Source organism: Microbispora sp. GKU 823, assembly GCF_002027145.1.
Classification (GTDB): domain Bacteria; phylum Actinomycetota; class Actinomycetes; order Streptosporangiales; family Streptosporangiaceae; genus Microbispora; species Microbispora siamensis.
Genome location: NZ_MWJN01000056.1, coordinates 1 through 55,701, shown reverse-complemented (window position 1 = coordinate 55,701; position 55,701 = coordinate 1). Strand labels below are relative to the sequence as shown.

The 55,701-nt window shown below is 71.8% G+C and carries 54 protein-coding genes and 1 pseudogene; 17 read left to right on the top strand and 38 right to left on the bottom strand.

Translation table 11 applies throughout. The features are described from left to right. The 5 genes from B1L11_RS26560 to B1L11_RS47150 form a co-directional block, all read right to left on the bottom strand. Window positions 1-1,233: MraY family glycosyltransferase (locus B1L11_RS26560; protein WP_079317175.1), on the bottom strand; the 1,233-nt coding region annotated here is incomplete at its 3' end. A gap of 63 nt (window positions 1,234-1,296) precedes the next feature. Further along, window positions 1,297-2,559, bottom strand: a complete 1,263-nt coding sequence (gene glyA, locus B1L11_RS26555; protein WP_079317163.1) for a serine hydroxymethyltransferase — start codon at window positions 2,557-2,559, stop codon at window positions 1,297-1,299. Between the two features lie 102 nt (window positions 2,560-2,661). After that, entirely contained in the window at window positions 2,662-3,051 is a 390-nt protein-coding gene (locus B1L11_RS26550; RefSeq protein ID WP_079317161.1) for a hypothetical protein, read from the bottom strand. Beyond that, the gene (locus B1L11_RS45650) at window positions 3,048-3,233 is read right to left on the bottom strand and encodes a hypothetical protein (RefSeq protein WP_143737569.1); all 186 of its coding nucleotides are present in this window, start codon (window positions 3,231-3,233) and stop codon (window positions 3,048-3,050) included. Before B1L11_RS45650 ends, B1L11_RS26550 begins: the two co-directional genes overlap by 4 nt. Before the next feature lie 3 nt (window positions 3,234-3,236). Next, window positions 3,237-4,967: a hypothetical protein gene (locus tag B1L11_RS47150; RefSeq protein WP_079317159.1), complete on the bottom strand. Its 1,731-nt coding sequence runs from the start codon at window positions 4,965-4,967 to the stop codon at window positions 3,237-3,239. A 635-nt stretch (window positions 4,968-5,602) separates the two neighbouring features. Between B1L11_RS47150 and B1L11_RS26535 the strand changes: the two genes are divergently transcribed. Continuing rightward, window positions 5,603-5,800: a hypothetical protein gene (locus tag B1L11_RS26535; protein ID WP_143737565.1), complete on the top strand. Its 198-nt coding sequence runs from the start codon at window positions 5,603-5,605 to the stop codon at window positions 5,798-5,800. Between the two features lie 200 nt (window positions 5,801-6,000). Here the strand turns inward: B1L11_RS26535 and B1L11_RS26530 are convergent, their stop codons facing one another. The 9 genes and pseudogenes from B1L11_RS26530 to thrC form a co-directional block, all read right to left on the bottom strand. After that, window positions 6,001-6,648, bottom strand: coding sequence for an L-threonylcarbamoyladenylate synthase (locus tag B1L11_RS26530; protein ID WP_079317153.1), 648 nt, complete (start codon window positions 6,646-6,648; stop codon window positions 6,001-6,003). A gap of 66 nt (window positions 6,649-6,714) precedes the next feature. Further along, window positions 6,715-7,569 carry a peptide chain release factor N(5)-glutamine methyltransferase gene (gene prmC, locus B1L11_RS26525; RefSeq protein WP_079317151.1) on the bottom strand — a complete coding sequence of 285 codons (855 nt, stop codon included), beginning with the start codon at window positions 7,567-7,569 and terminating at the stop codon, window positions 6,715-6,717. A 147-nt stretch (window positions 7,570-7,716) separates the two neighbouring features. Further along, window positions 7,717-8,763, bottom strand: coding sequence for a peptide chain release factor 1 (gene prfA, locus B1L11_RS26520; RefSeq protein ID WP_218671326.1), 1,047 nt, complete (start codon window positions 8,761-8,763; stop codon window positions 7,717-7,719). A gap of 107 nt (window positions 8,764-8,870) precedes the next feature. Beyond that, window positions 8,871-9,089 (bottom strand): 50S ribosomal protein L31, encoded by a 219-nt coding sequence (gene rpmE, locus B1L11_RS26515; RefSeq protein WP_079317149.1) that lies wholly within the window; start codon window positions 9,087-9,089, stop codon window positions 8,871-8,873. A gap of 162 nt (window positions 9,090-9,251) precedes the next feature. Further along, window positions 9,252-9,689: a zinc ribbon domain-containing protein gene (locus tag B1L11_RS48645; protein ID WP_218671325.1), complete on the bottom strand. Its 438-nt coding sequence runs from the start codon at window positions 9,687-9,689 to the stop codon at window positions 9,252-9,254. A gap of 115 nt (window positions 9,690-9,804) precedes the next feature. After that, window positions 9,805-10,152 (bottom strand): helix-turn-helix domain-containing protein, encoded by a 348-nt coding sequence (locus B1L11_RS48640; RefSeq protein ID WP_218671324.1) that lies wholly within the window; start codon window positions 10,150-10,152, stop codon window positions 9,805-9,807. Between the two features lie 217 nt (window positions 10,153-10,369). Continuing rightward, a pseudogene (gene rho, locus B1L11_RS26505) lies at window positions 10,370-12,338 on the bottom strand (transcription termination factor Rho). A 413-nt stretch (window positions 12,339-12,751) separates the two neighbouring features. After that, window positions 12,752-13,678: a homoserine kinase gene (gene thrB / locus B1L11_RS26500; protein WP_079317147.1), complete on the bottom strand. Its 927-nt coding sequence runs from the start codon at window positions 13,676-13,678 to the stop codon at window positions 12,752-12,754. Window positions 13,679-13,721: 43 nt separating this feature from the next. Next, window positions 13,722-14,780, bottom strand: a complete 1,059-nt coding sequence (thrC, locus tag B1L11_RS26495; protein ID WP_079317145.1) for a threonine synthase — start codon at window positions 14,778-14,780, stop codon at window positions 13,722-13,724. Window positions 14,781-14,967: 187 nt separating this feature from the next. Here thrC and B1L11_RS26490 point away from each other — a divergent pair, with 187 nt between their 5' ends. Then, window positions 14,968-16,632, top strand: a complete 1,665-nt coding sequence (locus tag B1L11_RS26490; protein ID WP_256862910.1) for a glycosyltransferase family 2 protein — start codon at window positions 14,968-14,970, stop codon at window positions 16,630-16,632. On the opposite strand, the gene B1L11_RS26485 is transcribed toward B1L11_RS26490, so the two are convergent. The 4 genes from B1L11_RS26485 to B1L11_RS26470 form a co-directional block, all read right to left on the bottom strand. After that, window positions 16,619-18,280 carry a glycosyltransferase family 2 protein gene (locus B1L11_RS26485; protein WP_079317143.1) on the bottom strand — a complete coding sequence of 554 codons (1,662 nt, stop codon included), beginning with the start codon at window positions 18,278-18,280 and terminating at the stop codon, window positions 16,619-16,621. The genes B1L11_RS26490 and B1L11_RS26485 overlap by 14 nt on opposite strands. After that, on the bottom strand, window positions 18,277-19,392 hold the full coding sequence (locus B1L11_RS26480) for a family 2 glycosyl transferase (RefSeq protein WP_079317141.1): 1,116 nt from the start codon (window positions 19,390-19,392) through the stop codon (window positions 18,277-18,279). The genes B1L11_RS26485 and B1L11_RS26480 overlap by 4 nt, the downstream gene beginning before the upstream one ends. Window positions 19,393-19,512: 120 nt before the next feature. After that, window positions 19,513-20,331: a polysaccharide deacetylase family protein gene (locus B1L11_RS26475; RefSeq protein ID WP_179155330.1), complete on the bottom strand. Its 819-nt coding sequence runs from the start codon at window positions 20,329-20,331 to the stop codon at window positions 19,513-19,515. 82 nt (window positions 20,332-20,413) lie between these two features. Then, complete coding sequence (locus tag B1L11_RS26470) at window positions 20,414-21,907, bottom strand: glycosyltransferase family 39 protein (RefSeq protein WP_256862909.1); 1,494 nt, start codon at window positions 21,905-21,907, stop codon at window positions 20,414-20,416. Window positions 21,908-22,131: 224 nt separating this feature from the next. On the opposite strand from B1L11_RS26470, the gene B1L11_RS26465 reads away from it, so the two are divergent. Both B1L11_RS26465 and B1L11_RS26460 read left to right on the top strand, forming a co-directional pair. Next, window positions 22,132-23,115 carry a hypothetical protein gene (locus B1L11_RS26465; protein WP_079317137.1) on the top strand — a complete coding sequence of 328 codons (984 nt, stop codon included), beginning with the start codon at window positions 22,132-22,134 and terminating at the stop codon, window positions 23,113-23,115. Continuing rightward, window positions 23,109-23,471, top strand: a complete 363-nt coding sequence (locus B1L11_RS26460) for a GntR family transcriptional regulator (protein ID WP_079317135.1) — start codon at window positions 23,109-23,111, stop codon at window positions 23,469-23,471. Before B1L11_RS26465 ends, B1L11_RS26460 begins: the two co-directional genes overlap by 7 nt. A 31-nt stretch (window positions 23,472-23,502) precedes the next feature. Here the strand turns inward: B1L11_RS26460 and B1L11_RS26455 are convergent, their stop codons facing one another. From B1L11_RS26455 to B1L11_RS26445, 3 genes are all read right to left on the bottom strand, one after another. Beyond that, window positions 23,503-24,525: a hypothetical protein gene (locus B1L11_RS26455; RefSeq protein ID WP_256862908.1), complete on the bottom strand. Its 1,023-nt coding sequence runs from the start codon at window positions 24,523-24,525 to the stop codon at window positions 23,503-23,505. After that, on the bottom strand, window positions 24,518-25,117 hold the full coding sequence (locus tag B1L11_RS26450; RefSeq protein WP_079317133.1) for a hypothetical protein: 600 nt from the start codon (window positions 25,115-25,117) through the stop codon (window positions 24,518-24,520). Before B1L11_RS26450 ends, B1L11_RS26455 begins: the two co-directional genes overlap by 8 nt. A gap of 223 nt (window positions 25,118-25,340) precedes the next feature. After that, window positions 25,341-25,751: a hypothetical protein gene (locus B1L11_RS26445; protein WP_079317131.1), complete on the bottom strand. Its 411-nt coding sequence runs from the start codon at window positions 25,749-25,751 to the stop codon at window positions 25,341-25,343. A 48-nt stretch (window positions 25,752-25,799) separates the two neighbouring features. Between B1L11_RS26445 and B1L11_RS26440 the strand changes: the two genes are divergently transcribed. Continuing rightward, on the top strand, window positions 25,800-25,991 hold the full coding sequence (locus B1L11_RS26440) for a hypothetical protein (protein WP_079317129.1): 192 nt from the start codon (window positions 25,800-25,802) through the stop codon (window positions 25,989-25,991). A gap of 185 nt (window positions 25,992-26,176) precedes the next feature. Next, window positions 26,177-27,265 carry a hypothetical protein gene (locus B1L11_RS26435; RefSeq protein ID WP_079317127.1) on the top strand — a complete coding sequence of 363 codons (1,089 nt, stop codon included), beginning with the start codon at window positions 26,177-26,179 and terminating at the stop codon, window positions 27,263-27,265. Between the two features lie 75 nt (window positions 27,266-27,340). Here the strand turns inward: B1L11_RS26435 and B1L11_RS26430 are convergent, their stop codons facing one another. The 5 genes from B1L11_RS26430 to B1L11_RS52020 form a co-directional block, all read right to left on the bottom strand. Next, complete coding sequence (locus B1L11_RS26430; RefSeq protein WP_079317125.1) at window positions 27,341-28,648, bottom strand: homoserine dehydrogenase; 1,308 nt, start codon at window positions 28,646-28,648, stop codon at window positions 27,341-27,343. Between the two features lie 42 nt (window positions 28,649-28,690). Beyond that, window positions 28,691-30,097, bottom strand: a complete 1,407-nt coding sequence (gene lysA, locus B1L11_RS26425; RefSeq protein WP_079317123.1) for a diaminopimelate decarboxylase — start codon at window positions 30,095-30,097, stop codon at window positions 28,691-28,693. Between the two features lie 128 nt (window positions 30,098-30,225). Beyond that, on the bottom strand, window positions 30,226-30,921 hold the full coding sequence (locus tag B1L11_RS26420; protein WP_372974729.1) for an anticodon-binding protein: 696 nt from the start codon (window positions 30,919-30,921) through the stop codon (window positions 30,226-30,228). Next, a complete protein-coding gene (locus B1L11_RS52025; RefSeq protein ID WP_256862907.1) occupies window positions 30,918-31,262 on the bottom strand; it encodes a hypothetical protein in 345 nt (114 codons plus the stop codon). Before B1L11_RS52025 ends, B1L11_RS26420 begins: the two co-directional genes overlap by 4 nt. Continuing rightward, on the bottom strand, window positions 31,259-31,585 hold the full coding sequence (locus tag B1L11_RS52020; protein ID WP_256862906.1) for a TetR/AcrR family transcriptional regulator: 327 nt from the start codon (window positions 31,583-31,585) through the stop codon (window positions 31,259-31,261). Before B1L11_RS52020 ends, B1L11_RS52025 begins: the two co-directional genes overlap by 4 nt. A 115-nt stretch (window positions 31,586-31,700) precedes the next feature. Between B1L11_RS52020 and B1L11_RS26410 the strand changes: the two genes are divergently transcribed. Beyond that, window positions 31,701-32,630: a zinc-binding dehydrogenase gene (locus B1L11_RS26410; RefSeq protein WP_079317121.1), complete on the top strand. Its 930-nt coding sequence runs from the start codon at window positions 31,701-31,703 to the stop codon at window positions 32,628-32,630. Window positions 32,631-32,640: 10 nt separating this feature from the next. Here the strand turns inward: B1L11_RS26410 and B1L11_RS26405 are convergent, their stop codons facing one another. Continuing rightward, entirely contained in the window at window positions 32,641-33,897 is a 1,257-nt protein-coding gene (locus B1L11_RS26405; RefSeq protein WP_079317119.1) for a glycosyltransferase, read from the bottom strand. A 119-nt stretch (window positions 33,898-34,016) separates the two neighbouring features. On the opposite strand from B1L11_RS26405, the gene B1L11_RS26400 reads away from it, so the two are divergent. The 3 genes from B1L11_RS26400 (at window position 34,017) to treS (ending at window position 38,641) form a co-directional block, all read left to right on the top strand. Then, a complete protein-coding gene (locus B1L11_RS26400; RefSeq protein ID WP_079317117.1) occupies window positions 34,017-34,532 on the top strand; it encodes a hypothetical protein in 516 nt (171 codons plus the stop codon). 759 nt (window positions 34,533-35,291) lie between these two features. After that, the gene (locus B1L11_RS26395) at window positions 35,292-36,692 is read left to right on the top strand and encodes an asparagine synthetase B family protein (protein WP_256862905.1); all 1,401 of its coding nucleotides are present in this window, start codon (window positions 35,292-35,294) and stop codon (window positions 36,690-36,692) included. 209 nt (window positions 36,693-36,901) lie between these two features. Then, on the top strand, window positions 36,902-38,641 hold the full coding sequence (gene treS / locus B1L11_RS26390; RefSeq protein WP_079317115.1) for a maltose alpha-D-glucosyltransferase: 1,740 nt from the start codon (window positions 36,902-36,904) through the stop codon (window positions 38,639-38,641). Here treS and B1L11_RS26385 read toward each other — a convergent pair. The 3 genes from B1L11_RS26385 to B1L11_RS26375 are packed head-to-tail and all read right to left on the bottom strand — an operon-like array spanning window position 38,583 to window position 42,233. Continuing rightward, the gene (locus tag B1L11_RS26385) at window positions 38,583-40,940 is read right to left on the bottom strand and encodes an FtsX-like permease family protein (RefSeq protein ID WP_256862904.1); all 2,358 of its coding nucleotides are present in this window, start codon (window positions 40,938-40,940) and stop codon (window positions 38,583-38,585) included. The genes treS and B1L11_RS26385 overlap by 59 nt on opposite strands. Window positions 40,941-40,980: 40 nt before the next feature. Next, entirely contained in the window at window positions 40,981-41,730 is a 750-nt protein-coding gene (locus tag B1L11_RS26380; RefSeq protein WP_079317113.1) for an ABC transporter ATP-binding protein, read from the bottom strand. Beyond that, the gene (locus B1L11_RS26375; protein ID WP_079317111.1) at window positions 41,727-42,233 is read right to left on the bottom strand and encodes a PadR family transcriptional regulator; all 507 of its coding nucleotides are present in this window, start codon (window positions 42,231-42,233) and stop codon (window positions 41,727-41,729) included. The genes B1L11_RS26380 and B1L11_RS26375 overlap by 4 nt, the downstream gene beginning before the upstream one ends. A 135-nt stretch (window positions 42,234-42,368) precedes the next feature. Here B1L11_RS26375 and B1L11_RS26370 point away from each other — a divergent pair, with 135 nt between their 5' ends. The 6 genes from B1L11_RS26370 to B1L11_RS26345 all read left to right on the top strand — a co-directional run bounded on the left by B1L11_RS26370 (window position 42,369) and on the right by B1L11_RS26345 (window position 48,643). After that, window positions 42,369-43,631, top strand: a complete 1,263-nt coding sequence (locus B1L11_RS26370; RefSeq protein ID WP_079317109.1) for an ABC transporter substrate-binding protein — start codon at window positions 42,369-42,371, stop codon at window positions 43,629-43,631. 2 nt (window positions 43,632-43,633) lie between these two features. Continuing rightward, window positions 43,634-44,959 carry an ABC transporter substrate-binding protein gene (locus B1L11_RS26365; protein ID WP_079317107.1) on the top strand — a complete coding sequence of 442 codons (1,326 nt, stop codon included), beginning with the start codon at window positions 43,634-43,636 and terminating at the stop codon, window positions 44,957-44,959. A 12-nt stretch (window positions 44,960-44,971) separates the two neighbouring features. Further along, on the top strand, window positions 44,972-46,522 hold the full coding sequence (locus B1L11_RS26360) for an ABC transporter permease subunit (RefSeq protein WP_372974728.1): 1,551 nt from the start codon (window positions 44,972-44,974) through the stop codon (window positions 46,520-46,522). Beyond that, window positions 46,519-47,406, top strand: a complete 888-nt coding sequence (locus B1L11_RS26355) for a carbohydrate ABC transporter permease (protein WP_079317105.1) — start codon at window positions 46,519-46,521, stop codon at window positions 47,404-47,406. Before B1L11_RS26360 ends, B1L11_RS26355 begins: the two co-directional genes overlap by 4 nt. A gap of 181 nt (window positions 47,407-47,587) precedes the next feature. Continuing rightward, window positions 47,588-48,268 carry a uracil-DNA glycosylase gene (locus B1L11_RS26350; protein ID WP_079317103.1) on the top strand — a complete coding sequence of 227 codons (681 nt, stop codon included), beginning with the start codon at window positions 47,588-47,590 and terminating at the stop codon, window positions 48,266-48,268. A gap of 24 nt (window positions 48,269-48,292) precedes the next feature. Next, window positions 48,293-48,643 carry a hypothetical protein gene (locus B1L11_RS26345; protein ID WP_079317101.1) on the top strand — a complete coding sequence of 117 codons (351 nt, stop codon included), beginning with the start codon at window positions 48,293-48,295 and terminating at the stop codon, window positions 48,641-48,643. Between the two features lie 105 nt (window positions 48,644-48,748). Here the strand turns inward: B1L11_RS26345 and B1L11_RS26340 are convergent, their stop codons facing one another. Continuing rightward, window positions 48,749-49,618, bottom strand: coding sequence for a polysaccharide deacetylase family protein (locus B1L11_RS26340; RefSeq protein ID WP_079317099.1), 870 nt, complete (start codon window positions 49,616-49,618; stop codon window positions 48,749-48,751). Window positions 49,619-49,676: 58 nt separating this feature from the next. On the opposite strand from B1L11_RS26340, the gene B1L11_RS26335 reads away from it, so the two are divergent. Next, window positions 49,677-50,042: a MerR family transcriptional regulator gene (locus B1L11_RS26335; protein ID WP_079317097.1), complete on the top strand. Its 366-nt coding sequence runs from the start codon at window positions 49,677-49,679 to the stop codon at window positions 50,040-50,042. Here the strand turns inward: B1L11_RS26335 and B1L11_RS26330 are convergent. From B1L11_RS26330 to B1L11_RS26305, 7 genes are all read right to left on the bottom strand, one after another. Continuing rightward, window positions 50,014-50,694 (bottom strand): MOSC domain-containing protein, encoded by a 681-nt coding sequence (locus B1L11_RS26330; RefSeq protein WP_306291713.1) that lies wholly within the window; start codon window positions 50,692-50,694, stop codon window positions 50,014-50,016. The two genes, B1L11_RS26335 and B1L11_RS26330, sit on opposite strands and share 29 nt — an antisense overlap. Beyond that, on the bottom strand, window positions 50,691-50,894 hold the full coding sequence (locus B1L11_RS47145; RefSeq protein ID WP_372974730.1) for a hypothetical protein: 204 nt from the start codon (window positions 50,892-50,894) through the stop codon (window positions 50,691-50,693). Before B1L11_RS47145 ends, B1L11_RS26330 begins: the two co-directional genes overlap by 4 nt. 80 nt (window positions 50,895-50,974) lie before the next feature. Then, window positions 50,975-51,919, bottom strand: coding sequence for a hypothetical protein (locus tag B1L11_RS26325; RefSeq protein WP_079317095.1), 945 nt, complete (start codon window positions 51,917-51,919; stop codon window positions 50,975-50,977). A 110-nt stretch (window positions 51,920-52,029) separates the two neighbouring features. Then, on the bottom strand, window positions 52,030-52,992 hold the full coding sequence (locus B1L11_RS26320; RefSeq protein ID WP_079317093.1) for a hypothetical protein: 963 nt from the start codon (window positions 52,990-52,992) through the stop codon (window positions 52,030-52,032). A 245-nt stretch (window positions 52,993-53,237) separates the two neighbouring features. Next, window positions 53,238-53,690 carry an NUDIX domain-containing protein gene (locus B1L11_RS26315; RefSeq protein ID WP_143737564.1) on the bottom strand — a complete coding sequence of 151 codons (453 nt, stop codon included), beginning with the start codon at window positions 53,688-53,690 and terminating at the stop codon, window positions 53,238-53,240. A gap of 47 nt (window positions 53,691-53,737) precedes the next feature. Then, window positions 53,738-54,514: a 23S ribosomal RNA methyltransferase Erm gene (gene erm / locus B1L11_RS26310; protein WP_079317089.1), complete on the bottom strand. Its 777-nt coding sequence runs from the start codon at window positions 54,512-54,514 to the stop codon at window positions 53,738-53,740. 249 nt (window positions 54,515-54,763) lie between these two features. Continuing rightward, window positions 54,764-55,701: GNAT family N-acetyltransferase (locus B1L11_RS26305; RefSeq protein ID WP_218671323.1), on the bottom strand; the 938-nt coding region annotated here is incomplete at its 5' end.

The window sequence follows — 55,701 nt, the reverse complement described above, 5'->3', positions numbered from 1 at the left end:
CGGGGGAAGACGAGCGTGTCGTGCTCCGTCCCGCGTAGTGGCGGGGGCGGGGCGGGACGAGCGACTCCCGGCCGGACGCGCACCGATCTTCTGGTCGCTCTTGTGGTCCTGCGTCGCGGTGCGGCGCGACCGCCACCGCGGCAGGCCCATGATCACCAGCACCGCCACCGCGAGCACGATCGTCAGGGGGAACACGATGAGCGGCACGCGGCCGATCGACAGGCCCACGATGGCGAAGGCGAACAGGAACGTCCACGCGTACATGATCAGGACGCTGCGCCGGTGGGAGTGGCCGATGTCGAGCATCCGGTGGTGCAGGTGGCCGCGGTCGGGCGCGAAGGGCGACATCCCGGCCGATGTCCGCCGGACGACCGCCATGATCAGGTCGGCCAGCGGCAGCACCACGACCGCGATCGGCAGCACCAGCGGCAGGATCACCGGGAACCGGTTGATCTTGCCGACCACCGCGTCAGGCTCGACAGACGAAAGGCTCGTGATCAGCGAGGTGGCGAGCAGCAGGCCGAGCAGCATGGCTCCGGTGTCGCCCATGAAGATCTTGGCGGGATTGAAGTTGTGCGGCAGGAAGCCCGCGCACATCCCGATGAGGATCGCCGCGATGGCGGCCGTCCCGTTGATCCGCGAACCGCTCGCGGTCTGCTGGAGCACGATCGAGTAGGCGAAGGTCGCCATCGCCGCGATCCCGACGATCCCCGCGGCCAGGCCGTCCAGCCCGTCCACGAAGTTCACCGCGTTGATCACGACGACCACGATCATGATGGTGAGGATCGTGTACAGGGTCCTGTCGAGGGCCTGGGAGCCGCCCATCGACTGCGGCAGCGGGAGGAACTGCAGGTACACGCCGAAGTAGACGAGCAGCCCGCCCGCCGCGATCTGGCCGCCCAGCTTGACGAGCGCGTCCATGCCGAGCCAGTCGTCCAGGAAGCCGGTGACGACGATCAGGCCGCCGGCCGCGAGAAGGCCGATGACCGTCTGGCCCGTCTGGCCGCTGTCGAACGCGCCGCCGACGTACGGCAGCTTGCTCGCCACCAGCAGCGCCGCCGCCATCCCGCCGAACATCGCGAGCCCGCCCAGACGCGGAGTGGGCACCGTGTGCACGTCCCGCTCCCGCACCTCGGGCGCCGCGCCGATGCGCAGCGCGAACGCCCTGACCGGCGGCACCAGCAGGTACGTCACCGCGGCCGCCACGAGCGCCAAGAGGAGATATTCGCGCACGGACCTAGTTTCCTGGATAGGCGGATCGGTTGTGACGGGCAAAAGACACAGATCGCCCTATCCCTAACGGGGATATGCCGGATGCGTCGCGGTCAGCCCCTTTACCCGTTCGAGGACCGACGTTATCGCACCCGGCTGCCGGATGGCCCGGACGACGAGAGACGCGATCTCCCTCATTTCCGCCGCGCCCATGCCCTGGGTGGTCGCGCAGAGCGTGCCGACCCTGATCCCGGAGGTCACGGTCGCGGGCGCCGGATCGTACGGGATCGCGTTGTGGTTGAGCAGGATGCCGGCCTCGGCGCAGCGCCGCTCCGCCTCCGCCCCGCTCACCCCTGTCCCGCGCAGGTCGACCAGCGCGAGGTGGGTGTCGGTGCCGCCCGACACCGGGCGCAGCCCCTCGGCCGCCAGCCCTTCCGCCAGGGTCCTCCCGTTGTCCACCGCCGACGCGGCGTACGCCCGGAACTCGGGACGCAGCGCCTCGCCGAACGCCACCGCCTTGGCCGCGACGACGTGCATCAGCGGCCCGCCCTGGGTGAAGGGGAACACCGCCCGGTCGATCCCCGACGCCAGTTCGTCTGTGCACAGCACGCCTCCCCCGCGCGGGCCGCGCAGCGACTTGTGGGTCGTGAAGGTCACGACGTCCGCGTACGGCACGGCCGACGGGATGGCCCCGCCGGCCATGAGGCCGATCTCGTGGGCGACGTCCGCCAGCAGCCAGGCTCCGGCCTCGTCGGCGATGGCGCGGAAGGCGGCGAAGTCGATCAGCCGGGGATACGCCGTGGCGCCGCAGACGATCACCCGGGGCCGGTGGCGCAGCGCCAGGTCCCTCACCTCGTCGTAGTCGATCGTCTCGGTGTCCCGCCGCACACCGTAGGAGACGACGTGGAACCACCTGCCGGAGAAGTTGACCTTGGACCCGTGGGTGATGTGGCCGCCGTGCTCCAGCGCGAGCGCCAGGACGCCGTCCCCCGGCTGCAGAAGGGCCGCGTACGCCGCCAGGATGGCCGTGGTGCCGCTGTAGGGCTGCACGTTGACATGGTCTGCCCCGAACAACCGCTTGGCCCGCTCTACGGCGATCTGCTCGGCGCGGTCCGCCACTTCGCAACCGCGGTAGTACCTGTGGCCCGGATAGCCCTCGGCGTACTTGTCGTTCAGCGTCGAGCCGAGCGCGGCGAGGACGGCGGGCGAGGACAGATTCTCGCTGGCGATGAGTTGGAGCCCGCCGCGCAGCCTGGCGACCTCGTCGAGCAGCACCTGGGCGACGTCCGGGTCCTGCGCGGCGAGCCGGGCGAAATCAGGCCCGTAGAACGGCTCCGAACTGTCCATGGAACCGGCTCACAATCCCGTGGCGGTCTTCGCTCCAAGAGTAGACCGCCCGCAGGCCGTCGCGCGGGCGTCGTCGCTGTTCAGGAGGTTGCCGAAGGGTGTTCAGGAGGTGAAGGCGTGCGGCGCGCCGGCCTTGCCCGGAATCCAGCGCGGCGTGTCCGCCGCCTGGTCGCTGATCGCCGTCAGCACCGCCTGGCGGTACATCCCGAGCCGGTTGCGCCATTCGGCCAGGTCCCGGACGTACCGCTCGGCGACCGGCGCGTCCCACACGTCCCTGCTCCGCGACATCTCGTACGGCTTGTCCAGCGACTTGGTGAGCTGGTCCATCAGCGGGACCACCTGCAGCCACAGGTCGACGAGCTTCTGGTACTCCGGGTTGAACACCCAGCCCGTCGGCTGCCCGCCGGGCGAGAGCAGGTCGGTGCTCGACGGCGCCGGTGGGGTCTCCCCCGGCTGCAGCGGAGTCGGCGCCGGCGGGTCGACATAACTCACGATCGCGCCTCCTGTGCGAAGCCGGCCAGCACGCCGGCGTTGGTCGTCGCATGCCCTGCCTCTGGCACCCCGGCGACCCCGCCGATGTGCCTCACCTGCCTGGTCGCGGCCGATCCGGCCGCCTCCGGGCGTCGCCGGGTTTCAGCCCGAGCCCGCACGAGCAGCGGGAACGTCGCTCGCACGCGTCACTTCTCCGGCTGCCGGATGACGACTTCGACGGCTTCGACGCGGCCGGCGGGCCCGTCGGGCTGAATCTTCCTGGCCACCCAGTCGCCCTTGCCCCACTCCCCTTCCGGGACGCCGACGTCCGGCATGTCCACGGGCTCGATGTCCCGATGGTGGTCCGCCGGCATGCGCGGCACGGCCTCGTCGTCCGAGTGGCGCGCGGGGTAGCTGAGCACGTCCCCGGGCTGCGCCTCCGCGAGCGACCGGGGATCGGGAGCCGGAGCCTGGCCGGTGTCCCGCGTCCCCGCCGCGTCATTGGTCCCCGAGCCGCGCGTGCCCGCGTCATGCGTGTCCGCGCCGTATGAGCCATGACCGTGCGTCCCCGCACCGTGTGAGCGATAGCCGTCAGTTCCCGCGCCGTGCGTGGCCGTGCCGTGTGTACCTGGGCCATTCGCGCCAGCGCCGTCCCGGACCGCCCCGTTCGCGCCCGTGGCGGCGTCGTTGTCGCATGCTCGCCCGCTCGTACCCGCCGCGCCGTCGGCTCTGTCGCTCACACCGGTCGTCCCGGTGTGGCCCGACGCGCCGGTCGCGCCAGTCGCGCCATCGCCACCGGCACCCGCCGTGCCCGCTGCCCCCGCCGTCCCGGCCGTGTGGGCCTCTCCGGCCGCCGTCGTCCCCACCGCGTGCAGGCTGCCGGTGACCGTACCGGTCGCACCCGCCGCATGCCCGGTGCCGGGGGCATCCACCGCCTGCAGGCTGCCGGTCACCGTGCCGGTCCCACCTGATGTCGCGGGCGGCGCATCGGCCGTGCCCGTGGCACCGGCCGTAACCGCCGGGTGAGCCGTGCCGTTCGCCGCGTTGATCCCAGCAGGCGCCGCGTCGGCCGCGCCCGCCGGGTGTGCGGTCACGGTGGCCGGAGGCGCCGCAGGCGCTGTACCCGCGGCACCGGCCGTAGCCGCCGGATGCGTGGTCCCGGTCGCCGCACCGTCTGCGGCCGTGTCGCTCGTGTACGCATGACCGCCGGCGCTCGCCGTCACCGCGCCGTGGCCGGCGGCAGTCCCCTGCACGGCGTTCGTGTTGCCCTCCGCGAGCGGATCACCGGAGAGGTTGTCGGCGGGGGTGCCGACGTAGGCGCCCATGGGATCGCCGGGCGCGAGGCCGGGTTGCGGAGGCTGGTTCGCCGCCGGGTTGGTCGGCTCGGCGGGCGGCACCAACCCGGGCGGCCCGTCCGGGTGCGCACCGGTGACGGTCGCCGTCTGCGCGTCCGCGCCGGGCATGCCGATCGGCTGGGCGCCCTGCGGGGGCTGGTTCATCGGGGTGCTGACGACCTTGACACCGTCGACGACGGTCACCTGCCGGCCGGCGGGGTCGATGTCGTCCGGGTGATCCTTGCCAGGCGTGTCGTAGAAAGAGGAGTCGCTTCCGGCCGTGGAAGGCTGCTCCCCCGCCGCTTTCGAATCGACCGGCGTGCCCTGCCCCGGGTTCTGGTCCTGCCCGTGGACGACGCCCTGTTGCCCGCCGCCGGACTGGCTCTGCGCGGCGCCCTGGCCGTCGCCGACCGGCTGCACGTGGCTCGTGCCCTGATCCCGGCCCACGACCTGATCGCCCACGACGTGATCGCCCCCCGGCCGGCTGCCCCGGACCGGCAGGCTGATTCTGGCCCGCGCCCTGACCCAGACCCTGGCCCACGCTCTGGCCGTCGCCGACCGGTTGGCCTTGACCGGCGGGCTGGTGAACCTGGCCGGAACCACCGCCGGTCGCGCCCGCGTCGCCGGTGCCGCCCACGGCGCCGTTGGGGCTCCCCGTCTGGCCCGCCCCGGAGCCGGTCCCCGCGCCGGTGTCACCGCTCGCACCGGTGGCCGCAGGCGTCCCCGTGCCCGTACCGGTGGTGTCGGCGGGGTGGGCCGGACCGTGCGTCGAGGAGGGCATCTGGGCGAGGGAACCCTCGACGGTGGCGTAGGAGGGCTTGTCCGCGAGCTTTCCCTCGGCCACGCCGCGACCTCCGCCGTCGCCGTTCGCGCGGGTCGCGCCGTCGGCGGCGCTGTGCGCCCGGTGGGAGGTCTCGCCCTTCGCGGTGCCGGAATCGCCCGAGCCATTCGCGGGCGACGACGAGTGGGGGGCGTCCTGCCTGTCGTGGACCGCCTTCCCCTCGGCCCTGCCCTCGGACTTGCCGTCAGGCTTCGCATCCGCCTTGTGGCCGGACTTGTGCTCGTCCGCCTTCGCTTCGGACTTGTGGTCGGACGTGCCGTCGCTCTTGTGATCGGCCTTGTGATCGGGTTTGGCGTCGCCCTTGGCGCCCTTGTCGTCCTGTGCGCCGGACTTCGGCGCCGGATCGTCCGCAGGCGCGGTGGTGTCCCTCTCCTCGGTGAAGGAGGCTCCGTGGGCCGTGGGGACCTTGCCCGGGCTCTGCTGTTTCTCCTTCTTCTCCAGCAGGGTCACCCGGTTCGTGACGTCCTTGACCATCGTCGAGCACGCGTCGGCGACCTGCGACGGCCGGTGGGTCACGTGCACGGAGACGCCGGCCGTACGCGTCAACTGGGTGACCCGGGCCTCGATGCCGTCCATCTGCCTCGCGGCGTGCTGAACCTCCGACAGCAACTCACGGACGAGCTTCGGATCCATCCCGTCGAGCTTGGCCATGGGCGCGCCTCCACAGAGATATCGGCGCACTTCACGGTAGCCGGGGTGGCATCAGTAAAGAAGCCCGATAGCCAGACGGCATCGATCGCCCTGATCAGAGCCCCGGCGACGTCTCACATCGCGAGACGTACGCCCGGATCGCGGTCACTCCTCGGTCGCGAGGTATCCCACCAGGCCGCGGATCTTGTCCACGGGGATCGCGCCCTTGCGCAGCACCCGGGGCACGGCGGTGGTCAGGTCGACGATCGTGGACGGCACGGTGTCCTCGCAGGGGCCGCCGTCGAGGTAGACGTCCACCGAGTCCCCGAGCTGCTCCTCGGCCTCGTCCACGGTGGTGGCCGGCGGGTTGCCTGCCCGGTTGGCGCTGGAGACCGCCATCGGGCCCGTCTCCTTGAGGAGGTCCAGCGCGACCGGGTGCAGCGGCATGCGGACGGCGACCGTTCCCTTGGCGTCGCCGAGGTCCCACGACAGCGAACGGTTGGCCCTGAGGATGAGCGTGAGCGGCCCGGGCCAGAAGGCGTCCACCAGGTCCTGCCCGTACGTCCCGAGGCTCTCCACGAGGGCGTTGGCGGCCCGCACGGTGCCCACGAGGACCGGCACCGGGATGTCCCTGCCCCGGCCCTTCGCCTCCAGCAGCGCGTTGACGGCGGAAGGAGTGAAGGCGTCGGCGCCGATCCCGTACACGGTGTCGGTGGGAAGCACCACGAGCTCGCCCCGCCGTACCGCCGAGGTCGCCTCGGCCAGTCCGGTCATCCGCTCCGTCTGGTCGGCACAGTCAAACCGTCGGCTCACGAAGCCATCCTTCCACGTGTCCCGGCCGGCTCCGCCGCCGCGTGGCCGCCGAACGGGCCATTCGAATCAGTCCTGGGTCAGCCGGGCCGTGACGAACCTGTCCCGGCCGGTCAGGTCCTGGCGCAACCGCACGTCGCGCCAGCCGTTCTCCTCGGCGAACAGCCAGTAGACGGCGTTCCCCTGCTGGTCGGCGTGCTCGACCACGGCGAACCCGCCCGGCCGCAGCAGGCGCCGCGCCGTGCGTTCGACGGCTCTCACCTCGTCCAGCCCGTCCTCCCCCGACCCGTACAGGGCCCGCGAGGGATCGTAGTCGCGCACCTCGGGGTCGCGCGGGATCGCTCCGGGCGGGATGTACGGGGGGTTGGAGATGACCAGGTCCACCTGGCCGTTCAGCTCCGGCAGGCAGTCGGCCAGATCCTCCGGATGCAGGGTGGTGCGGCCCTGGCCGTGTTCGAGGATGTTGCGCTTGGCCCAGCCGTACGCCACGGGGTCGATCTCGACGGCGTGCACCTGCGCCAGCGCGACCTCCTGCGCGATCGACAGCGCGATGGCCCCGGAACCGGTGCCGAGGTCGACCACGACGGGAGAGGCGACGTCCATCTCGCGCAGCCGGTCGATCGCCCAGCCGGCCACGACCTCGGTCTCTGGCCTGGGCACGAACACGCCCGGGCCCACTTCGAGGGAGAGGTAGCGGAAGTACGCCCGGCCGGTGATGTGCTGCAGCGGCTCGCGTGCCTCACGCCGGGCGACGCCCTCCCAGAACCGCGCGTCGAAGTCGGCGTCCTTGATCGTGTGCAGCTTGCCGCGCGGAACGCCGTGCACGAAGGCCGCGATCTCCTCGGCGTCCGTTCGGGGTGACGGCACTCCCGCCTCGGCGAGCCGGGCGGTGGCGAGGGCGATTTCGTCGAGCAGGAAGGTCATGGTCTCTTACAGCACGGTCGTCGCGGCGTGGCCTGGGGATCGTCGGTCATGGGCGGACGGGCCGCCGCCGGGACGGCCCACGGTCATTCGACGACCCACGTCCATCACCGCTTCTCCCATCGTCCCCTCATCAGGCTCGCCGCGGACTCACGAATGAGCGGCCAGCTTCTCCGCGAGTTCGGCGTCGAGCAAAGCCTGTATCACCGCATCGAGATCGCCGTCCAGGACTTGGTCCAGGTTGTAGGCCTTGAAGCCCACGCGGTGATCCGAAATGCGGTTCTCCGGGAAGTTGTAGGTGCGGATGCGCTCGGAGCGGTCGACCGTGCGCACCTGTGACTTGCGCTCGGCCATCGCGGCCGCCTCGGCCTCCTCCTGCGCCATCACGAGCAGCCTGGCGCGCAGGATGCGCAGCGCCGACTCCTTGTTCTGGAGCTGGCTCTTCTCGTTCTGACAGGAGACGACGACCCCGGTCGGAAGGTGGGTGATCCGCACGGCCGAGTCGGTCGTGTTGACGCTCTGGCCGCCGGGACCGCTGGAGCGGAACACGTCGATGCGCAGGTCGTTGGGGTCGATCTGGACGTCGACCTCTTCGGCCTCCGGATAGACGAGCACTCCGGCGGCCGAGGTGTGGATGCGGCCCTGCGACTCGGTCACCGGCACCCGCTGGACGCGGTGCACGCCGCCCTCGAACTTGAGCCGCGACCAGACGCCCTCCCTCCCCTTGATGGCGACGGTGACGTCCTTGTAGCCGCCGAGGTCGGAGTGCTGCGCGTCGATGATCTCGGTCTTGTAGCCGACCCGCTCGGCATACCTGAGGTACATCCGCAGGAGGTCTCCGGCGAACAGGGCCGACTCCTGGCCGCCCTCGCCCGCCTTGATCTCCATGATGACGTCCTTGTCGTCGTTGGGGTCGCGCGGGACCAGGAGACGGGTGAGCTTCTCCTCCAGCACCGGGACGCGGCCCTCCAGCTCGGCCGCCTCCTCCGCGAACGCCGGGTCCTCCGCCGCGAGCTCGCGCGCGGCCGCCAGGTCCTGCCGTACGCCTTCGAGCTCCCGGTAGGTCGCGACGATCGGCGTGAGCTCCGCGTAACGCTTGCCGTACGTCCGCGCCTTGCTCTGGTCGGCGTGCACGGCGGGGTCGGCGAGCCGCAGTTCCAGATCCGCGTACTCACTCATGATCTCGTCGAGGTTCACCGCACGCTCCTTTGCTCAAGCTCCTCGGTAAAGGCCGTAATCACCAAGAACGCCGACCCGGAGACGCCCCAAGAGAGGGGCACCCCCGAGCCGGCGTCCTGGAGGAGCTACTTGCTCTGGGCCTTCTTGCCGAAGCGCGCCTCGAAGCGCGCCACCCGGCCACCGGTGTCGAGGATCTTCTGCTTGCCCGTGTAGAAGGGGTGGCAGGCGGAGCAGACGTCGGCGTGGATCACGCCGTTCTTCGCGGTGCTACGCGTGGTGAAGGTGTTCCCGCAGGTGCAGGTCACCTGGGTGACCACGTACTCCGGGTGGATGTCGGGCTTCATGTCTCAGTCCTTAACGCTAGGCGCGGTCGCCGGGTCGCTCCGTCTGTCACGGCCTGCGCGCATCGGCACACCTGTGATGCGCGGCGCGGGAACCGGTACCGCTGCGGTTCGGCTACCAGTGTGCCAGATCCTCCAACCATCCCAGGCCATGGGCTATTCCGTTCACTGAGGATCAGTGTTTCTCAGCGATTCGCCCGTTGCCGGACGAAGGTCCCCTCTTGCCCGGGCGGAGGCCCGGTGGGGGGTAGACGCTTCACAGCCACCCGCCGGGCTGGGCCCGGCCTTACGGTCGGCTCCACGTCCGTTTACCGTCTCCGGGCCACTCCCGGCGACATGCTTCACGAGGGAAGCCAGGTTGAGCGCGGCGTTGCGGTCCCGGTCGATGACCAGGCCGCACGCCCCACATGCGAAGGTGCGCACGCGCAGGGGCAGCTTGGCTTTCACTGCCCCGCACGCCGAACACGTCTTCGACGAGGGGAACCACCGGTCGGCCACGACCAGCCGCCCGCCGTTCCAGGCAGTTTTGTAGCCGAGTTGGCGGCGGATCTCCCCGAACCCGGCATCGGCGATGGCGCGGGCCAGACGCCGGTTACGGACCATCCCGGCGACCCTCCAGCCGGATCGGCCCGGTGGTGAACCGCACCGACATCGCGGCCCTGCGCTTGGACCGGATACCTGGGAACCCCAGCCTCGGCCCCGTGCGCCGGCCCTTGCGTCAGTCGCTCCAGTTCTTCAACGCAGTCGCCAGGCGTTCCAGGCCGCAGGCGTAGGCCTCCTTGGAGTTGTCCGCCCACCACGGCGCCACATCGGCCTTCGCCGCGTTCCACGCCTTGCGCAGCGAGTACATCGACCACGACACCGGCGGGGTCAACTGATCGTCAGGGATGCCGTAGGACTTCTCCGCCTCCCGCTGTTGGAGGTTGGCCTTCACCAGGGCCAGGCCCCAGTTGAACGCGACCCGTGCCGCCCCGCAGTGCGAGGCCAGCGCACGGGCCTGGGCGGGGGTGGGATCGAGGGCGTACCGGTAGGCCTGGACGACCAGCACCACACCCTCCCCAGACATCAGCGCAATCTTCTTGCGCCACATTTTGCCCGAGCTCTGCTGTCACGGAGGGTTTCCCGTCGACCCGGCAGGCCGCCGCAGCGCTCAGCCTGGACGAGTGGACGGTCCGCCGCGGCTACGCCGACGCTGTCGGCGCGGTGGCCGGCGTCGTCCTGCCGCTCGCCGAAACGCCGACGCCCGGACGGCGCGGCCGTCCGGGGCGTCGGTCGGAAGTGCGTCAGTCGCGGTCGTTGCTGACCGTGGTCTTCTGCACCTGGAGCAGGAACTCGGCGTTGGACTTGGTCTCCTTCATCTTCTCGAGAAGGAGCTCCAGCGCCTGCTGCATGTCGAGGGCGTGGAGGACGCGGCGGAGCTTCCAGACGATGGACAGCTCCTCCTTGGCCATGAGGATCTCCTCCTTGCGGGTGCCGGACGCGTCCACGTCCACCGCGGGGAAGATGCGCTTGTCCGCGAGCGACCGGTTGAGCTTGAGCTCCATGTTGCCGGTGCCCTTGAACTCCTCGAAGATGACCTCGTCCATCTTGGAGCCGGTCTCGACGAGAGCCGTGGCGAGGATCGTCAGCGAGCCGCCGTTCTCGATGTTGCGGGCGGCGCCGAAGAACCGCTTCGGCGGGTAGAGCGCGGTCGAGTCGACACCACCGGACAGGATGCGGCCGCTCGCGGGCGCCGCGAGGTTGTACGCGCGCCCGAGGCGGGTGATCGAGTCGAGCAGCACGACGACGTCGTGGCCCAGCTCCACCAGCCGCTTGGCCCGCTCGATGGCGAGCTCGGCGACGGTGGTGTGGTCCTCGGCCGGGCGGTCGAAGGTCGAGTGGATGACCTCGCCCTTGACCGACCGCTGCATGTCGGTGACCTCTTCCGGACGCTCGTCCACGAGGACGACCATCAGGTGGCACTCCGGGTTGTTGCGCGTGATCGCGTTGGCGATCGCCTGGAGCACCATGGTCTTGCCTGCCTTGGGCGGCGACACGATCAGGCCGCGCTGGCCCTTGCCGATCGGCGACACGAGGTCGATGATCCGCGTGGTCAGGACGTTCGGCTCGGTCTCCAGCCGCAGGCGCTCCTGCGGGTAGAGCGGCGTGAGCTTGTTGAAGTCGGGCCGCTGGCGGGCCTGCTCCGGGTCCATGCCGTTGACGGTGTCGAGGCGGACCAGGGCGTTGAACTTCTCGCGCCGCTCGCCGTCCCTCGGCTGCCGGACGGCGCCGGTGATGACGTCGCCCTTGCGCAGGCCGTTGCGGCGGATCTGGGCGAGCGAGACGTAGACGTCGTTCGCGCCCGGCAGGTAGCCGCTGGTCCGCACGAAGGCATAGTTGTCGAGGATGTCCAGGATGCCGGCGATCGGGATCAGGACGTCGTCCTCGCCGATGACCGGCTCGTTGCTCTCGAAGCGGTCGCGCCCGCGGCGGCCACGCTCGCGGAAGCGGCCACGGCGCCCGCGGCCGTCCTCGCCCTGCTGGTCGCCCTTGCCGTCGGCGCGGCTGTCCGTACGGCTGTCGCCGCGCCCGTCGGAGCGGCCGTCACGGCCGTCGGCGCGGCTGTCGCCGCGGCCCTGCTGGTCACGACGGCCCTGGCCGCGTCCCCGGCGTCGGCGGCGCGCTGGTCACCGCGCTGGTCGCCGCGGCCGTCGCGCTCGCGGCCCCTCTCGCCCCGCTCACCGCGCGTGCGGCGCTCGCGGCGGTCGCCGCGCTCGGGCGCTCGGCGCGGGTCTCGGACTGGGCGGCCTCGGCCTGCGGCTCGGCGACGGCGGCGACGCCGTTCTGCGTGGCGTCGGCGGCCACGACGGGCGCGGCCTCGACCACGGGACGCTCCTCACGAGCCGCGACGACGGGCTCGGCAGCGGGCGTGGCGGCGGGCGCGGCCTCGGACGCGGGCGTCGCGGCGGCGCGGGAACGTTCCCGGCGGCCACGGGCGGGGCGCTCGGCGACGGCGGGAGCTTCGGCGGCGGCCTTCGGCTCGGCCGCGGCCTCTCCCGATCCGCCCTGCTTCTCCTGGATGGCCGCGATGAGCTGGCTCTTGCGCATCCGTCCGGTCCCCGTGATGCCGAGGCTGGTCGCCAGGGCCTGAAGCTCGGGGAGCACCATGCCAGCCAGGCCGGTGCCGGAGCGACGTCGCGGACGGGCCGGGGCGGAAGTGGGGGTGTCGCCGGCGGCCTGGCCGTCGGAGAGGAGTTCGGTGGTGTCGCTCAACTAAGGGTCCTTCCCAGGGGTCGGGCGCCAGAATCGTGCGTCCAGGCGTCCCGGTGATGCGACCCGGCGGGACAGACCGGGTCGGGCTTCGCGAATCTCATGTGTCGATGACCCTCGGGATTCGCGAGCGGTAGGTGCCCGGGGGCGATCCCCCGGATTGCCGCCACCGACCAGATGTCTTGGTGGTTCGAACGCGCATGTCTCCGAGAACGCCGCCTCCGGCCATGCCACCCGAGGGTGTGCCGACTGGAGGAAACGGTTTCGGGGAAATCGCCCTGCCCGCGTCGAAGGACGCGAGGCGAAGTGCAGCGATGTGCGAATGACAAGCACGCACCCAACACGGGGGCACCTGGTGCGGCTATCAGCCTAACATCACCAGCGCGCACAGCTATTCCCTGAAGGTCGAAGAAGCATCAGCGTGTCTCGGGAAACCGAACGTACGCACCAAGCGGGTCGACGTTCATTGGCTGGATGTGCCAGTCATTACCCACTTCTGGCGCGATCAAATCCTTGGTGTCCCGTGTCGTCAACGCGAGAACCGTCGGACCGGCCCCCGAGACGACGGCGGGCACCCCGGCCTCGCGGAGCCGTCGCACCAGTTCGGCGGTGCGGGGCATCGCGGGCGCGCGGTACCTCTGGTGCAGGCGGTCCTCGGTGGCGGCGAGCAGGAGATCCGGTTCCGGTCTCTGTGTCAGCGCCGCGACGAGCAGAGCCGCCCGCCCCGCGTTGGCCGCCGCGTCCGAATGCGGTACGTCCTTCGGCAGCAGCCCCCGAGCCTCCTCCGTGGACAACCGGAAATCCGGGATCAACGCCACCGGCCGGACGTCCTCGTGCGGAGTCAGTTTCACCATACTCGCCGCTCCGGACTGGTCCGTCCAGGCGATGGTGAGACCGCCCGCCAGGCACGGGGCCACGTTGTCGGGATGCCCCTCCAGCTCCGTGGCCAGCGCGAACACCTCGGCGTCCGGCAGGTCCCCCGCGCCCCGCGCGCGTACGAGGGCGCGGGCCGCGAGGATGCCGGCGCAGATCGCCGCCGACGACGAGCCGAGCCCCCGCGCGTGCGGAATCCGGTTGCGGCAGCGCAGCGCGATGCCGTCCGGCTGGGCGAATCCCATGCGGTCGAACGTCGCGCGCATGGTCCTGACGACGAGGTGGCCCTCGCCCTCGTCCAGCTCACCGGCGCCCTGGCCCTCCACGGCGATCCGCACGCCGGGAGAGCCGGAGATCTCGGCCTCCACCTCGTCGTACAGGTCGAGCGCGAGACCGAGGCTGTCGAAACCGGGGCCGAGGTTGGCGCTCGTCGCCGGCACGCGGACGACGACGCCCTGACTGTCCGTCAATTCGTCACCTGAACCCTTTGATGGGCGGGAATGAGGGGGCCGGTCAGGCGAGTCCCAGCGCGGCCGCGGCGGCGTAGGCGTCGATCGGGATCGTCACGGGCGCCGGGGCGCCGGAGATGGCCCAGTCGGGGTCCTTCAGGCCGTTGCCGGTAACGGTGCACACGACCCGCTGCCCCGGCGTGAGCAGGCCCTGCTCGTGCGCCTGGAGCAGGCCGGCGACGCTCGCGGCGGAGGCGAGCTCGACGAACACGCCCTCCTCCTGCGCGAGCAGCTTGTACGCCGCGGCGATCTGGCGGTCGGTGACGGCCTGGATGTCGCCGCCGGACTCGTCGCGCGCGGCCTCGGCGAGCCGCCAGGAGGCGGGGTTGCCGATCCTGATCGCCGTCGCGATCGTCTGCGGGTGGGTCACGGGGCTGCCGCCGACCAGCGGCGCCGCGCCGCTCGCCTGGAATCCCAGCATTCGCGGCCGCTTGGTGGCCACGCCGTCGTCGGCGTACTCCTTGTAGCCCATCCAGTAGGCCGAGATGTTGCCGGCGTTGCCGACCGGGATGCAGTGGACGTCGGGCGCGTCGCCGAGCGCGTCGACGATCTCGAAGGCCGCCGTCTTCTGGCCCTGCAGGCGGTGCGGGTTCACGGAGTTGACCAGCGCGATCGGGTAGGTCTCCGCGAGCTTCCTGGTCATCTCCAGGCAGTCGTCGAACGAGCCCTCGACCTGCAGCAGCCTGGCGCCGTGCACCAGCGCCTGGGCGAGCTTGCCCATCGCGATCTTCCCGCGCGGCACGAGGACGGCGCAGGTCAGCCCGGCCCGTACGGCGTAGGCGGCGGCCGAGGCGCTGGTGTTGCCGGTGGACGCGCAGATGACCGCCTGGGCGCCCTCCTCGACAGCCTTGCTGATCGCGACGGTCATGCCGCGGTCCTTGAAGCTGCCGGTCGGGTTGAGGCCCTCGACCTTGAGATGGACGTCACAGCCCGTGATCTGGGACACCCGCTTGGCCGGGACGAGCGGCGTGCCGCCCTCGAGCAGGGTCACCACGGGCGTCGTCGTGGAGACCGGCAGACGGTCGCGGTACTCCTCGATCAGGCCACGCCAAGCCCTGAACATTGGTCGCTCCTCCCACGCGCGCATACGCGTGTCACCAGGGGTATCGGTCACCGAGTCTACGGCCAACCGTTTGACGTGCGGACTTCGTTGTCCACCAAATGGACATATTGGGCGCCACCTTAGGGAACTGTCAGCGGGTTTCGCTACTGTGGAGCGGCCCTTTGACCATCGCTGTAGAGGACGAGGATTGGCCCACCTGACGGGCGTGGAGCCCCGGCCGAGAATTCGCCACAACGACTACTCTCCGCTCACGCCGCCGCCCATCGGCGGCTGGACGCCCACGCTCAGCGCGAGTGTCGTCATCCCCGCGCACGGCGGACAGCACCGCCTCGATCTGACGCTGGCCGCACTGGCCGCGCAGACCTATCCCGCGCACCTCACCGAGGTGATCGTGGTGGACGACCGCAGCGACCCTCCGCTGCGCCTGCCCGATCTGCGGCCGGACAACACCCGCGTCGTCGTGGTCCCGCCCGGCGGATGGGGCGCCGGGCACGCGATGAACGCCGGCATCGCGGCGGCCGAGGGCGAGATCGTGCAGCGTCTCGACGCCGACATGGTGATCTCACGGGAGCATCTGGAGGCGCTGTTCCGCTGGCACCATCTCACCGACTACCTCGTCACGATCGGCGGCAAGAAGTTCGCCGAGGAGCCGGCCCTCACTCCCGCGCAGGTCCACGAGGCCGTACGGCACGGCTCTCCCGAGGACCTGTTCGGCCCGTCGGCGCTGGTGTCCAGCTCGACCGAGGAGACCATCCGCCGCCTCGACGGCCTGCGGGCCAGCAAGAACCCCTACCAGGTGTGCACCGGTCCGACGGTCTCCCTGCGGCGGGCCCTGCTCGACGAGGTCCGGGGCTTCGATCCCGAGGTGGTGCGCGGCCAGGACACCGAGTTCGCCTACCGGCTCGCGCAGGCGGGGGCGGTGTTCGTCCCCGACATGGAGGCCCGCGCCGTGCATCTCGGCCTGCCCGCCCAGCGCGGTGAGCACGGCAAATCGATCGTCCGTCTCGTCGAGGCCCATCTGGCCCACCGGGTCCCGCTCCGCCGCGACCTGCGCAAGGAGCCCGGCCGGCGCTGGCTCGTGCCGTACGTCGAGGTCGTCTTCGACGTGACGGGGGCGGACGAGCGGCGGATCGTCGCGGCGGTCGACGCGGTGCTGCGCGGCACGCTCACCGACGTCGCGGTGACGCTGGCCGGCCCCTGGTCGCCGCTGGAAGGCGGACGCAGGTGGGCGCCGGGGACCGAGGCGTTCGACCTCGCCCTGGTCAGGGCGGCGTTCGGGCACGACGCGCGGGTGCGGTTCGCGGAACGGGCGGCGCCGACCGCCGCGCCCATCCCCTTCCGCTACACGGCGCCCGTCGACGCCCCTCCGGCTCCGGCACTGCTCGAGCGAGCGGTCAAGGCGATGCTGGAGGAGCGGATCGGCCTGCTGATCCTGGACCTGCCCGGCGGGGGCACGGCCACCCTGGAGCGGACCGAGGCGGTCGCGCGCGCCCGCCGCCTCACCGCGCCGGGCGAGGACCCGGCCGACGTGATCGCGCAGACCCACGGCGTGCGGCACGCCGCGGCGAGCGAGTTCGAGGAGCTTCCCAAGGCTCCGGCGAAACCGGCCGCCCCCGCCGCGTCGCAGACCGCCCGGAACCCGGCCGCCGCGCAAACTCCGAAACCGGCCGCCGCGCGAACGCCGAAACCGGCCGCGGCGCGAGGCCCCGGACGCCGGAGGCCGCGCCGCCGCGCCGCCGCGGCCTGTTCCGCCCGTTCCTCGACCATCCGACGCCGGCCCCGCCCCGCGACTCCTGTCGCGCGACGGCGGGGCCCGGCCGGTCAGGTCTTCTTGCCCGTCAGGTCTTCTTGAACGTGAAGGGCCGGGTGATGCCCCGGGCGATGCCACGCAGGCCCCGGGCGCGATGCAGCGCCGAGACCTGACCGCGCAGCACCGAGACCTGCCGCCGCAGGGTGCCCATCTCCCGGCGGAACTCGACGGCCGACTTGCGCCACCGCGCCGCCTCGTCGCGCCACCTGGTCACCTGCCCGCGCAGCCGCTCGACCTCCTTGGTCAGCCGCTCGACCTCGGCCTGCGCCTGCACCCGCTTGCGATAGGCGGTGCGCGGATTCATGTAGGCCGGGGCGTCCGCGGCGGCCCGGAAGCCGAAGGTCTCGCCGTCGACCCAGTACGTGCCGAACATCTCGTCCACGGCGTCGTCGAGGTCCTCGCCCTCCTCCGCGACGAGGACGGCGCGGGAGAACGCCTCGGTGCGTTCCAGGCGGGCGGCGGTGACGCCTTCCGCGTCCTCGGCCAGGAGCACGCTCACCAGTCCGAGCTCCCGACCGCGCAGCACCTCGATCAGCCGGCCGAGGCTGTCCTCCTCCGGCACCCAGCCGGGCGGGATGCGCAGGCGGTACGGCGAGTGGGTGTCGGACGCCGCCGTGGCCAGCCGCACCCGGCCCTCGTGGGTGTAGTGGGCCCGCAGCAGCACGAGATCGAGACGCGGGTCCTTGAGCGGCGCGCGCTGCTCGGGCGCGAGCTCGTCCCACGGGCCGGTCAGCACCACGGCGAGGTCGGTCACCGTGCCGGCCAGCACGCCGTCCACGGTGGCCCTGACGTCGTCGTACGATCCCGCGGCGGCGTCCACGAGGACCTCCACCTGCGGGACCTTCCATTGCCGTGAGGGATGGGTGCGCAGCCACCGGTAGCCGGGGACCCGGTCGGTGACCAGGGCGTGACTGACCCGGCTGACCGGCGCGCTGTCGCGCATGCGCATGGACGGGCCGAGGTGGTAGGCCCTGGCCTGCGGGTCGGGGATGAAGACCGCGCCCGCCTGCGCGAGCCGGTAGCCCATCTCGGTGTCCTGGCCGAGGATCATGTCGGGGTCCATCGGCCCGGCCCGCTCGAACAGCCGGGCGGAGACCGACGACGCGCCGCCGATGTGGATGCTGAACGGTCGCGGCGAGTGGACCAGCCCGTCCGACCGCCGCACCAGGTCCTCGATCCAGGTGTGCGGCTCCGCCGGCTCGAAGAGCTTCGCCAGGTCGTCCGTCCCCGCGACGTCCGCGGGGTCGGGCAGCGGGGCGGTGGTGAACCGCAGGTAGGAGGTGACCGACAGATAGGGCGCGAGGTGGTGCCAGCGCATGTGCGCCTCCACCTCCTCCGGTTCTGGGACGACGTCGGAGTCCATCCAGTGGATGACGTCGCCCGTCGCGGCGGCCAGCCCGGTGTTGCGTGCCCTGGCCCGGCCCGGCGCCGCGCACACCAGCAGCCGCGTGTCGCGGGGCCGGATCTCCGGCAGGCGCAGCGGCGGCTCGCTGCCGTTGTCGACCACGATCACTTCGAGCAGGTCGGCCGGGTACGTCTGCCTGGCCAGCCCGGCGAGTGTGAGGTCGAGCTTGGCCTGGTTGGCGTACGCGGGGATGACCACGCTGACCCGCAGGCGGGGCGTCCACGACGACCCGATGGCGGGCGGCTGGAGGACGGTGTAGTCGTTTCCTCTGATGCGTGGCGTCATGGCGCTTCCAGAATCACACTCGGGCGAAAACCGCGCCATTGGTTCGCGGCGACTCGCAGGAAGTGGGCAAGAGGAAGGTTCCAGGTGTGGTCGGCGCTGACCGATCGCCGCAGGACGTAGCCCAGGCCGTGGGTGCGGTAGACGCGGCCGCCTGCCGCCTCGACCGCGTGCAGGAGGTGCGCGTCCTCCCCGCGGTCCAGTGGCCCGAAGCCGCCGACCTGCTCGAAGACCTCGCGGCCGAGCAGGATCGTGCCGCCCGCGACGTGGTCGGCCCACACCTCGCTGCTGTAGTCGACGCGGCGGATCGTCGCGTGGAGAGGCTGGAGGTAGAAGAACTCCGGCGCGGTCCCGACCAGCTCCGCCCCGGAATAGGCCATGGCCAGCAGCAGGTCGGCCAGGTGCTCGGGGCCGTACCAGTCGTCGTCGTCCCATTTGGCGACGATGCCGGTGGACGCCCGTGCCGCCGCCATGTTGAGCACCGTTCCGAGCGGCGCGCCCGGCTCGGCCTCGATCACCGTGATCGGGTGGGGGAACTCCTCGACCGCCTCGCGCACCCGCGCGGCCGGGAACCCGTGCAGGGCGACGACCGCCTCCAGGCCGACGCCGCGCTGGCGGGCGAGCTGCCCCAGCGCGTGGCCCACGTAGTGGGGCCGCCGCGTGGCCATGACGACGGTCACCGGGGCGAGGCCGGTGCCGACGCCCCCGGCCCGCAGCGCGTGCCTGCGCAGGAGCACGCTGTGCTCTTCCCTGCGCAGGTCGGCGACCGACTCGGGGGTGCCGTCGCCGGCCTCGGGGGTCCAGGCCGCGGCCAGGCCGGCGAGCACGGGATCGGCCTCGCGCACCCACCTCGGCGGGTCGTCGCAGGTGAGCGGCACCCCCGCGGCGGCCAGGGCGGTGACCGTGTCCAGTGCCCCTGCGTCGGGCTCCTCCGGCCACTCCACGCGAAGCCCGCGCAACGGCCGGAGGGCGGCGACGTCGGCGGACTGCGGGAGGACGGCCAGCGGCCGGCCTCCCACCGCCCATCGGCCGTCGCTCCAGGACAGCGTCGCGGTCTCCTCGGTGGGGCTGCGTGTGAAACCGTACGGCGAGCACATGCCGGTCGTCACCGTCACGGTGTCCCTCCCGCGCGTCCGTTTACAGGCTGGTGAACTTCTATCAGCCGAACCTTGTGAATCCCTGTGACCCTCGTAGTCAACCTGACGACTCGCTGTGACCTGGCGCGGCAGGCGGGATCACGACACGGGCGACACGTCCCCGCCGACGACGTCGCCCATCGTCTTCACCTCGATCTTCTTGGCTTTCCGCTGCTGGGCCAGCCAATCGACGAAGGCCGCGAACTCCTTGGGCGCCGTCGCGTACTGGTCCCGCGGGTCGTTCTTTATCTCGTGGAAGACGAAGGTCACCATGCCGGGGTCGTCCTCCCGCTGCGCGCGGGTGACGAACTCCCGCAGCGTGCGGGCCGTACGCGGCAGGCGGGTCTGGCTCGTGGCGCGCACGGCGGCGGGGTCCGCGGGCGGGATCGTCTCGGTGACCGGGCAGGCGCGGCAGCTGTCCGGCCGGTACAGGCCGTTGATGTCGCGGGCGCTGTTGTAGCCGCAGCTCATCGCGATCCGCTCGCCCGACTCGTCGAAGTCACCGAACGGGTAGGCGAACGAGCGCACGGCGAAGCCCATCTTCAGCAGCGCCCGCCTGTCGTCGCAGATCTCCGTCTGCTGCGTGGCGTCGAACGTCTCCGACAGATGCGGATGGTGAAGGGTGTGGCCGCCGATCTCGTGGCCCTCCTTCGCGATGGCACGCAGCGCGGCCACGCTCAGGAAGCCGCGCCTGCCGAGGCGGCCGCTGTTGACGTAGAAGGTGCCCTTGAGGCCGCGCCTGCTCAGCATTCCGGCGGCGGCGAGGTGGTCGGCCGTGCCGTCGTCGAAGGTGAGGACCACGGTCGGCACCCCGGACGCCCGCGCGGAGACGGCCAAGTCGGCCGCCGCCGCGGCCGGGTGCTGGAGTCCCGCGATCGACGCCGTGGTTAGGAGACAGGCCGGCAGAAGTCTCTTCACCGTAAGTCGCATGAAGCGAAACTTTACTCAGAATTGGCAATTACTCTTGCGGGCGATGTCCAACCGTGATGAAACGGTCCATTCACCTCTTGCCGCGGACGCGCTCGAACAGCGCGACGGTCAGGCCCGGCAGCTCGGCGGAGTGCCAGGCCGTCGAGAGGCGGTATCCGGCCGCACGGACGGCGGCCACTTTGGGGATCTTCTTTCCCGTCAGCCCGGCCTGCTTCGTCCCGCGCCAGACCACCCAGACCCGGCGGTGCCCGGCCAGGGCCTCGGCGAGGTCGTTCCGCTCCACGTACTCGAAGGCCGGGCCCTGCCCCCTGAGAAGCACGTCCTCGGGGAGGCCCTCGCGGCCGTAGTAGACGAAGCCGGTGCGCAGCCGGCTCTGGCCGTACACGATGGCGTCGCCGGAGCGCTCCCGCGCCCGGATCACGCCGACCGCGCCGGGGAAGTCGTCGTAGTGGCCGTTGCGCTGCCGGTAGTCGGCCTGCGCGGGCGCCCCCAGCAGCGCCACGACCAGTACGACGGGCACGCAGACCAGCGCGAAGGGCACGGGAGCCAGGCGGACCGAGGCCAGGGCCACGCCTCCCGCCAGGGCGAGGGCGGGTGCCGTGACGAACACGTAACGGTCCACGTAGGCCGGGGTCACCAGTGCGTCGATCACGAGCAGCAGCACCGGCGGGAGGACGAGCCAGCCGCCCACGAGGACGCCCCAGGGGACCGACCTGCGCAGCAGGATCACCACGCCCACGACGGCGATAGCGAACAGCGGCGGCCCGGCGAGGTCGGAGCCCGCCGCGTGCTTGGGGAACTTCAGCAGCACGTCGGGCCCATGTGGCTGGATCCAGCTGATCGCATGGCGCTCGCCCCAGCCCACCAGGGCGAGCACCGCGAGGGGAACGCACCCCACCGCCGTCGCGGGAACGATCCTGGTCAGGAACGTACGGCGGGGCAGGGCGAGCAGGGCGGCCAGGAACTGGGCCGGGAGCACAAGAACCGAGAACAGATGCGTGCAGCCGAGCAGCGCCACCGACGCCGCGTACCACCGGACCTGTCTCCAGCCGACGGAACATGTGGGCGCCTCGGCCACCCGGTGCAGCGCCCAGGCGGAGACGACGGCCGCCGCCGCCGCGAACGCGTACGGCCGGGCGTTCGCGCCGTGGTAGGACACCGACGGCAGGACGGCGAACAGCGCCGCGGCCAGCACGCCCGCGCGCGGACCGGCGAGCCTGCGGCCGAGGTCGGCCAGGAAGCCCGCCGCCACACCGGCCGCGAGGGCCGAGGGCAGGCGCAGCCACCACTCGGCCTCCCCCAGCCATGACCAGGCGTGGATGAGCAGGTAGTAGGGCAGAAAGTGGCCGTCGATCTGCTGCACGAGCCCCCACAGCCCGCTCAGCGGCCGGGCCACCGCGGCGCTGTAGGTCGCCACCTCGTCGGCCGACAGCGACGCCGTGGTGCCGGAGATGGCGACACAGGTGGTCAGCAGGCCCGCGAGCAGCGGCGTCCAGCGGGGCCAGTCCTTCGCGCCGGCATCCGTCCCCTGGCCGGACGTCCGGACCACCTCGCCCGTAACCACGCTTCCCCCCACAGGACTGATCATTTCGACCACACCAAGGACATCGAACACGCACGGACACGCGGATCGGCGGGGCGTTATCCGATCGAGTCGTTGCCCCACGGGCCTCACGAAGCCCTCCGTTCCGGACATGCCGGGCTCCACCGTACAGAGATCTCAGTGGGGACTCCTCGCGGAACTGTTTGATTGTTATAGTGACATGCAAACAGTATGGGAGGTGGCTCGTGTACGACTCCCCCCTGCACGACGCCGGGCGGCCCGGCCGGCCGCGCCGCCTGGCCCTGACCGTCGCGCCACCGCTTCTCACCCTCCTCTTGCTCCTGCTACTCTTCGCCGTCTTCCGGGACCGGCTGCCCGGCCGGGCCTACGTCTCCGATTGGGAGCCGCGGTACGCGCCTGGATGGGGTCAGTGGCTGAGGTCGGCCGCCCTCTCCATAGGGGTCTTCGAGGTGGTGTTCCTCGCCGCGTTCACGCACTACTGGCGCTGGCCCGAGCTGCAGCGCTGGTTGGTCACGTGCTCCGTCGCCATGAGCGTCTCGATGGCGGCGGGGAATGCTGTCGCGCTGACGGCATTGATCGACTCCGCCGGACCCACCGCCCCGCCGGCGTGGGAGGTTCCAGCCGAAATCGCCCTCACCGTTCTCGGAGGCGCCGCGGGCTGGTGGCTGACGGGTCCCCTGCCGCCCGCGCCCGGCGCGCGCACCGCACCGCCCCCGGGAGTGCCCCTGCTGCCGCTCGCGCCGGCCCAGCGGGCCGTCTACGCCGTGTCCGCCTGGTACCCGCGCTCGCTCCTGCAGGGGGCGGCGATGCTCGCCTTCGGCTGGTTCGGACTCTTCAACCTCTCACGCTCCTGGCAGGGGACAACGCTGATGGCGCTGATGGGGCTCATCGCGGTCCTCTCGGCGCGCACCCGGCTCCGCATCGACGGCAGCGGCGTCGAGGTCAGCCTGCCGGGGCTCGGCGGCCTGCGGCGGGTCGTGCCGTACGACACGGTGCTCTTCGCCTCTGTGCTGCCGGAGGCGTCCGGCAGGGGGCTCGGCATGATCGGCAGCAGCAGGGGCTGGGGATACGTCAGCGGCCGCGGTCCGGTGCTGGCCCTCCGGCTCACCGACGGCCGGGAGTTCCTGTACTCGACACGGGACGCCGATACGGCCGCCGCGCTGGTGAACGCGTCCCTCGCCCGTGCCAGGGGAGCCGCCGGGTGCTGATCGTCGTCGATCCGTCCTCGGCTCAGCCCCTGGCCGACCAGGTGGCGGCCTCGGTGCGCGCGGCGGTCGCCAGGGGCGCGGCGGTCCCCGGCGACAAGCTGCCCTCGGCACGGGCCGTCGCCGCGGCGCTCGGCATCAACCTGCACACCGTGCTACGCGGCTACCAGCAACTGCGCGACGAGGGCCTGGTCGAGCTGCGCCGGGGGCGCGCGGCGACGATCACAGAGCTCGCCGCCGAGGGCGGCCGCCTGCGCCTGCGCGAGGCCGCCGAGGAGTTCGCCGGCGCCGTACGGCACCTCGGGGCCTCCGAGGAGGAGGCCCTCGACGCGGTCCGCAGAGCTCTGGGTCGCGTCTGACGGCGTCCGCGACGCCGGGAGGCCGGGCCGGTCAGGCCGTTTCGCCGTCCAGGGGGCGGCGGCGGAACCGGCGCAGGTTCACGACCAGGAGGGCCGCGGCGGCGACGGCCGCCACGGCGCAGGCGGCGAGGACCGGCACGCTGGGGCCGTCCTCCGCCGCCGCCCGTTCTCCGGCCGCCGGGAAGGTGATCGTCCCGGTGGCCGTGCGGCTGACGCGGCCGCTGCGCAGGGTGAGCCGGAACTTCCAGGGCCCGGCGGGCAGGTCGTCGCCCAGCAACACGGTCACCTGACCGTGGCCGCCGGGAGGCAGCGTGGTGGCGCGGGTGCTGCGGAACGGCCCGGCGCTGAGCGCGCTCGGTCCCTCCGACAGCCGCACCTCGCCCTCCAGGTCGACGGCGCGCTCCCCTGTGTTGCCGACCTCGGCCACCAGGCGCGGCCGCCCGTCGTCGGTGCGCCCGGCGGCCACCTCGCCGATCCGGAAGCTCGTCGGCGGTTCGCCGCCCGGGCCCACGTCAAGGTAGGCGCGGACGCCCACCCGGTTGACGAGCGCGACGTTGCCCGACGGGCCGGGCGAGGCCGAGGCGATCTCCGCCCAGATGACGGCGTAGCGCTCGCCCTTGGAAGCCGTGGGCGGCACCGCGACGGTGGCCGTCACCGGGACGCGGCCGTGCGGCGGCAGGTCCACCGCCGTCCGGTCGAGCGTGATCCAGGAGGTCAGCTCGTTGGCGGTACGCGCGGGGGCGAACGTGAAGCCCTCGTCGCCGACCCGGGCCGCGGCGGGATACACGTTCACGTGCTGCCGTCGCGACGAGGTGCTGAAGACCTCGAGACGCCGGGTGAAGGTGGTGCCGGGATTCACGTGGTCGACGATGAACGCGTGCGAGCGCGGATCGTCCAGGCGGTTCTCGGGGATCTCCAGCAGCCGGATGCCGAACCTCTCCGGGCGGCGCCGCTGCGCGTCGCCGGCGGCCGCCGCCGGTGCGGCGGCCATCACCTGCAGCACGATCGCGAGCAGGCCGGAGGCGACGACCCTGCGGGCTGAACGGTCAGGCAACGGAGTGGTTCACCGTGCCGGTGTAGGTGCCCGCCACGGCCTGGGCGGGGACGTTGACGACGATGGTCGGGTCCCAGGTGGCGGAGTTGTCGCCGGAGCCGCTCGTCTTGCTGAACGCGGTGCGCGACACGTTCAGCGACTGGGCGTCCGCGGCGGTCGCCTGTCCCGGACTGAAGTTGGCGGCGGTACCGCCGGTGTACGTCCCAGTGCCGGACCAGTAGAGGACCGCGGTGTTGGGCACGGTCTCGGCGGGGGTGCCGCCGCCGGTGGTGAAGCCCCCCGCGGCGGCCGACACCGTGGCCACCCACGTCGCGGTGAGCGCGGCGCGCTGGTCGGACACCGTGACCGGACCCAGCGCGCCGCTGATCTGGCCTCCCGGCGCGCCGCTGCCGATGTTCACGGGACCGTCGGGCACGGTGATCGTCAGGCCGTCGGGGGCGTTGACGGTGAAGGTGACCGTCGTGGGGCAGGTGGTCGACGCCGGGCAGGTGGCCGCTCCGGCGGGCGACGCCGTCGACGCGAACGTGAGCGCCGCGACCAGCGCCAGTCCTGCGACACCCGCCGACGGCGCGGCGACACTCCTCTTGCCCATCTGCCGATCTCCTCCGTCGTTGCGAGGCCCCGTCCGGGCCTCGGTCGATGACATCCTGGCCGGTCCGGGGCGTACGGCAGGGTTCTTCCGCCGGTGTCTGGAGACCCTTTGTGATCAGATGACGACCGGCGGAGACGCGCGGCCCGATGTCCACGGTTACGGCTGATCTCGGCGTGGCGACGACCGGGACGCCTCTTCGGCGCTCTAACCTGCCGTGGGTCGTTCACAGGCGAGATCGGCCGCGCGGCGGCGGAACGACGGTACGGCGACGAGGAAGGCCATACATGCGGCAGGTCGGTGCGATCGTGACGGCGGCGCTGGCCGCGTCGATCGCTGCGCCGGCCGTGCTGCCCGCCGCGCTGCGCCTCGCACGGGCCGAGGCTGCCGCGGAGGCCGACGCCCGGGGAGACAGGACCGACTCGGGAAGGGCACTGGTCCCCCTGCGGGCCGACCCGCTGACGATCACCGTGCCCGGCTCGGTGGACCTCGGCAGCGGCGCACGAGGCGGCACGATCAGCGCCTCGATGGGCACGGTGACCGTGTCCGACTCCAGGGGAGGAATCCCTTCCTGGACGGCGACGGTGTCCGCCACGAACTTCACCACCGGCAGCGGCACACCCACGCAGACGATCACGACGGCGAACGTCTTCTACTGGTCGGGGCCGGTCACCGCGTCGTCGGCGTGGGCACCCGCAACCCCGGTCAGCCCACCGCGGCCGGCCGGGTGGCCCTCACCTCGCCGGTCACCGCGTTCAGCGGGCGCAAGCAGGCGACGCCGATGTCGACGAGCTGGCAGCCCACCCTGGTCATCACCATCCCGTCCAACGCCGCCGCCGGTGTCTACACCGGGACCATCACCCACTCGGTCGCCTGACCGATCCGTACAGGTCTCGTGACCCGCCACGGACGCGGCGGATCGGCGGCCGGCCAGGCGGGTCGGAAATAGTGAGGCCCGCCGGCCCGGCGGCGCGGCTTCCGGCCCGGCTTCTCGTGTCGCTCCTCAGCCGAAGGGATGCCATGCCACGCTTCTCACGACACCTCCGCCGCCCTCTCGCGGCGATGACGCTGGCCCTGGCGACGGCCGCGCCCCTGTTCACCGGCCTGCCCGCCGACGCCGCCGGGCCGGGCGAGCACCCGAAGCCGCCGCCGCCATGGGTGCGGATCTGCCAGAAGCTGAAGCGGATGCCGGAGCACCGGCACATGCGGTGCCCCGTCCACCCGCCGCACCCGCTCGCCGGGTCGTCCGGCTCCGGCCACGCGGCGCGGGTCCCCACGGTCTCGGAGATGGACACCCCGACCCCTACGTCCGGCCCCATCGGCATCACCTCGGGTCCCGACGGAGCGCTGTGGTTCACCGAGAACTACGCCGGCAACATCGGACGCGTCACCACCGGCGGCGACTTCACCGAATACGCCGTGCCGACCGATGACGCCGAGCCCGGGCACATCACCACCGGACCGGACGGCGCCCTGTGGTTCACCGAGGCGACCGGCGACAAGATCGGGCGGATCACCACCTCCGGTGTCGTCACCGAGTACGCGCTGCCCGACGCGGGGTCCTACCCCTGGGGCATCACCGCAGGCCCCGACGGCGCCCTGTGGTTCGTCGAGACGATCGGCAACAAGATCGGCCGGATCACCACCTCGGGGACCATCACGGAGTACGCCCTGCCGACCAGTGACGCCTACCCGATGCGGATCACGGCCGGTCCCGACGGCAACCTGTGGTTCACCGAATCGTTCGCCGGCAAGATCGGCCAGATCACCCCGGACGGGGACATCACCGAGTTCGCCATCCCTTCCTCGGGGGCGACGCCAATAGGAATCACCACCGGGCCCGACGGCAACCTGTGGTACTCCGACGCCAACGGGAAGGTCGGCTCCGTCACCACGGACGGCGACTTCACCGAGTACTCACTCGACGACTCCAACGCCTTCCCCTGGGGCATCACCAGCGGTTCCGACGGCAGGCTGTGGGTGGCCGAGCAACTCGGCAACGCCGCGGCCAGCGTCACCACCTCGGGAGTCATCATCGAGTACAACATGCCGACCAGTCTCGCCGGGCCCTTCGACATCACCAGCGGGCCCGACGACAACGTCTGGCTCACCGAGAACTACGTCGGCCAGATCGCGAAGATCACCCTTTGAAACCGGCGGCAGGTGGCAACAGGCACTCCCGGGTGCGGCACCCGGGAGTGCCTTCGATGTCGGACAAAGCCGCCGTCAGGGCGTGTCGTCGCCCTCGACCCGCATGACGCTCGCGACCGCGCGGACGATGTTCAGGTCGCGCAGGTCCTTTATCGTGCCCGACAGGGCGGCGTCGCTGGCCCGGTGGGTCACCAGCACGAGCTGGGCGTCGTCGCCGCGGCCCTCCTGCCGCACCGTCTGGATCGACACGTCGTGGCCGGCGAAGATCTCGGCCACCCGGGCGAGCACGCCGGGCTTGTCCGCCACGTCCAGCGACACGTGGTAGCGGGTGACGCTGTCGCCCATCGGGTGGACCTTGAGGTCGGCGTACGTCGACTCCTCCGGCCCGCGGGTGCCGGCGAGGCGGTTGCGCGCCACGGCGACGATGTCGCCCAGCACGGCGCTGGCGGTGGGCGCGCCGCCCGCGCCCGCGCCGTAGAACATCAGCCGCCCGGCCGACTCGGCCTCCACGAAGACGGCGTTGTACGCCTCGCGCACCCCGGCCAGCGGGTGCGACCTCGGGATCATGGCGGGGTGCACCCGGACCCCGACCGACCGGCCGTCGTCGGAGCGGGCGCAGATGGCCAGCAGCTTGATGACGTACCCCATGCCCTTGGCCGAGGCCACGTCGGCCGCGGTGATCTCCGTGATGCCCTCGCGGTGCACGTCGGCGGCCGTCACCCGGCTGTGGAAGGCGATGCCGGCCAGGATCGCCGCCTTGGCTGCGGCGTCGAAGCCCTCGACGTCGGCCGTGGGGTCCGCCTCCGCGTACCCGAGCGCCTGGGCCTCCTCCAGGGCGTCGTTGAACGAGGCGCCGGTGGAGTCCATCTTGTCGAGGATGTAGTTGGTGGTGCCGTTGACGATGCCCAGCACGCGACGCACCCGGTCGCCGGCCAGCGACTCGCGCAGCGGGCGCAGCAGCGGGATCGCCCCGGCGACGCTCGCCTCGAAGTACAGGTCGGCGCCGTTCTCGCGGGCGGCCCGGTGGATCGTCGCGCCGTCCTCGGCCAGCAGCGCCTTGTTGGCGCTCACGACGGACTTGCCGTGTGCCATGGCGGCGAGGATCAGCGACCTGGCGGGCTCGATGCCGCCGATCACCTCGACGACGATGTCCACGTCGTCACGGGTGACCAGGGCCTCCGCGTCGGTCGTGAGCAGGGCGGGGTCCACGTCTGCGTCCCGCTTGCGCCCCAGCCTGCGCACGGCGACGCCGGCCAGCTCGAGCGGGGCGCCGACGCGGGCGGCCAGGTCGTCGGCCTGTTCGCGGAGCAAACGCACGACCTGCGACCCGACGACACCGCAGCCCAGCAGCGCGACCCTGAGCGCCGGTTTGGCTTTACTCACGACCCCTCCTCGCTTCGCCGCCGGACTGTCCGGGACGGCCGCTCACAGCTGCCCCCTGAGCAGGTCGTCCTCGGTCTCTCTGCGGATGATGACCCGCGCCTGGCCGTTGGACACCGCGACGACGGCGGGCTTGGGCAGATAGTTGTAGTTGTTGGCCAGCGACCGGCAGTAGGCGCCGGTGCCGGCGACGGCGATCAGGTCGCCGGGGGCCAGGTCGCCCGGCAGGTACAGGTCGCGCACGACCATGTCGCCGCTCTCGCAGTGCTTGCCGACCAGGCGCGACAGCATCGGCGCCGCCTGGCTCACGCGGGAGGCGAGCACGGCCGTGTACTCGGCGCCGTAGAGGGCGGTGCGGATGTTGTCGCTCATGCCGCCGTCGACGCTCACGTAGGTGCGCAGGCCCTCCACGTCCTTGACCGTACCGGCCTCGTACAGGGTCACGCCGGACACTCCGGCGATCGAGCGGCCCGGCTCGACCGTGAGGCGCGGCACCGGCAGTCCGGCCGACTCGCACACCTTCGTGACGATCTCCCGCAGGCCGTCCGCGATGACCTTGACGTCCAGGGTCTCGTCGCCCACGACGTACGGAATGCCGTATCCGCCGCCGAGGTCCAGCTCGGGGAGCACGACGTCGTGCTCCTCCTTGATCTCGACCAGCAGCCGGGCCAGGCGGCGGGCCGCGACCTCGAAACCGCCGGTGTCGGTGATCTGCGACCCGATGTGGGAGTGCAGGCCGACCAGTTCGAGCTGCGGCAGCGCGAGGATGCGCCGCACCGCCTCGGCGGCGGCGCCGCTGCTCAGCGACAGGCCGAACTTCTGGTCGTCGTGAGCGGTCGCGATGAACTCGTGGGTGTGCGCCTCGACGCCCACGGTCACCCGGATCATCACCTTCGGCCGCACGCCGTGCTCGTCGGCGAGGAAGCCGAGGCGGGCGATCTCCTCGAACGAGTCGACCACGATGTGGCCCACGCCGACCTGGACGGCCTTCTCCAGCTCGGCGAGCGACTTGTTGTTGCCGTGCAGCGTGATCCGCTCGGGCGGGAAGCCCACGCTGAGCGCCACGGCGAGCTCACCGGCGCTGCACACGTCGAGGCCGAGGCCCTCCTGGTCGATCCAGCGGGCGACCTCACGGCACAGGAACGCCTTGGCGGCGTAGTGGACCTCGCCGTCGTGGAAGGCGGACCGGTACTCACGGCAGCGTGAGCGGAAGTCCTCCTCGTCGATGACGTACAGAGGCGTGCCGAACTCCTTCGCCAGGTCACGCACGTCGATTCCGCCGATCGTGACGGCCCCGTCGGCCCGGCCGGACGTTCGCGGCCAGATGGCCGGTTCGAGCGCGTTGAGGTCGGCGGGCACCTGCCGCGGACGCTCCTCGGGGTGTCCGGCGGTCACGGCGACGATCGATGAAGCGGCGTGCAGGTCGCCGGCGGGGTGGGCGAATCGACTCACCCGAACGAGGCTAGCCGACCCTGCGATTCACTCGCGCCCGCTGTTCACCCTGCGAGACGGCCCGGACGGAAGATATTCAGATCCGCAGGTCATCGGCGACAGTACTTTCCGCCATCCGCTGGTTTTGTTCAGATTTTGCCGGGCGGGGCGACACCCAGCTCCGCCAGTCCCTCGCCGAGCACCCGGCGCACCGCCTCCCCCATACGCACCCGGGCCGCGTGGACCTCCGACGGCGGCTCGTCGCCCCTGGGGATCGGGGACGCGTGCTCGACGGCGGCGTGGTAGACCTCGGCCAGCCGTTCGAGGTACGCCGCCCATCCCGGATCGCGGCTGTCCCTCCTGCTCGGCAGTTCGGCCAGGACCCGCAGCACGGCCCGGTCGGACGGGCCGTCGAGGAGGCCGGACCGCGCCGCCGCGCCGGTCGGCACGCCGAGGTCGCGCGCCCACCGCTGTACGGCTCCCGCCCGCACGTACGCGTACCGCACGGCGAAACCGGGGTTGTCCCAGGTGCGCGGGAAATCGGGCCACGGCGCCGTGGAGCCCGTTCTCCGAGGGGGCACGGCGAGCGGAGCGGCCAGGATGTCCTGGACGATCTCTCCCGGCGTGGCGATCTCGACGACCAGGAATCCGTTCGGCCGGACGTCCACGTGCCGCACCCCGGGCACCGCGCGCAGCCGTACGGCCAGCCGCTCCGCCGCCTCGGCCGGGGGCTCCGCCGTCCCCCCGCAGCGCGGCGGTGGAGACGAACCGCGCCTCCCGCTCCCACGACCCCCTGCGGCACGGGGCGGCGCGCCGAGGACCTCGCGCAGCGCCTCCATGATCACGGCGCGCCCGGGCCGTCCTTGGGCGCGGCGGTCAGCGTGAGGCACCCGGGGATCGCGGCGAACGCCTCCCGCAGGCACGCGGCCAGATCCGCGGCCCTGGGCTCGCCCGGCATGGACGTCCAGGACTCCAGAGCGGCGTGCCAGGCCGCGATGAGCATGTCGAGCACGAGTCTCGCCCGCAGGTCGTCCGCGCCGCCCAGATCGAAACGGCGGCGCAGGATCGCGAGCGCCTCACGGGTGGTGCGTTCGCAGAAGTGCAGGCCGTACGCCCCCACAGAGGGAATCCGCGCGGCCAGCCGCTCGCCGAGCCGGACCTGGCGCGCCCATCCGTCGTCGGTCATCCGTGCGACGGCGACGAGCAGGCAGTCCTGCGCCAGCGCGATGACGGGGCGCCGGCGCCGGGCTCGCACCGCTCCAGTTCGTCGAGGAACGCCGCCCACATGTCCTGGGCGGGCGTCAGCGCGACGTCTTCCTTGCTGCCGAAGTTGCGGAAGAAGGTGCGCTTGGAGACCTCCACGGCCGCGCACAGGTCGTCGAGGGTCGTCGCCTCGAAACCCCGCTCGGTGAACAGTTCCAGGGCCGCGTCGACCAGCGCCCGGCGGGTGCGCAGCTTCTTGCGCTCACGCAGCGGGAGCTCGTCGGCCTGAACGGCGGTGGTGGTCATCGCGGCCAGTCTAGCCTCGCCGCAAAGTGCCACTTGATGGCAAATGCCACCGAGTGGCATAGTGGCGGCCGCAGCGCTCCTGCCACCGAGTGGCACTTTCACGAAGGGACGACTCATGCGCGCTCTGCTCGTCGACAGGTCCGCGCCCGCCGGCCTGCGGCTCGGCGAGGCTCCGGACCCCGAGCCCGCCCCGCATCAGGCACTGGTCCGGGTGACCGCGACCTCGCTCAACTACGGCGAGGTCAGGTTCGGCATCGAGAACGCCTCCGACGGCGCCGTACCGGGATGGGACGCGGCCGGGGTGGTCGAACGGGCCGCCGCCGACGGGTCCGGCCCCGCCGCGGGAACCCCCGTGGTGACGCTCGGCGTCGACGGCGCGTGGGCGGAGTACCGGGCCGTGGACACCTCTCACATCGGCACGCTTCCGGAGAACGCCGACCTCGGCGCGATCAGCACGATCCCGGTGGCCGCCGGCAGCGCGCTGCGCGCCCTGCACCGGCTCGGCCCCATCCTCGGCAGGAGGGTGCTGGTCACCGGCGCCACCGGCGGGGTCGGCAGGTACGCCGTGCAGCTGGCCCGGCTCGGCGGGGCCCACGTGATCGCGTCCACCGGCGATCCCGGGGCGCACGGCGACGGCCTGCGGGCGCTCGGCGCGCACGAGGTGGTCGACCGGCCGTCCGCCCTCGGCGGCCCGGTGCACGGCGTGCTCGACATGGTGGGCGGGCCCACCCTCGTGGAGGCGTACGACAGGCTGGCCGAGGGCGGCACCCTGGTGGCCGTGGGACATGTGACCGGCGAGCCGGAGACCTTCCCGTTCGGCGCGTTCTTCGGCGACCAGGCCCGTCATGACCGTTCGGTGGTCACGTTCTTCCTGCTCGCCTGCGGCGGGCTCGCTCCCGACCTCACCTGGCTCGCCGGGCAGGTCGCGTCCGGCCGTCTCGATCCGGGGATCTCCTGGCGCGGCGGCTGGGAGAAGGCGCAGGAGGCGGTGGCGCTCCTGCTCGGCCGCCGCCTCCACGGCAAGGCCGTGCTCGACCTCGGGTGAGGCCGGTGGGCTAGAACAGGGCGAGAGGCTCGGCGGGGACGTATCCCTCCAGGCGCGCCGAGCCGAGCAGCGAACCCTCCGCCGAGTCGCGGACGCAGACGTAGGAGTAGCGGTCGGCCGAGTAGACCCGCACCCCGTCCGTACGGCACTGCCGCATCAGGACCTCGCCCCACTCCTCGGAGACGTCGGCGAAGCCGAGGCCGGTGAGGACCTGGCGGCGGCCCAGGACGGTGCCGCCGGCCACCTCGGGCAGGAACCGGTGCTCGGCCCCCGGCTGGCGCAGCAGGGTCGCGCCGGTCCCCGGCAGGTGGGCGTAGAACGACGCCTTCCCCAGCACCTCGGCGTCGGTGGAGGCGAAGTGCCGGACGAGGTCGGCCAGGTAGTGCTCGCCGTACAGGTCCCTGGCGTCGAGCACGGCCACGTAGTCGCCGTCGGCGAGCCTGATCGCGCGGTCGAGGGCGGCGCCCCGGGTGACCGGCTCCTCGGTGGCGCGGACCACGACGTCGAGGTCCGGGCACGCCTGGCGGACCGTCTTGTCCACCAGGCCCGCCTCCAGGCCGTCCGCCACGATCACGATCTGGCCCGGCCGTTCGATCTGACGGGTGACCTGGGCGAGCAGGCGGTCCAGCTCGGCCGGGTCGGACACGGCGGTGATCGCGGTGATCACGCCGCTGCCCCGTACGCTCGGCACGCCGAGGGTGTCGAGGATCGGGTCGAGCAGCGGGGTGACGCTCGTGCGGGCCCGCCAGGCGAGGTGGGCCTCCCTGTCCAGCCGTCCGGCGTCGGCCATGAGGATCTCGGCCGCCGCGAGGATCTCCTCGCCCTTGGCCCCGGCCCGCACCTGGAGCACCGGGGTGCCGCAGGCCGCGACCTCCCCTATCACCCTCGGCTCGGCGTCGGCGCCCGCGATCACCAGGGCCGGCTGCCGGTAGGCCGTCAGCACGTCGTCGTACGCCGTGGGGTCGTCGCCCTGCCCGGCCAGCGGCTGCCAGGCCGCACCGCCGGCCGGAGGGGTGACCGTGCCGAGGGTGACGATCTCCCCGGTCCTGCCGCCCTCGGCGGGGATGGGGTTGTGCACGCGGGGCTGGATCGCGTGCGGGAGCACGCCGACCCGGTCGTGCCGCAGCGCCGAGCGCCACTCGCGGGCCCGGGCCTCGGTGGTGGCCAGCACGTACTCGAAGTGCTCGGCCGCCGGCACCGCTCGCGACACCGCGCCGCCCGAGTGCCAGAAGACCGTCTTGACCCCCCGCTTGTGGCAGGCCGCCACCAGGTCGCGCAGCGCCCGCGTCTCCCCTGCCAGCGCCTCCAGCCAGCGCCCGCCGTTGCTGCCGGGGGCCGGGCCGTACGGACTCGACGAACAGCACGTGCGGCCGCTGCTGGTCGAGCATGGCCTCCCAGTTGTCCGGGCCGAAGTTGGTCACCAGCCGCCACTCGTACCGCAGCAGCGCCTCGGTCTGCCGGTCCACGATCGCGGCGACCGTCATGTACGGCCGGGCCGTCGGGCCCTTGGGGACCACGAACGACTCGGCGAGCGGCGTGGAGACCTGCGGGGCCTTGGGCTCGGGTGCGGCGGGAGCCGCCTTCACCTCGGGGACGGCGGGGACCTCGGGCTTGAAGTCCGAGCGCTTGGGCGCGGGGCGCTTCCTGACCGGCGCCTTGAGTGTCCTGGCCACCGTGCCGGGCTTCTTGCTGTGGATCGCGTCGCCGAGTTTGATCCACCGGCTCTCCTGGAGCGAGGCGAGCTTCCAGTTGGCGACCTCGGTCTGGTACTTCTGCTCCGCGAGTTGCTTGGCGAGCTGCGCGTTCTGCCGCTCGACCGTCTTCAGCCGCGCCTCGGCCTCACGCATCCTGGTCAGGGCCTCGGCCTCCGAGCGCGCCACCTCCTCCAGCCGCCGCTGGTAGTCGGTGATCAGCCGGGCGAGCTCCGCCGCGCCGGAGGCTCGCTCCACCGCCTCCGCCAGCGCCTGCCGCAGCGCCGCCGGGTCGCTCCGCTCGGGCTGTCCGGCTGCCGGCTCGCTTACCTCGCTCATAGGGGGTGACTCCGCGGTAGACCTTCAGGACCAGAGTCACAATATTCGCAGAACGCCCTGATCGCTCTCAGGCAGAGCCGAGACCTCGTCCACCTCGTCCGCCACATCCCCCGCTGACCGACACCCCGGCCACTCCGCGACCAGATCGCCATCAGACCAGCGACCAGATCGCCATGAGACCAGCGACCAAATCGCCAGCGATCATGCGGCCGTTGTAGCAGCGGATGCGGGAGACGGCCGAGATCGAGCGAGCTGTGCGGGCAATGCGGCATGTATCGCGAAGCGCACGGGCGGCCGGGAGGTCCGTAGACTCGGCTGCGGTTCAAGGGAGGGCAAACCGTGCGCAAGGGTGAGTGGCCGCGATTCCAGGCCAGGCCGTACGTCTGCGGGGCCGTCGGGCCCTTCGAGCAGGCAACGCTCGACCTGCTGGCGCGGTCGGGCCCCGCCGTCCAGGCCGTGCACACCGCACCGGAGACCGCGCTGCTCGCGTCGGCCCCCCCTGGCGCCGTACGCCACGGGAGCCCGGGCGACCGCGTACGCGTGGGGGCGGCCTGCGGCCGGAGACCGGGGGGCGAGCCCCGGGGCGAACGCGTGGCTGCGGGTCGCGGAGACGTACGAGACCCCGGGCCTGGTGGACGAGCCCGACACGGTGAGCCTGCACACGGGCGGCCTCGGCCTGGTCGACGTCTACTACCTCCAGGACGGCGACGCCGTCTACTTCTCCTCGCTGATCGAGCCGCTCCTCGCGCTTGCACGGCGGCCGTACGAGGTGAACTGGGAGGCGTGGGCGGCGATCCTCACGCTGACCTACCCGCTGCTCGAGGACACGCCGTATCGCCAGATCCGGCGCCTGCCCGGCGCGACCGCGCTGACCTGGTCGCGGCGCGAGCGCAGGCTGCGGGCCGACCGGCGGGCCCCGCGCTGGGTGCGGGAGGAGCCCGTGGACCGGGGCGTGACGGGCCACGACCTGGTCGCGCTGCTGCACGACGCGCTCAAGCCGTACGAGCGGGTGCTGGTGCCGGTGAGCGGCGGGTACGACTCGCGGCTGCTGGCCAGCGTGGCGGTGGCCAGGAAGATGGACGTCGAGTCGTGGACCACCAGCCCCGACGACGGGCTGGACAACGACATCGACTTCGCCCGCTACATCACCCGCGAGCTGGGCATCCCGCATCGGATCATGCCGCAGGACCCGGCCGCCTACCCGCAGGAGGCGCTGTGGGCGGCCCGGCGCCTGGAGTTCCTCACCAGCCACCACGCGTGGTACTCCCCCTTCGCCCGTGAGGTGCACGGCGCGGGCCGGGCGCTGGTGGACGGCCTGGCGGGCGGCCCGCTGATGAAGAACTTCCTGATCACGGCGGACGCCGTCGGGGCGGGGACGGGCGCGACCCGCCGCGAGGCGCTGCTCAAGGCGCTGGCGACCGGCGACGCCCACATCCCCGTGCTCGGCGAGGCCGCCGCCGCGTGGATGGACGACCGGGTCCGTACGGCGTTCACCCGGGCGACCTCCATGCTGCACGGACACCGGGCCGAACTGCCGTTGAGCGTGCTCCACACCCGGACCGTGCGGGGCATCGCCCGGTCCCCGGTCAACCTCGTCGGCCCCGAGGCGACCCCGGTCTTCCCGTTCCTGCACCCGGAGTTCTTCGACGCGGCGCTGTCGGTGCCGGTCGCCCGCAAGGAGGGCGGCAGGTTCTACCGGGAGGTCCTGCGGGCCGCCAACCCCCGGGTGGCGGCGCTGCCCTCGACCAACACCCCGCTGATGCCGAACCGCCGGGTGCCGCTGCGCTCGAACGGGCCGGTCGCCCGCGAGTGGAACCACCGGATGCTGGTCAAGGCCGCGGAGATCCCCGGGCTGATGTCGCCCCAGATGCTGGACGCGATCGCCGGCGGGCCCGACGCGCTGACCGCCTTCGGGTCGTGGAACTCGCGGTTCTGGCTGCGTGCCCTGGTGGCGTTCGGGGCCTGGCTGGCCGACTACGAGGACGCGCTCGGCGACCTCACCCCGCCCTGGCCTGCGCCGTCGGGCGGGTGACCCGCACAGTTCTGGGGCGCGTCCGTGCGGTAGCAGTACGTGATCACCTGAAAACAGGTAAAAACTGCATGTCAGACCGGCGTCAGCCTTTTCGGTCAGGCCACTTCTAGTGGTAGTTTTGGTCAAATAGAGCCAAACATCGTGGCGAGAGCTTCAAAGCTCGGGTGTGACCTGACAACACGCTCCTTCTTTCCTCAAGCGAGAACCAGATGAACGCTGCTGCGCCCTGCCCTGACCCGGTCCCCGGGTCGTTCGGCGCCTCCACCGGCGATCTCCCGGAGATCACCGACTTCACCTCGCAAGACCCCCGCTGGTACAAGCGCGCGGTCTTCTACGAGGTACTGGTCCGCGGCTTCAAGGATTCCAACGGCGACGGCACCGGCGACCTGCGCGGGCTGATCGAGAAGCTCGACTACCTCCAGTGGCTCGGGGTCGACTGCCTCTGGCTGCTGCCGCTCTACGAGTCCCCGCTCAGGGACGGCGGCTACGACATCTCCGACTACCTCAAAATCCTTCCGGAGTTCGGCGACCTCGGCGACTTCGTGAAGCTGATCGAGGCCGCGCACGAGCGCGGCCTGCGGGTCATCACCGACCTGGTCATGAACCACACCAGCGACCAGCACCCGTGGTTCCAGGCGTCCCGCACCGACCCGGACGGCCCGTACGGAGACTTCTACGTCTGGTCGGACGACCCCGACAAGTACTCCGGCGTCCCCATCGTCTTCGTGGGCACCGAGGAGTCGAACTGGACGTACGACCCGGTGCGCAAGCAGTACTACTGGCACCGGTTCTTCCACCACCAGCCCGACCTGAACTACGACAACCCGGCCGTCCAGGAAGCGATGATGGAGGTCATCCGCTTCTGGCTCGACCTCGGTGTGGACGGGTTCCGGCTGGACGCGGTGCCCTACCTGTTCGAGCGCGAGGGCACCTCCTGCGCCGGGCTGCCCGAGACGCACGACTACCTCAAGAAGATCAGGGCCGAGGTGGACCGGCTCTACCCCGACCGGGTGCTGCTCGCCGAGGCCAACGGCTGGCCCGAGGACGTGGTCGAGTACTTCGGCGACCCCACCGTGGGCGGCGACGAGTGCCACATGGCCTTCCACTTCCCGCTGATGCCGCGCATCTTCATGGCCGTGCGCCGGCAGAGCCGCGAGCCGATCTCCGAGATCATGTCGCGCACCCCCAAGCTGCCGGAAAGCGCCCAGTGGGGCATCTTCCTCCGCAACCACGACGAGCTGACGCTCGAGACCGTGACAGAGGAGGAGCGCGACTACATGCACGCGGAGTACGCCAAGGACCCGCGCATGCGCGCCTACCTCGGCATCCGGCGGCGCCTGGCCCCCCTGCTGGAGAACGACAGGGACCAGATCGAGCTGTTCACCGCGCTGCTGCTCAGCATGCCGGGCTCGCCGGTCATGTACTACGGCGACGAGATCGGCATGGGCGACAACATCTGGCTGGAGGACCGCGACTCGGTCCGCACGCCGATGCAGTGGACCCCGGACCGCAACGCCGGGTTCTCCGACGCCGACCCCGGCCGGCTCTACCTGCCCGTGGTCATGGACCCGGTGTACGGCTACCAGTCGGTCAACGTCGAGGCGCAGACCAAGAGCGAGTCGTCGCTGCTGCACTTCACCCGGCGGATGCTGCAGATCAGGCGGGAACACCCGATCTTCGGCACCGGCAGCTACAACGAGCTGTGGTCGCCGAACCCGAGCGTGCTGGCCTTCCTGCGGGAGGAGGGCGACGACGTGGTCCTGTGCGTCAACAACCTCTCGCGCTTCGCCCAGCCGGTCGAGCTCGACCTGCGGCGCTTCGCCGGGGTCACCCCGGTCGAGTGCCGCGGCGGGGTCTCCTTCCCGACGGTCGGCGACCTGCCCTACCTGCTCACGCTGCCGGGCTACGGCTTCTACTGGCTGTCCCTGCGCAGGTCCCCGGACGCCTGAGAGGGCGTCTGAGGGGGCCGCGCCTCAGCGGGCGGTGACGGGCACCTGCGCCCGCGCCGCCCGCCTGGCGGGGATCAGCGCCACCAGCAACGCCGCGCCGACCGCGATCAGGAGGGTCGCGGCGAGCATGCCGGGCGTCGGGGCGCGGCCGATACCGGCGCCGACGCCGCTGCCGCGGCCCTCCAGGTCGATCAGCCAGCGCGACCAGGACGCCCCCGCCGCGGCCCCCAGCCACGACCCCCACCGCGGCGGGCAGGCCTGTGGCGGTGACCAGCGTGGCCATCACCTGGCGAGGGGTCAGCCCCATGGCCTTGAGCACGGCCAGGTCGAAGACGTGGTCGCGCAGCCCGAGCGCGCTGGCCGTCAGCAGGCTGGCCAGCCCGATCAGGGCCAGCACGGCGACCAGCGCGACGATGATCACGCGGATGACCGCGAGCCGGTCGGCCGGATTCACGGCCTGGGCCACCTCCAGCCCCTGCCCCTGCAGGCGGGCGCGCACCTGGGCCGGGTCGGCGCCGGGCCGCAGCACCAGGGCGTAGAACTGGGGCGGCAGCGCGTCCTTGGCCGCCAGGCTGTCCACCCCGAACGACAGCACCTCGCCGTCCTGCTCGGGCTCCACCACCCGGCCCACGATGCGTACGATCAGCGGGGTGCCCCCGATCGTCATGCGGACCCGGTCGCCGATCCGTACGCCGAGGAGGTCGAGCAGGCCCTGCCCGGCGACCGCCTCGCCCCGGTCGGCGAACATCCGGCCCTCCACGACCGGGAAGGGGTAGGGGTCGGAGGACAGGCCGAGGGCCCTGGTCCGCACGGTCCTCGTCTGCCAGGGGACAAGCGCGTCGAGTTCGGCGCCCGGGTAGGCCGCGACCACGTCCTGATCGGCCATCGCGCGCTGGCGCGCCTCCTCGGCGGTCAGCTCGCCGGGCCGCACCGTCAGGGCCGCGGCCTGGCCCACGCTCTCCGGGTGGCGGATGAAGTCGTCCAGGGTCGTCCAGCAGCCGAGCCCGATCGTGATCATCATCATGGGGATGGCGACCCCGCACACCGTGAGCGCGGCGGGCGTCCTGCGGGTGAAGGCGTCCCTGGCGCCGAGGACGAGCGCGGGCGGCAGCCGTACGAGCAGGGCGACCCGGGCCAACCGCGACAGGTGCCCGCGCGGCGGCGCCGCCGGGGCGGCCGGGATCGGCGGGGTGCGCCCGCCGCGCCAGGCCGGGACCAGCACGGCGACCAGCACCGTCAGCGACGTCCCCACGATGATCGCGGCGAGCGGACCGGCCGACAGCGGCACGACGACCGTCTCCCCCATGGCGTACGCCGTGATCAGCCGGGCGAGTACCGCGCCGATGGCGATGCCGAGCAATCCGAGCGTGCCGTGCTCGGCGACGAGCATCCGGACCACCTGCCCCCGGGTGAACCCGAGCGACTTGAGCGTGGCGATGTCGCGCAACTGCATCAGCACCCGGCCTCCGGCGGCGTTGGCGAGCGCCAGCGCGGCGGCGATCAGGCCCGCGCCGCCGAACAGCGCGAGCAGCAGGCCGAGCAGCCGGTTGTCCAGCTCCATCGAGGCCCGCACCTCGCGCCAGGTCGTCACCCGCTGCACCTGGTTGCGCAGCGTGAAGACGGCCCTCTGGACGACGAGATCGGTGCCGGCGGGGTCGGCCAGCCGCAGCCCCGTCACGGTCTCGGTGCGGCCGGGCGCGGGCTCGACCACGTTCAGCGTCTGCGCGAGCGTCCAGGCCAGGCCGGGGGTCCACTCCGGGTAGAACCCCTGGTCACCGCTTTCCGCCAGCCCGGCGACGGTCAGCGTGTGGGTCGCGCCGTTCAGTCCGGTGACGGTGAACGAACTGCCGGGCCGCAGGCCGAGAGCGCGGGCGAACGACCGTTCGACGACCACGCCGTTCGGGGTGCGCACGTCGAGCCAGCGGCCCTCGCGCAGGAGCGGACGGGCCACGGCGGGGAAGGCCGCCGGCGTCTCCTGCAGGGTGATCGGCACCCGCCGGCCGCGGGTGACCAGCGTGGCGGGCGCGCTGCGGTAGGGCCCGGCGACGTCGGTCACGCCGTTCAGGCGGCGCAGCGCGGACACGTCGGGGACGTCCTTGCTGTGGATCCAGATGTGCGCGCTGTTGCTGCGCTCGAACAGGCCGCGCCAGGGGTTGGTGCCGTCCTCCAGCAGCGTGGCCGCGATGATCAGGGCGGTGACGATCCCCGCCACCGCGAGAACCGTCAGCGCTGCCTGACCCCGGCGTGCCCGCAGGTCCGCGCGGATCCACCGCAGCTCCGCGGTCCTCGTCGTGATCAAGCCGCCCCCTCGTGCCGGTCCCGTGCGCCCCCGGACGATCTCAACTGCGCAGCTCCACGACGTCTCCGGCCGCTCCCAGGGGGCGCCGGCGCGACTTCGGGATCGCGCCGTCGTCGACGATCTGGCCGTCCAGCAGGCTGACGACACGGTCGGCCATGCTCGCCACCCGGGCGTCGTGGGTGACCAGCACGATCGTCTGGCCCTGCCCGTGCACCTTGCCGAGCAGGCGCAGCACGTCGCGGGTGTTGCGGCTGTCGAGGTTGCCGGTCGGCTCGTCGGCCAGCAGCAGCCGGGGCTGGTTCGCGAGCGCGCGGGCCAGCGCGACCCGCTGCTGCTCGCCACCGCTGAGCTGCGCGGGCGACGCCTCGGCGCGGTCGGCCAGGCCGAGCTCGCCGAGGAGGTACTCGCGCCGTTCCCTGGCCTGCCGGGGCGAGACGCCGCCCAGCAGGGCGGGAAGCTCGACGTTGTCGGCCACGGTCATGTTGGCGACCAGGTTGAAGAACTGGAAGACGAAGCCGATCTTCTCCCGGCGGAGCACCGCCCATCCGCTCTCGGAGAGCGTGTCGGCTCGCCTGCCGTCCAGCCAGATCTCGCCGCTGGTGCGCGTGTCCAAACCGCCGAGCATGTGGACGAGGGTGGACTTGCCCGACCCGGACGGGCCCATGACGGCGACGAACTCCCCCGCCTCGACGGTCAGGTCGACCCCGCGTACGGCGGGCACGGGCAGCCCGCCGGTCTGGTAGATCTTCACCAGGTTGACGGCCCGTACGACGGGAGCGTCGGCGGTCATGGCAGGTCCTCCTGGCAGCGTTCGAGCCAGTCGAGGTCGGCCTGCAGGTGGAGCATGGCTCCCTCGATGAGCAGCAGCGCGACGCGGTTGGCCGGGTCGGTGCGCTCGGCCAGCTCGCGGAGGTCTCTCATGAGCGCAAGGTAGTGCCGTCGCTGCCGGTTCACCAAGGCCATGCGGTCGGACAGCCCGGTCATCGGAGCCAGCACGAGCTTCATGAAGAACTCGTCACGCACCCGGGGGCCCTCGGTGGGCTCCTCGACCCAGGTCTCCAGCGCCTCCCGGCCGGTGGCGGTGATGTAGTAGACCTTCTTGTTCGGCCGGTTGGCCTGCTCGACGTCGACCGACCGGACGTACCCGTCCTTCTCCAGCCGGCCCAGGGTCACGTAGATCTGGCCGATGTTCGGTGACGGATAGGCGTCGCCGAAGATCGTCTCGAGTGCCTGTTTCAGCTCGTATCCGTGGGCAGGTTCCTTCGCAAGGAGCGCCAGCAGCGACTGCCGCACGCGCCCACCCCCAAGCCGTATCGAGCAGTTATCGGAGCGTTACGGGCTGATCCGTTGACGCTCACATTATCGCTATGCATAACATGCATGCACCTACCTAACACGTATGTAACCCGCTTTTCATACGGAGGCCACATGGTTCGCCGAGCCGTCGCCGTTCTGGCCACCTTCCTGGTGGCCGGGTGCGCGGGGCTCGCCGACACCGGCGCCGAGTCCGCCGTGGGCAGCGACGGCACCGGGCCGATCACACTGGCGATCGGCAGGGACACCACCGCGTACCTCCGCCCACTGCTGGACCGGTGGAACCAGGCGCACCCGGACGAGCCGGTGTCGCTGCTCGAACTGCCCGAGGCGGCCGACGAGCAGCGCGCCCAGATGGTGGCCAACCTGCAGGCGCACAACGACGTCTACGACGTGCTCGCGCTCGACGTGATATGGACGGCGGAGTTCGCCGACGCCGGCTGGATCGTGCCGCTCGACCGCAGCCTGTTCCCCCTGGACAAGCTGCTCAAAGGCGTCGCGGACACCGCCATCTACCGCGACAGGCTGTGGGCCGCGCCGTACACCAGCAACGCGGGCCTGCTCTACTACCGGTCGGACATCCTGAAGAAGGAGCACCTGAAGCCGCCCAAGACCTGGGCGGAGCTACGCGAGCAGGCTTCCCGCCTGAGCGCGAAGTATCACATCGGAGGATATGCCGGGCAGTTCCTGCCGTACGAGGGACTGACCGTCAACTTCGCCGAGGCCGTCCAGTCGGCGGGCGGGTCGATCCTCAGCCCGGACGCCCGCACGGTCACGATGGACCTCGGCAGCGCGCGGGCCGCGCTCGACTTCCTGGTCGGCGGCGTCAAGGAGGGGTGGATCCCCCGCGAGGCGCTGACGTACAAGGAGGAGGAGTCCCGGCTCGCCTTCCAGGAGGGGCGGCTGCTGTTCGCCCGCAACTGGCCGCACGCGTACGGACCGGCCGCCCACTCGAAACTGGCCGGGAAGTTCTCGGTGGCCCGGCTGCCCGGCCTGAACGGGCCGGGGTCCAGCTCGCTGGGCGGCTACAACCTGGCGATCAGCGCCTTCTCGAAGCGGCAGAAGTCGGCGCTCGACTTCATCCGCTACTTCACCGGCAGGGACAACGAGCGGCTCGTGCTCACCGAGGGCTCGTTCCCCCCGGTGTGGGCGGACCTGTACGACGACCCGGAGCTCATCGAGCGGTTCCCCTACCTGCCCGCGCTCAAGGAGGCGATCGTCTCGGCCCGGCCCAGGCCGGTCACCGCCGACTACAACCAGGTCAGCCTGCTGATCTCCAGCGCCGTGTCCGGCGCGCTCACTCTTGCCAAACCCGTAGACGAGACCGTCGCCGACCTGAAACAGGGGCTCGGCGAGGTCATCCAGTTCGGAGGATAGATATGCGGAAACTCCCCCCCGTCATGGTCGCGTGCCTCGCTCTCGCCGCCGCCGCCGCGTGCGGCAGCGACTCCGGCAGCACGCCCGCGGCCTCGGGCAGCGCCTCGGCCGCCGGAGGCGCCGCCAAGCCCCTGGAGGGTGTGAAGGTCGAGGTCGCCGCGAAGTGGACCGGCGACGAGCAGGCCAACTTCGAGAAAGTGCTCAAGGCGTTCGAGGAGAAGACCGGCGCCAAGGTCACCTACGCCTCCACCGGTGAGGACACCGGCGCCTACCTCGGCCCCCGCATCCAGGGCGGCAACCCTCCGGACGTCGCGATCCTGCCGCAGCCGGGCCTGGTGCAGCAGTACGCCGACGAGAACGCCCTCAAGCCGCTGTCCGCCGAGGTGCAGGCGCAGATCGACCAGAACTACACCCCGTACTGGAAGGAGCTCGGCTCCGCCAAGGGCCAGGTGTACGGCGTGCTCGTCAAGGCGGCGCACAAGTCGCTCGTCTGGTACCGCCAGTCGGCCTACGACGACGCCGGCGCCCAGCCCGCGTCGACCTGGGACGACCTGATCAAGAACGCGCAGACGCTGTCCGACTCCGGCGTCGCGCCGTTCGCGCTGTGCGCCGCCTCCGGCTGGACGCTGACCGACCTGTTCGAGAACGTCTACCTCTCCACGGCGGGCCCGGAGAACTACGACAAGCTCTCCAAGCACGAGATCCCGTGGACCGACGCCTCGGTCAAGACCGCCCTGGAGAAGCTGGCGCAGATCTTCGGCAAGAAGGAGTTCATGCTCGGCGGCTCGTCCGGCGCGCTGCAGACCGACTTCCCGACCTGCGTCACCCAGGTGTACGCCCAGAAGAAGGCCGCGATGGTCATCGAGGCCGACTTCGTCGCCGCCTCCCTGGGCCAGTCGGGCGCCAAGGTCGGCGAGGAAGCCAAGATCATGCCGTTCCCGAAGGCGGGCGACACCGCTCCGGTCATCCTCGGCGGCGACGTCGCTGTGGTGATGAAGGACAACAAGGGCGCGCAGGCGCTGGTGGAGTACCTGGCGTCCAAGGAGGGCGGCGAGGTCTGGGCCAAGCAGCCCGGCTACCTGTCCCCCAACCGCAACGTCTCGCCCGACAACTACCCGGACGACCTGACCAAGCAGCTCGCCCAGACGATCATCTCGGCCGGTGAGTCCGTGCGGTACGACATGTCCGACCTCGCGCCCAGCGCCTTCGGCGGCACCGACGGCAAGGGCGAGTGGAAGGACCTGCAGGACTTCCTCCGCGACCCCTCCGACGTGAAGGGCACGCAGGAGAAGCTCGAGGCGGACGCCGCCAAGGCCTTCAAGAAGTAAAGGAAGACGGCCGTGACCGAACGGTTGGACGGCCCGCAGGCCGCCGGCGGCGGAGACTCCGCCGCCGGGGCCTCCTCCGGCCCGAGCGAACCCCCCGCAGGTCCTTCCTCCGACTCCCCCCAGCCGGGAGCGGCCCTCTCCGGCTCCGGCGCCGACACCCCGGCCGCCTCGGACTCCCTGACCGCTTCCGAGGAGCCACCGGCGGGTCCGGCGGCGGCGGGGTACCCGACCGCGGCCCCGCCCGGCGGGGTCGCCACGGCGGGCGCGGCGAAGGCGCCCGTGCGTCTCGGCCCGCCGCCGAGACTGGCGGTGATGTTCCTGCTGCCGGCGCTGCTGCTGCTCGCCGCGTGGGTGATCTATCCGATCGTCTACTCGATCTGGCGCAGCCTGTACGACGCGGCCGGCGACCGCTTCGTCGGACTGGGCAACTACCTCTCGATCTTCACCGACTCCTCGACGCTCACCACGATCAGGAACAACATCATCTGGGTCGTGGTGGCCCCGATCATCGTCACCGCGCTCGGCCTGATCTTCGCGGTGCTCACCGAGCGCATCCGCTGGGCCACGGCGTTCAAGCTGGTGCTGTTCATGCCGATGGCCGTCTCCCTGCTCGCCGCCGGGGTCATCTTCCGCCTGGTGTACGAGCAGGACCCGGACAAGGGCGTGGCCAACGCCATCATCACGACCGTCCACGACGCCTTCTCCTCCAGCGCGGGCTATCCCGGCGCACGGCCACGGGAGAACGACCAGGCGCCCGCGGTCGTGCAGGGCGGCGCGGTGGTGACGAAGCAGCAGGTGCAGGCGGGCACGCCGGTGCTGATCCCGCTCGTCGGCCTGAGCCAGGACGTGGTGAAGGACGCCGCGCCCGCGAAGGCCGCCCCCGCTGGCGACGGCCTGAGCGGCACGGTCTGGCTCGACGTCGTCCGCGGCGGCGGAGGCACCCTGAACCAGATCGACCCGCAGGAGAAGGGCCTGGGCGGCGTCACCGTCGAGGCGGTCTCCGGCGGCGCGGTCAAGGCGACGACCGAGACGGCCGCCGACGGCACGTTCCGCTTCTCCGGTCTTCCGGCCGGCTCCTACGTCGTACGGCTGCCGCAGTCGAACTTCACGGCGCCGTTCAACGGGCTCACCTGGCTGGGGCCGTCGCTGATCACTCCCGCGATCATCGGCGCGTACATCTGGGTGTGGGCCGGGTTCGCGATGGTGCTGATCGCGGCCGGGTTGTCGGCGATCCCCCGTGACGCCCTGGAGGCGGCCAGGATCGACGGCGCGACCGAGTGGCAGGTGTTCCGCCGGATCACCGTGCCGCTGCTGTCGCCGGTGCTGCTCGTCGTCTTCGTCACCATGATCATCAACGTGCTCAAGGTCTTCGACCTGGTGTTCATCATCGCCCCCGGCTCGGTGCAGCCGCAGGCCAACGTGATCGCGCTGGAGATGTGGCGCGTGTCGTTCGGCGGCGGCGGCAACCAGGGCCTGGGCAGCGCGCTTTCGATCTTCCTGCTCGTGCTGGTGGTGCCGTTCATGATCTTCAACATCCGCCGGTTCAGGAGGGACGAGGGATGACGACCCTGGCCGAACCCCGGCACGCGCAGCCGATCGAGCGCGGCCTGTTCTCTCGGGCTGTCGACCGTCTCGGCGGCGGCCTGGTCCAGGTCTTCATGATCCTGGTCGCGCTCTTCTGGCTGATCCCGACTCTCGGGCTGCTCGTCGTCTCGCTGCGCGGCGAGACCGACAACAACTCCTCCGGCTGGTGGACGCTGTTCACCAAACCCGCGCAGCTCACGTTCGACAACTACTCGAACCTGCTCGCGTCGGGCTTCGGCTCGTCGTTCTGGAACACCGTCCTCATCACGGTGCCGGCGACGCTGCTGGTGATCGGCATCGCGGCCATGGCGGCGTACGCGTTCGCCTGGATCGAGTTCCCCGGCAGGGACGTGGTGTTCCTCGTGGTCATCGCCCTGCTGGTCGTCCCGGTGCAGATCGCGCTGATCCCCATCGCCAAGCTGTACGGATTCCTCGGGATCTTCGGCTCGATTCTCGGGGTCGTGCTGTTCCACGTGGCGTTCGGCCTGCCGTTCGCCATCTTCCTGCTGCGCAACTTCTTCGTGGGCATTCCGCGCGAGCTCCTCGAGGCGGCGCGGATGGACGGCGCGCCGGAGTGGCGGATCTTCGCCACCGTGGTGTTCCCGCTGGCCAAGCCCGCGATCGCGTCGCTCGGCATCTTCCAGTTCCTGTGGGTGTGGAACGACCTGCTCGTCGCGCTGGTGTTCGCCGACACCGAGAACCAGCCGATGACGAAGGCACTGCAATCCCAGATGCGGCAGTTCGGCACCAACGTGGACATCCTCGCGCCGGGCGCGTTCCTGTCGCTGATCATCCCGCTGGTGCTGTTCTTCGCCTTCCAGCGGTATTTCGTGCAGGGCATGCTCGCGGGCTCGGTCAAGTGACCGGCCGGAGGCCCCGGATCGTCCGGGCCTCCGGCATCACCACGGCGACACGGGAAATGTCCCGTGTGTGGCGAGCCGTGCCGGAAGGGCGTCGGATGCCCGCTTCACGGGGGTAAGCGGGCATCCGATCTTTCCGCCGCCGGGCCGTACGGGGACCGAAAAGCCGATAGAGTGCGCGGACATGTCAGGACGTCCGTTGCACGAACTCGTGGAAGCCGGGTGGGCCGAGGCCCTCGCACCCGTGGCCGGGCGGATCGCCGCCATGGGCGACTTCCTCAGGCAGGAGATCGCGGAAGGCCGCCAGTACCTCCCGGCGGGGGACAACGTCCTCCGCGCGTTCCGGCAGCCGCTGAGCGAGGTCCGGGTGCTGATCGTCGGCCAGGATCCCTACCCCACCCCCGGACACCCCGTCGGGCTGAGCTTCTCCGTGGCCCCCGACGTACGGCCGCTTCCGGGCAGCCTGGTCAACATCTTCAAGGAGTACATGGCCGACCTCGGCCACCCCACGCCGCCCTCGAACGGCGACCTCACCCCGTGGACCGAGCAGGGCGTGCTCCTGCTCAACAGGGTGCTGACGGTGATGCCGGGCAAGCCCGCCTCCCACCGGGGCAAGGGCTGGGAAGAGGTGACCGAGCAGGCCATCAAGGCGCTGGTCGAGCGGGGCGGGCCGCTGGTGGCGATCCTGTGGGGCCGCGACGCCCGCAACCTGCGGCCCATGCTGGGTGACGTGCCGTGCATCGAGTCGGCCCACCCCAGCCCGCTGTCGGCGCGCAGCGGGTTCTTCGGCTCCCGCCCGTTCAGCCGGGCCAACGCCCTGCTGGAGCAGCAGGGCGGGGCGCCGGTCGAGTGGAAACTGCCGTGACGGCTTGCCGATAGGATCACCACCATGAGCGATGGAACGGACACCGGTCGCTACCTGCGGCTCACCGTCGACCTGGTGGTCGAGGTCCTCGATGTCGACGCGCTGCAGGCGGCGGCGCTCGCCGAGATCCGCGACCCCCAGGCCGAGCTGGACGACGCCGAGCGGCAGGAGCAGATCGAGCTGGTCAACTCCGACGAGACGGGCGCGGCGGCCCTGCAGTGGCTGATCGAGCCCGACCACGTGCTCGGCCTGGTCGAGCACGTCGCCGAGGTCGAGCCGCGGGAGGCGATGCTCGGCGTGGAGCCGTCGGAGGGCGTCCTGGAGGACGAGGACGAACACGACCACGATCACGACGAGCCGGGCCACATCCACTGAGACCGGTCCACGAGAGGGCGCCCGGCCGGCCACCGGCCGGACCGGCGCGTCCCTGCCGAGCCCTTACGCGGGCCGGCCGCCCGTGTGCTGGTAGACCATGCGCTGTTAGACCGTGCGCTGGTTGACCGTGCGCTGGTAGTGCGCGGCGATCTCGTCGCTGGTGGTGAGCCAGACGTCGGGCTGCGCGGCGAGGAAGGCCAGCGCCTGATCGAGATACTTGGCCCGGAACGCCTGCCCGATGACGAAGGGGTGCAGGGCCAGCGCCATGACCCTGCCACTGTGTGCGGCGTCGGCGTGCAACTGCTCGTACTGGTCCCTGACGATCTGGACGAACTCCGGCCCCGTGACGCCCCTGTCGAACAGGAGCAGGTCGTTGAGCTCGACCGAGTAAGGGACGCTGATCATCCCGGGGACGTTCAACGGGTAGGGCTGGTCGTCGTTGGTCCAGTCCAGCACGTAGCCGAATCCCAGCTCGGCGAGCAGGGCCGGCGTGTTGAAGGTCTCGGTCAGGCCGGGGCCCATCCAACCGCGCGGCCGCCGGCCGGTGGCCTCGGCGACGGTGCCGGCCATCTCCGTGAGGAGACGGCGTTCCTCCTCCAGGGACAGGCCGGCGTGCAGGATCGAGTTGGTCCGGCCGTGCAGGAGCCAGGCCCAGTCGCGGTCGAGGCCGGCCTTGATGATCTGCGGGTAGTGCTCGGCGACAGCGGAGTTGAGCAGGACGCTGGCCCTGATGCCGTGCCGGTCCAGGATGTCGGCGACCCGCCAGATGCCGACCCTGGCCCCGTAATCGCGCCAGCCGTAGTTGAGGGCGTCGGGGACGAGGTCGGCCGTACCGGCCCAGATGCTGGTGGACGGGCGGTCGACCAGGAAGTGCTCGACGTTGAGGCCGATGTAGACGGCGACCCTGGCACCGCCGGGCCAGCTGATCGCCGGGCGTTCGGTGATCGGGCTGTAGTCGAAGAGCGTGTTCTCCATGCCCCCGACGGTAGAAGCTAACATTGATGTCAAGTTCAAGTCCGCAGGGGGTGACGTGATGCGCATCGGCGAGCTGGCGCGGCGCACCGGGGTGAGCGAGCGGTCGCTGCGCTACTACGAGCAGCAGGGGCTGCTGGTCGCCGAGCGTACGCCCGGTGGTCAGCGGGAGTATCCCGAGCAGGCGGTCGACCGCGTCATCCGGATCCAGGAGCTGTTCGCGGCGGGCCTGCACAGCAAGAAGATCGCGCAGTTGCTGCCCTGCATGCGCGACGCCGACGGCGGCCCCTCCGCGATCGCCACCCCTCGGCTGGTCGCCGACCTGGTCGCGGAGCGGGACCGCATCGACCGCATGATCACGGAGCTGGTCAACTCGCGCGGCGTCCTCGACGAGGTGATCAACGCGGCGTCACAGGACCGCGGGTAGGCAACCCCTGGCAAGGCGACGTAGGCGACCGCGAGCAGGCAACCGCCGGCAGACGACATAGGCGACCGCGGGTAGGCGACGTAGGCGACCGCGACCAGGCGTCCGAACCGCTCATACCGGCCGGAGAGCTGTGGGGGCCGGCAGGCGGCTCGACCCGTATCGGGTCCCCGGGCCGGATCTCGCCGCCCGCGACGACGATGCCCATGACCCCGGCCTTGCGCACCAGGTTGCCCTCCTCGTCCCGGTCCAGCACGGCCTTCATCAGCCCGTGCTGGAAACCGTCGAGTTGCACGCAGGGGTTGCGCAGGCCGGTCACCTCGACGACGGCCGTCTCGCCGAGGTGCAGCAGGGTCCCGGTGGGCAACGCGAGCAGATCCACGCCCCTGGTGGTGACGTTCTCCCCCATGTCCCCCGCCCGTACGGCGAAGCCCGCCTCGCGCAGTTCGTCGTGCAACTCCGCGTGGACCAGGTGCACCTGGCGCAGGTTCGGCTGACTGGGATCGCGGGCGACCCGCGACCGGTGCTTCACGGTCACCCCGGCGTGCGCGTCCCCCTCGACGCCCAGGCCGGCCAGCAGCCGGATCGACTCCAGCGGAGTCTTGCTGAAGGTGTGGGTGGCGCTGCGGCTCACCGCCGTCACTCTGCTCGTCATGTCTTCTCCTCCTGGGCCTGTGACTCCATTCCGCGCACGAGAGCGAGGAGGCGGTCAAGCAGATATTCGTCACACGGGGCCTGCTCGCTGACCCACGCGATCGCGTTGACCAGCGTGAGGAGATCGGCGATCCCGATGTCGCCGGGCACCGCGCCGTCCCGTTGCGCGCGTTCGAGCAGGGCGGCGCCGGTCGCCCGGATCCGCTCGTACTATCGGGCCGTGCTCGACCGGGAGGGCGTGGACGGCCCGTTCAGCGGCCGGCCTGACGGGCGGGGAGCGGTCAGGAGCTCAGGACCTCCTCGCGCCGCCGGACGAGGGACTCCTGCTGACGGGTCAGCTCGCCACAGCGGGCGGAAACCTGATTGACCATCGCCGCGACCCACTCCGCGACCTCGCGCACCGCCTCCGCCGTACGGGCGATCCGCTGGTGCTTGATGGCATCGGTGATGATGTTGTCGAAGAAGACGTCGGCGAACCAGCGGGTGTCCACCTTCGGCAACTGGGGCGCGGCGTTGACGCCGATGTCGGCCAGCTCGCGGGAGAACCGGTCGAGCGCGCCCTGCGCGTGCCAGGCCGCCTCGTCGGCCTGACGCAGGTGCCCGTGCTCGACCATGTCGGCGAACCCGCCGCCGTTGCTGAACATGTCCCACGTCGAGGCGCCGCGGGCACTGCCCAGATGCCGCAGGACGTAGCCGACCGCCTGGCCCGCGGCGGCCCCGGCCTGCTGCGCCTCCCGATGCTCGCGCAGGTCGGCGCTCACGTTCGACAGCCGGGCGGCGATGTCGGCCAGCTCCCGCCCGCGTGGATCGCCCGACTCGACCAGCATCCGTTCCTTGCGGGCGAGCAGCACCTCCAGCTCGTGATGCGGGTTGCCGAGCTCCGCGAGGGACTGGTCGGTCGTACGCAGGTCGCCGTTGAGCCACTCCAGGCGGGTGCGCTGACCGGTGACCCGCTGGCGGGCCGCCGCCGCCTCGGCCCGTTCCCGCGCCAGGCGCTCCTCCTTGCCCCCGGTCAGACCCGCCAGGAAGGCGGTGAAACCGCCCTGTTCCAGCTTGGCGACGTCGCGATCCTCCTTGACGAGCTGCCGCTCCAGGTCCGCGAGCATGCCACGGACCTCCTCGATCTGAGTCAGGAGAGTGGCACGCTGCCGGGTGAGCTGGTCCCGGCGTCTGGCGCGGTCCCGCGCGTCCCGGATCTCGTCGTCGATGGCAGCGAAAAGGGTCACACTTCACAGACGTGCAATAGACGCCCGAACGTTCCCGCCTCTCTGTCCGGTCGTCGCGACCCTCGGCAGCCGGGCGGCCGAGAGCTCCGACACGCCGTCCAGAAGCCGGCTCAGGCGACCAACAGGCCCGGGGCATGACGGGGATGGGGGTTTCCGTCGTGCCCACCCGGCAGGCGGAGCCTGAGACAGGAACGGGCGGCTGCGGCCGGCGTGAGACGTACGCGCAGGAGCCCGCTCTCCTCGTCCGGCATGCCGGGCGGGGACCCGTACTCGGCGCCGGGAACGGGAAAGGGCCCGCTTTCCAGATCCGCTCCGCCCGACAGCACGGCGTAGTCCATCCCCGCCACCCGAAGGCGGCGGGCGACAGCGCGGCGGGGCGCCAGGAGGCCGGTGGACAACCAGGCGAGGTGGCCCCCGAGCAGCGACTCGGCCACCGTGCGCAGGACCGTGACCGCGCACAGGCTGTGCGCGCAGGCGAGGCCGGCCAGCGTGATCTCCGGCAGACCGAAACGCCGCAGGCCGCGCGAGGTCGTGACGAGGCACGAGCAGCCCCCGTCGGCATCGGCTCCCGTAGGTGCGGCAGCGCCGAGGCCGAGGGCACAGGCGTGTTCCTCGTCGGCGCACGACACCCTCCAGCCCAGCCAGTCGTCGCCGAGGTGGAAGTCCCGCCGCTCCCCCGGGCACTCGGCGCAGTGGTAGACGGCCGCTCCCGTGAGCGGGTCGTACAACCCGCCGTGGTAGGCCTCCGCGATCCCGCGCGCGGCCGCCCGGGCGACCTGGGCGGCCTCGGGTTGTTCCTCGACGGGAGCGGTGCTCGTCACCACCACGTGATGGCGGGCCCGTCTCACCCGTCTGAGGTCCTCGGCGTTCAGATCCATCCGCCGCCAGGGAGACCGCGCCGACCGGAACGCCTCCAGCGTCAGCCGTGGCGTGCCGAGGGCGTCCCTGGCGGCGCGCCGATGGGACGGTCCCATCCGCCAGGGGACGATCGACGAGAGATCGGTCGGCGTACGGTCCGTGGCGACGACGAAGACCGACGAGGTCTGCGCGGGCACGGGATAGGTGATTCGCATGGCTCCTCCTCCGCGACGTGCTGCACCTACAACCGCCGAAGCGGCCGCGGGAAGTGCCGCAGGAGCAGTCGGCCCCGCACCTGCCGCTCCTCGCACTGCCGCAGGGCCACAGCCTGCGCGAATCCGCCGCCGCCCGTCCCACCCGAACGCCACTCTGTGGACAACCCGCGAACAGAACGGGCGAATCTCCCCGGCACATCGCCCTGGTCCACAGGTCGCCGGTCGACGGCCTGCCCGGCGACCGCCTAACCGGCCTTGCCGAGGATCAGGAGCCGATGGGACTCCAGCGTCCCTTCCGGCAGGTCGTCCGGCGCGCACCACCGGGCCTCCAGGATCTCCTTGGGGTCGATCCTCATCGTGCCGCCCGCGAACTCTGCCTCGTACGCCACCTCGACCCGCAGCCGGTAGCCGCTCTTGAGCTGCACGAGCCCACCGACACGCACCGTCAAGCCGGTCTCTTCCCGCACCTCCCTGACGACCGTCTCCTGGAACGTCTCCCCCTTGATGGCGCAGCCGGTGGGCAGCCCCCACTGCCGGCCTTCCGGCCACAACCGATGCCGGAGCAGCAGCACCCGCCCGTCTCCGTCGCGAACGATCCCCGTCACGCCGACCATGAACTTCGCCTGCGAGATCCACAACAGTCGCCACTGCACCGAACCGCCGATGCTCCGCCACAGCCGGGCGACCAGATCGTTCACGATGAGTCCCTTCGTCCACGGTGACCCCAGGAGTGAGAAGGACATCATCACAGGCCCGGCCGGCGACGCCGCGTCACTTCCTGCCAGAGGGACGCCCACTGTCCGGCGGTCAGGTCCTTGGGCAGCGCGTACGGCGTCACCCGCGCGTCACGCGCCCAGGCGCGTACGGCCTGGCGGTCCAGGTGTCCCGTGCGTTCGAGGATCTCGGCGAGGCCGCGCCCGCGCCCGGTGAAGACCCGGCGCACGAGGTCCTGGTACGGCCCCCGCTCGGCGACGAGGGGTACGGCCCTGCGCGTCATGGTGAGCAGGCCGCCGTCGACCGAGGGGGCGGGCCGGAACGAGCGGGCCGGCACCCGCGCGTGCACCTCGAACGCGTACCACGGCCACCAGGCCGCGGTCAGCATGCTGGCGCCGCCGACGCCGGCCCGCCGCCGGGCGACCTCCCACTGCACCAGCAGCACCGCCGTCCTCCAGTCGGATGCCGCGAGGAGCCGCCGCATGATCGAGGTCGTCAGGTGAAACGGCAGGTTTCCGACGACCACGTGAGGATGCCGGGGCAACCGGAACCGCAGGATGTCGGCGTTGACGACGGTGACGTTGGCCGGGACGCGCCGGGCCAGCCGGCGTGCCCGCCCGGAATCGACCTCGACCGCCGTCACCGGCCTGCCGTACCGGCTCAGGGGAAGCGTCAGCGCCCCGTCCCCCGCGCCGACCTCGACGATCGGACCGGTCGTCCCGGCGACGAGTTCCCCGATGCGGGCGATGACCGTGCGGTCGACGAGGAAGTTCTGGCCGAGCTCGTGCCGTCCGCTCTGATGAACCATGGAAGTGCTCCGCGAGTGCGCGATCGGAGCCGGGCAGCGCGAAGCGCCGCACCGGCGAGGACACCGATGGCGGCGGAGCCGTACAAGAGGAAGGGATCCGCCGCTACGAGCGGCGGATCCTCGTGAAGCATGCGAAGCAGCACATGCGCGTCACCCTAGCGAGCACGACGGGAGGAGCCGCAAACCATTTTCCGCGCGTGTCCTCCGCCGCGACTCTCGTCCGCCGCCGCTCTCGCGGGAGCGACCGCCCTACCGTGACCCGTCTTCACTCCAGGTCATGTCGATCCGCTGCCCGATGACCTCGTATCCGGCGCGGAGGAACGCCCGGGCCATCGGGACGTTCCCGACATCCGTGGCGGCGCGGATTCGCGGGACGCCCTGCCCGGCGAGGATCCGGGTCCCCTCGGCCAGCAGGTCGTCGATGTAACCGTTGCCGCGGCGGGCCGGGACGACCCCGATGTACGCGATCACCGGGTTGTATTCGTTACGCGCCGGGATGACGAATCCCACCGGTTCGCCCTCGGGTGACGTGCCGATCCGCCACCATTCCCGTGGGCTCGGGTAGTGGACGAGTTCGTCGTCGTAGTGCTGGGCCGCGGCCCGCTCCGCGGGCATTCGAGTGAGGTCGGCGCGGCTGTGGGCGTCGAGCGTGCCGTCGAGGACGAGGGTCATCAGGGCGAGCAGTTCCTCCCTGCCGGCCACGGGCCGGAAGGTCAGCCGCCCGCTCGGCGCCGCGATGGGAGTGCCTGGACGCCACTCCAGCCGAAGCCGTTCGACGAGCAGCCGGGCGCCGGTCCGCTCCAGCACGGCCATGCGGTTCTCGACGGCAGGCCTCGCCTTGACATCGTCACGCCATCGCGGCGGGACGAACACGTTGTATTCCGGCGGGCGTACGCCGACCGGCAGCACCGCGGCGCTCGCGGTTTCGAACAACCGGACCCCGGCCTCGATGCTCGCCGGTCCGGGCATGGTGTCGTCGAGGTCGAGGATGTCCAGCAGCGCCGGCGCCTCGCCCGCGCGCGGGGCCCACCAGGCCAGTCTGGCGACGAGGCGGTCGCCGCGCAGCGCCATCCACATCCACTCCGGCCGCCGCTGCGGCCGATGACCGCGAACCAGCCCAAACCCCTGCTCGGCGTTCCGCCGCAGACCGACTCGTCCTACTACGTCGGCTTCGATGCCCGGAGGGG

What these genes read in the sequence shown, in the direction of transcription:
- glyA (WP_079317163.1), bottom strand. Translation starts at nt 2,559, where the DNA reads ATGGACAGTTCGGAGCCGTTCTACGGGCCTGATTTCGCCCGGCTCGCC.
- prmC (WP_079317151.1), bottom strand. Translation starts at nt 7,569, where the DNA reads ATGACCTTCCTGCTCGACGAAATCGCCCTCGCCACCGCCCGGCTCGCC.
- rpmE (WP_079317149.1), bottom strand. Translation starts at nt 9,089, where the DNA reads ATGAAGCCCGACATCCACCCGGAGTACGTGGTCACCCAGGTGACCTGC.
- B1L11_RS48645 (WP_218671325.1), bottom strand. Translation starts at nt 9,689, where the DNA reads ATGGTCCGTAACCGGCGTCTGGCCCGCGCCATCGCCGATGCCGGGTTC.
- B1L11_RS48640 (WP_218671324.1), bottom strand. Translation starts at nt 10,152, where the DNA reads ATGTCTGGGGAGGGTGTGGTGCTGGTCGTCCAGGCCTACCGGTACGCC.
- thrC (WP_079317145.1), bottom strand. Translation starts at nt 14,780, where the DNA reads ATGTTCAGGGCTTGGCGTGGCCTGATCGAGGAGTACCGCGACCGTCTG.
- B1L11_RS26485 (WP_079317143.1), bottom strand. Translation starts at nt 18,280, where the DNA reads ATGACGCCACGCATCAGAGGAAACGACTACACCGTCCTCCAGCCGCCC.
- B1L11_RS26450 (WP_079317133.1), bottom strand. Translation starts at nt 25,117, where the DNA reads ATGGGCAAGAGGAGTGTCGCCGCGCCGTCGGCGGGTGTCGCAGGACTG.
- B1L11_RS26435 (WP_079317127.1), top strand. Translation starts at nt 26,177, where the DNA reads ATGACGCTGGCCCTGGCGACGGCCGCGCCCCTGTTCACCGGCCTGCCC.
- B1L11_RS52025 (WP_256862907.1), bottom strand. Translation starts at nt 31,262, where the DNA reads ATGACCGACGACGGATGGGCGCGCCAGGTCCGGCTCGGCGAGCGGCTG.
- B1L11_RS52020 (WP_256862906.1), bottom strand. Translation starts at nt 31,585, where the DNA reads ATGACCACCACCGCCGTTCAGGCCGACGAGCTCCCGCTGCGTGAGCGC.
- B1L11_RS26410 (WP_079317121.1), top strand. Translation starts at nt 31,701, where the DNA reads ATGCGCGCTCTGCTCGTCGACAGGTCCGCGCCCGCCGGCCTGCGGCTC.
- B1L11_RS26400 (WP_079317117.1), top strand. Translation starts at nt 34,017, where the DNA reads ATGGCCTCCCAGTTGTCCGGGCCGAAGTTGGTCACCAGCCGCCACTCG.
- treS (WP_079317115.1), top strand. Translation starts at nt 36,902, where the DNA reads ATGAACGCTGCTGCGCCCTGCCCTGACCCGGTCCCCGGGTCGTTCGGC.
- B1L11_RS26380 (WP_079317113.1), bottom strand. Translation starts at nt 41,730, where the DNA reads ATGACCGCCGACGCTCCCGTCGTACGGGCCGTCAACCTGGTGAAGATC.
- B1L11_RS26370 (WP_079317109.1), top strand. Translation starts at nt 42,369, where the DNA reads ATGGTTCGCCGAGCCGTCGCCGTTCTGGCCACCTTCCTGGTGGCCGGG.
- B1L11_RS26365 (WP_079317107.1), top strand. Translation starts at nt 43,634, where the DNA reads ATGCGGAAACTCCCCCCCGTCATGGTCGCGTGCCTCGCTCTCGCCGCC.
- B1L11_RS26355 (WP_079317105.1), top strand. Translation starts at nt 46,519, where the DNA reads ATGACGACCCTGGCCGAACCCCGGCACGCGCAGCCGATCGAGCGCGGC.
- B1L11_RS26350 (WP_079317103.1), top strand. Translation starts at nt 47,588, where the DNA reads ATGTCAGGACGTCCGTTGCACGAACTCGTGGAAGCCGGGTGGGCCGAG.
- B1L11_RS26345 (WP_079317101.1), top strand. Translation starts at nt 48,293, where the DNA reads ATGAGCGATGGAACGGACACCGGTCGCTACCTGCGGCTCACCGTCGAC.
- B1L11_RS26340 (WP_079317099.1), bottom strand. Translation starts at nt 49,618, where the DNA reads ATGGAGAACACGCTCTTCGACTACAGCCCGATCACCGAACGCCCGGCG.
- B1L11_RS26335 (WP_079317097.1), top strand. Translation starts at nt 49,677, where the DNA reads ATGCGCATCGGCGAGCTGGCGCGGCGCACCGGGGTGAGCGAGCGGTCG.
- B1L11_RS26330 (WP_306291713.1), bottom strand. Translation starts at nt 50,694, where the DNA reads ATGACGAGCAGAGTGACGGCGGTGAGCCGCAGCGCCACCCACACCTTC.
- B1L11_RS26320 (WP_079317093.1), bottom strand. Translation starts at nt 52,992, where the DNA reads ATGCGAATCACCTATCCCGTGCCCGCGCAGACCTCGTCGGTCTTCGTC.
- erm (WP_079317089.1), bottom strand. Translation starts at nt 54,514, where the DNA reads ATGGTTCATCAGAGCGGACGGCACGAGCTCGGCCAGAACTTCCTCGTC.